The following is a 57,671-nucleotide window of genomic DNA, read 5'->3' as shown; positions in this document are numbered from 1 at the left end:
GGCGCAGGCTTAACTGATTTGAATGCAGCCAATTTCAGTTCAGGCGTTATTAGCCCTGAATTTGGCGGCACAGGTGTAAACGGCGCAGCCGCGGCCAACGGCACTTTGCTGATTGGCAACGGCAGTGGCTTTACCCTGGGCACGCTGACCGCAGGTGCAGGCATTTCCGTGTTGAACGACGCGGGTGCCATTACCATTGGCAACGCCGGAGTGCTTAGCATTACCGGCACAGCCGACCAAATTGTGGCCAGTGCCAACAACGGCGACGTGGTGCTAAGCCTGCCCCAAGCCATTGGCGTTACCAGCACACCCACGTTTGGCGGCATGATGCTGAACGGCGATTTAATGGGCACCGCAGCGACATTCACCGGGGCTGTGAATGTCGGTTCACTCACTACGTTGCGCTTGAATGTTGCTGACCCTACAGGCGTTACCTTACCCAACATGATTATTGGCACAGATGCCATGGTTGGTGTGCAAAGTGGCGCTGGGGCTAATACAGCCGTGGGTATCTTGGCTTTGCAGGACAATACCACAGGTTCGGAAAACACCGCACTGGGGCGCGCAGCGCTGACGCGCAACACCACTGGCTCTTTCAATACCGCGCTTGGCCGCAATGCCTTGAACTTTAACACCACGGGCAGCAACAATTCAGCATTCGGTCAAAACGCTTTGCCTGTCAACACCACTGGCACCAACAACACAGCCGTAGGTCGTTTTGCTGGCACTTCAAACACCACGGGCAGCAACAACAGTTTCATTGGTATCTACGCCGATGCGACAACAGGCGCATTGGGCTATGCCACAGCCATTGGTGCGGATAGCCGTGTTTCCACCAGCAATACCATTGCCCTTGGCCGTGTTGGCGACTTCACCGTAATCGGCGCTACCGGCACAGCCACTAGCGGCATTTTGCAGAACAAGCGGTTGCAGGTTACTGGCGATGTGGGTATTAGCGGCAACCTGGCCATTGTCGGTGATTTTGCAGCCAATACGTTTAGCGGCACGTCGGCTACGTTTACGGGTGCTGTAACTGCGGACCGTATCAATGTTTCAACATCAGCTGGTGGTGTAACTTACCGCAACATGATTGTTGGCACGGGTGCCATGGTGGGCGCGCAAAGTGGTTTTGGTGCCAACACCGCCTTGGGTGTTAACGCAATGGCTGCCAACACCACAGGTGCATACAACGTGGCCGTGGGCAGTGCAGCATTGCAGGTAAACACCAACGGTTTTTACAACTCGGCACTGGGAACTAACTCGCTATACAACAATACTTCAGGCGACCACAACACAGCCATTGGTCACGCCGCGCTGTACAGCAATACAACGGGTTACTTGAACACCGCAACGGGTTTCGCTGCGCTAGGTGACACAACAACAGGTGTTCAAAACACTGCACTGGGTCACAGTGCGGGCCAAACCAATACCACCGGCAGCAACAATCTGTTTCTGGGGTTCGATGCCGATGCAACCAGTGCTGCACTGGGCTACGCCACCGCAATTGGCGCGGGTAGCCGCGTTGCCACCAGCAACACAATCGCGCTTGGCCGCAACAGCAACCTTGATCAAGTCGTAATTGGTACCGACACCCGCAACGACACCACCGCCAACACCAAGCTGTATGTGAATGGCGACACTCGCTTGAACGGTACTTTGTACGGAACAAATGCCACCTTCAGCGGTGCGGTCACCATGAATTCACTGGCTGTTCAGCGGCTGGATGTGTCAACCAGCGCGGGTGGTGTAACCAACCCCAACATGATCGTGGGCACGGGTGCCATGCCGCTTGCGCAAACTGGTTTAGGTGGCAACACCGCTTTGGGTATCAGTGCATTGGCTGCAAACACATCGGGCAGGTATAACACAGCCAGTGGTTACCAGGCTTTGGCTGCCAACACAACAGGTGTTGGCAACGTGGCGCTGGGCGCATTTGCGCTGGATTCCAACACCACCGGTGAACGAAACGTTGCGATAGGGCGTGATACATTAAGTTCAATTACTGATAGCTACTACAACATTGCAGTTGGCTCAAGCGCTCTGCTGAATGCGACCGACAGTTATTACAATATCGCCATTGGTTACCGGGCATTTAGTGGTGCTACCAATCTAGGCGTTTCCAACCTCGCAATTGGTAACCTGGCCATGTTTGGCAGTTCTGCCACGGGCGACGACAACATTGCCCTGGGCGATTACGCCATGTATAACGGTGGTAGTGGCAGCCGCAATATTACTATAGGTGCTAGTTCTTCTAATTTTTTGACTACTGGTTATCAGAATACGACTCTTGGCACTTACAGCCTAAGCGGCACCACCAGCGGTTACAACAACAGCGTGGTAGGTTACAACGCACTTTTGGTTAACACCACTGGTTTTAACAACTCTGCTTTGGGTGCGAATGCCGATGTTGTTTCCGGCAACCTCAGTTACGCCACCATCATTGGTTCCGACGCGCGGGTAGCCACCAGCAACACAATCGCACTTGGCCGAAACAGCGCGCTTGATCAAATTGTAATTGGCACAGATACACGCAACGACACCTTTGCAAACACCAAGCTATACGTGAACGGCGTAACCAATTTGAATGGCGATTTACGCGGCACCAACGCCACCTTCAGTGGTGCGGTCACCATGAATTCACTGGCTGTTCAGCGGCTGGATGTGTCAACCAGCGCAGGTGGTGTAACCAACCCCAACATGATTGTGGGCACGGGTGCCATGCCGCTTGCGCAAACTGGTTTCGGTGGCAACACCGCTTTGGGCATACAAGCCTTGGCTGCCAATACAACGGGTTATCACAATACGGCCAGTGGATATCAATCGTTGTACAGCAACACCACGGGTCGCCAGAACACGGCCACGGGCAATAGTGCGTTGTATTACAACACCACGGGCGTCAACAACGTTGCCATGGGTGACAGTGCGTTGTATTACAACACCACGGGTTCCGGCAACATTGCCACGGGCAATAGTGCTTTGTTTCGCAACTCCACAGGCTACAGCAACATCGCCACGGGTGATGCTGCGTTGTTCAGCAACACCACAGGTTTCCGTAACGTTGCAACTGGCTATGAAGCCTCTCATGATAACACCACGGGCTATAACAACACTGTAGTGGGGTATGAGTCTTATTACAGCAACACCACAGGTTTCAACAACACAGGACTTGGCTACCAAACCGGTAATACAAACACCACCGGCAGTAACAACACATTCATTGGTTACGATGCTGATGCAACAAGCGCGGCACTTACCTACGCCACCGCAATCGGTGCCACCAGCCGAGTGGCCACCAGCAACACCATTGCCCTCGGCCGCAATAGCAACCTGGATCAAATTGTAATTGGCACCGACACCCGCAACGACACCTATGCTGGCACCAAGCTGTATGTCAATGGAATCAGCAACTTCAACGGTGCAATGTACGGCACTACAGCCACCTTCAGTGGTGCGGTTACAGTTGGGTCGCTTGCAGCAGCAAGGCTGGATGTATCAACCAGCGCGGGTGGTGTAACCAACCCCAACATGATTGTGGGCACGGGTGCCATGCCGCTAGCGCAAAGTGGCTCAGGCCGCAACACCGCTTTGGGTATTAATACACTTGCTTCAAATACCTCAGGCAACTCAAACACAGCCAGCGGTTACGGTGCTTTGGCTGCAAACACCACAGGCAGCTCAAACACAGCCAGTGGTTACAATGCTTTGGATGCAAACACCACAGGTCAGCAAAACACGGCTCTAGGTACTTCAGCTTTGGGTGCAAATATCACAGGTTGGGGCAACGTAGCCCTTGGCCGAGCCACATTAACCGGCGCAACGGACAGTTTTTACAACATTGCCATTGGTTCCCTCGTGATGACCTCAAGCACAGTGGGTAATTACAACATTGCAATGGGCTGGGAATCAATGCTGTTTAGTGGCAATGGCGCTACTGACAACGTCTCAATTGGCGCATTGAATATGTATTCAGGTGATGGCAGCTCCAACTCCCTAGTGGGTAACTATGCAATGGTCAACGCTGACCTGGCCTATCAAAACTCGGGCATCGGCACAGATGTGCTAACGGGTACCCGAAATGGATATAACAACAGCGCGGTGGGTTACAGTGCATTGTCCAATAACCTGGATGGTTTCAACAACTCTGCTTTGGGTGCCAATGCCGATGTTGTTTCCGGCAACCTCAGTTACGCCACCATCATTGGTTCCGACGCGCGGGTGGCCACCAGCAACACCATCGCCTTAGGCCGCAACAGCAACGTTGACCAGGTAGTAATTGGCACCGACACCCGCAACAACACCACCGCCAATACCAAGCTGTACGTGAATGGCGACACCCGCCTGAACGGCATGCTGTACGGTACAAATGCCACCTTCAGCGGTGCGGTAACCATGAATTCACTAGCTGTTCAGCGGCTGGATGTGTCAACCAGTGCAGGTGGTGTAAGTGAGCCCAACATGATTGCGGGTGCAGGTGCCATGCCGCTTGCGCAGAGTGGTTTTGGTGCTAACACCGCTTTGGGTATCAACGCTTTGGCTGCAAACATATCGGGCGGCAGTAACACAGCCAATGGTATTTACTCCCTGTATTCCAACACCACGGGTAACACCAACACAGCAAGTGGTTCTAACTCCATGTATTCCAACACCACGGGTGACGGCAATACGGCAACCGGTTATTCCTCCCTTTATTACAACACCACGGGTAGAGGCAACACGGCCAGTGGTTGGGGCTCACTGAGTGGCAACACCACGGGTAATGACAACACGGCGTTGGGCAGACTAACCGGCACTTCGAACACCACCGGCAGCAATAACACTTTTATTGGTTACTATGCCGATGCAACCAGCGGCGCACTCACCTATGCTGCTGCCATTGGCGCACAAAGCACAGTGGCCACCAGCAACACCATCGCCTTAGGCCGCAACAGCAACATTGACCAGGTAGTAATTGGCACCGACACCCGCAACAACACCACCGCCAACACCAAGCTGTACGTGAATGGCGACACTCGCTTGAACGGTACTTTGTACGGAACAAATGCCACCTTCAGCGGTGCGGTCACCATGAATTCACTGGCTGTTCAGCGGCTGGATGTGTCAACCAGCGCTGGTGGCGTAACCATGCCCAATATGATTGTGGGCACGGGTGCCATGCCGCTAGCGCAAAGTGGTTTTGGTGGCAACACCGCAGTGGGTATTGGTGCATTGGCTGCCAACACCGACAGTTTTTACAACACTGCGAGTGGTTATCGTGCCTTGTACTCCAACACCACCGGAGATGAAAACACTGCAAGTGGTTATCGTGCGTTGTACTCGAACACCACAGGTCGCTATAACGTTGCAAATGGCAGTAATGCGTTGTACTACAACACCACCGGCTTCGATAATATGGCATCGGGCAGTTATGCTCTTTTCCGAAACACCACAGGCTATTACAACGTGGCCTCTGGTAACTATTCTCTCAGTGACAATACCACTGGTTATAACAACGTAGCATCTGGTACGGAAGCTTTGGTCGTTAACACCACGGGTTTCGATAACACGGCACTGGGTACTCGTGCAGGTGCTACGAATACCACCGGCAGCAACAACACATTTATTGGTAGAGATGCCAATGCGACCAGCGCTGCACTCACCTACGCAACAGCATTCGGTTCAGGCAGCCGCGTCGCCTCCAGCAACACCATCGCCCTGGGCCGCAACAGCAACTTAGACCAAATTGTAATTGGTACAGCCACCCGCAACGACACCACCGCCAATACCAAACTGTACGTGAATGGAGACACGCGCTTAAACGGCATGCTGTACGGTACCACTGCCGACTTCAGCGGTGCAGTTACGGTGGGTTCACTTGCCGCTGCACGGCTTAACGTTACTACATCAGTCGGTGTAACCACCGCCAACATGATTGTGGGCACGGGTGCCATGGTAGGTGTGCAAAGTGGAGCCGGTGGCAACACGGCATTGGGCTTGTCCGCACTGGCTGTAAACACCACTGGTAGCCTCAATACGGCCACTGGCTACCAGGCTTTGGCTGCAAACACCACTGGTGGAAGCAATATGGCAATTGGTTTCGGGGCTCTGCGTACAAACACCTCAGGCAGCCAAAACACAGCCAGTGGTTACCGCTCGCTGTACAGCAACACCACGGGTTACTACAACATGGCAAGTGGTTGGGACGCCTTGTATTCCAACACCACTGGTTACAGCAATACAGCTAGTGGCAGTGGCGCCCTGTATTTCAACACTACGGGAATTAACAACACGGCTTTGGGTAAAGATGCAGGCGATTCAAACGCCACCGGCAGCAACAACACTTTCCTTGGTTTCGATGCCAATGCAGCAAGCGGCGCACTCACTTACGCCAGTGCAATAGGTGCAGCCAGCCGCGTCGCCACCAGCAACACCATTGCCCTTGGCCGCAACAGCAACGTTGATCAAATTGTTATTGGTACAAATACACGCAACGACACCACCGCCAATACAAAACTGTACGTGAATGGCGACACGCGCTTGAACGGTACTTTGTACGGCACAAATGCTGTATTCACCGGTGCGGTTAGCATGGGGGCATTTGCTGTGGAAAGGCTGGACATTGCAACCAGCGCAGGTGGTGTGCTTAACGACAACGTAATTATCGGCATGGGCGCCATGGTGGGCGCGCAAAGTGGCACGGGTGGAAATACCGCGGTGGGCATGGGTTCATTGGCCAGCAACACAAACGGTTTTTACAACACCGCAACGGGTAATTTCTCCTTGTTCTCTAACACCACGGGTTACAAAAACACTGTGGCTGGCGACGGGGTGATGTACAACAACACCACGGGTTATTCCAACACCGCAATGGGCGACGCCGCATTGCTGTTCAACACCGTTGGTTACCAAAACACGGCCATTGGCGATGCAGCCATGTATGCCAACGTGTCTGGCAACCGCAACGCCGTGAATGGCGCAGGTGCGCTTTCTGCCAACACAACCGGTTCCAACAACATTGCCTTTGGTTATAACTCGGGCAACGCAAACACCACGGGTAGCAACAACACATTTTTGGGTAACGAGGCCAATTCAACCAGCGGCGCGCTTACCTATGCAACGGCGATTGGCTCGAACAGCCTTGTTGCCACTAGCAACACCATCGCTTTGGGCCGCAACAGCAACGTGGATCAGGTAGTGATTGGCACCAATACCCGCAACAACACCACCGCCAACACCAAGCTGTACGTGAATGGCGACACTCGTTTGAACGGCACACTATATGGCACTACGGCTGTTTTCACTGGCGCAGTCAGCATGGGTTCGTTTGCGGTGGAAAGGCTGAATATTTCAACAAGCGCAGGGGGAGTAACAGACCCCAACCTGATTATTGGTACTGGTGCTATGGCGGGTGCACAAAGTGGTTTGGGTGCCAACACGGCGCTGGGTATCAGCGCACTTGCAGCAAACACTACAGGTTATGACAACACCGCGACTGGCAACCGTACCTTGTTTTCAAACACAACAGGTAGCAACAACACCGCCACAGGCGCTGCTGCAATGTATTACAACACCTCTGGAGGCTCAAATTCTGCTTATGGTGCGTCTGCACTGATGCGTAACACCACCGGTCAGCAGAATACGGCGATTGGCAATCAATCTATGGGGAATAACACCATTGGCAACTGGAATACAGCAATCGGAAGCCAGTCATTGTTTTCTAATACAAGTGGTACCGGCAACGCTGCAACCAGCTATGGTGCATTGAACGACAACACCACGGGTAGCGATAACTCGGCAAGTGGATCATGGGCGTTAAGCAGCAACACCACGGGCAATGACAACACTGCTTTTGGTAACAGCAGTGGCGGAACAAACACCACCGGTAGTAACAACACATTTCTTGGCTATTACGCCGATGCAACAACCGGTGCGCTTACCTATGCAACCGCAATTGGTTCGAACAGCCTTGTTGCCACCAGCAACACGATTGCATTGGGCCGCAACAGCAATGCTGATCAGGTAGTTATTGGCACCAATACCCGCAACAACACCTACGCAAACACCAAGCTGTATGTGAACGGTATTAGCAACTTCAACGGCGCATTGTATGGCACTACAGCCAATTTTAGTGGTGCGGTGACCATGGGTTCGCTTTCACTTCAGCGGCTGGATTTGTCTGCAACTGCGGGTGTAACTAACCCCAACATGATCATTGGCTCAGGAGCAATGGCTGGGGTGCAGTCCGGCTATGGTGACAATACGGCCGTGGGTAGTCAAGCACTGGCGGCGAACACAACAGGCGGTGCCAATGTGGCGACCGGTGGGAATGCTTTGCGAAGTAACACTTCTGGTTTTGAAAACACGGCCAATGGTTACTTTGCTGCTGTCTCGAACACCACTGGTAGTTTCAACGTTGCCATCGGCGCGTACGCTTTGTACGACAACACCACAGGCAGCAGAAACGTCGCCACTGGTTTTAATGCATTATCAAATAACGTTTCAGGTGATGGCAACGTTGCTTATGGCAGAGAAGCCTTGTTTGCAAATACAATTGGTTCCGACAATGCGGCATTTGGTCGTCTTAGTGGTAATACAATAACCACTGGTAGCAACAACTCATTTTTTGGTTACGATGCAGACGCGACTAGCGGTGCATTAACATATGCCACAGCCATTGGCGCAAGTAGTACTGTTGCCACCAGTAACACCATAGCCTTGGGTCGCAACAGCACAGTTGATCAAATTGTGATCGGCACCGCCACCCGCAACAACACCTACGCAAACACCAAGCTGTATGTGAACGGTATTAGCAACTTCAACGGCGCATTGTATGCCAACACCTTGTTTGCCAACGGGGTTGAAGTGAAAGCCCTTACTAAACCAAATATAGACGCGGCACTCACCTTTGCAAGCCAAAGTACTGTCACCGCCGCGCCAAACCTGGCTTTGGGCACCAATGCCTTGGGTGGCACATTTAAATCGGGTGGAAACGTGGCGATTGGCGACGGTGTACTTAGCCAACTTGACGGTACCAACCCCAACCAAGGGGAAAGAAACACAGGCGTGGGCCGTCGCGCTTTGTACGCAAATACCACGGGCTACAGCAACACAGCGCTGGGCTTTGACGCACTATATAGTAATACAAATGCTATCCAGAACGTGGCTGTTGGTACTTATGCCATGGATTCGAACACAACAGGAAGTTACAACACTGCCGTTGGCTACAGAGCGTTGGAGGCCAATATCAATGGTTACGATAATACTGCGGTGGGTTGGGGCGCAATGGGTGACAATACAACTGGCTTTGACAACACTGCCGTTGGCGATGGTGTCATGGGCGAGAACACAACAGGTTCAGGCAACGTAGCGATTGGCGAGCAAGCCATGATGAATAACACCACTGGCTCTAATAACACTGCTTTGGGAGCCTACACCCAATACATGTCTGGCAATTTGCAGTTTGCAACAGCAATTGGTTCATTTAGCAGCGTAAACACCAGCAACACCGTTGTACTGGGCCGCACCACCGACACCACAGTAATTGGCGCAACCGGTACGAATGGCCGGGGTAGCAAATTGCAGGTTACCGGAACAATTGAAGCCAATTTGCCCGCAGACGGCACGGCGCTGGCCTTGGTTCGCGACGTGTACGCACCGGGCGGATATGTCGACATTACCGGTGCAGGTTACCCCGGTTACACAAACTCGGCACCAGCCACAATCCGCTTTCTGGATGACAACACCCAGTCTAGCCACATTGCTTTCCGCACAAAAAATACCGGAAATTTGAACAACGCCGATGCCGAGCGCATGCGTTTAACTTCTGGAGGCAATTTGTTGCTTGCTTCAGCAAGCGACGATGGCAGCGGCAACCGCCTGCAGGTTACCGGCAATGCAGGTGTTACCGGCAATGTGGTATTAAACACATCCGGCACGGGTACAACCATCAACTCGCGCATCCAGTTTGGTGCGGCCAATGAAGGCAGCGACCCCATATTCATGGGCCGTATTAACCCATCGGACAACAACTCAATTCTTCAAATGACATTGGGTGATGACCCTGGTTCTGCATATGGTAGCAATGGCGACCGTTTTCAAATCGCCACAACAAACAATTCTGTTCGCCACCACTTCGATTCAGACGGTACGGCTTACCATGCTGGTGCACTGAATGTGCCGCGGATTAACGTAAGCACATCAGCCGGTGGTGTAAGCATCCCCAACATGATTGTGGGCACGGGTGCAATGCCAGGTGCGCAAAGTGGCACAGGCGCCAACACTGTTTTGGGTATAGAGGCTTTGGCTGCCAACACCACTGGTTCGGCTAACACGGCCAGTGGTAGGCGCGCCCTGTTTAGCAACATCTCTGGAAACAATAACAGCGCCAGTGGTAATCAGTCGTTGTTTTTCAACACCACGGGGTCTGGCAATACGGCCAGTGGTGGGCTCTCCATGTATTTCAACACCACTGGTTATTCAAACACGGCCAACGGTAATGTCTCCCTTTATACCAACACCACGGGTTATGAAAACACGGCCATTGGTGGTGGCGCCCTGTTTTTTAATAGCACCGGCTTTAGGAACACAGCCTTGGGTGACGATGCAGGCACAATAAACACCACAGGCAGCAACAACACCTTCATTGGTTACGCCGCTGATGCAATCGGTGCTGCACTTACCTACGCCACCGTAATTGGTGCCGATGCGCGCGTTGCCACCAGCAACACCATGGTACTGGGCCGCAGTGATGGAAACCACCAGGTTGTCATTGGCGGCAACAGCCGCAACGATGATTCACCGGGTAATAAACTGTATGTTCAAGGCAATATTATTTCGCATGCCAACCAAGTTGTAACAGGAAGTACCATTAACTCACAGGGCGCCTACTTGCAGTGGAACCGCGATGGTGGTACCGGCGCCACTTACCTGATCAACCAAAAAGGTTTAGGCCCTGGCGGGTTCTCATTTGGTGAATCAACGGGGGCCAATGCGTACACTCAAAATATGGCATTGACAGCAGGCGGCAACCTCAGCGTTGTGGGGTCGATGACCGCCACTGCATTCAACGTCAGTTCCGACCGCAGGCTTAAAACCAATGTTAGCCAGCTTGACACCGGCAATGTGCTGGACAAACTGGAAATGTTGCGCACCTACAGTTACGACTACATTGCCAACCGCGATTTAGGCCGCCGAATCGGTGTAATTGCGCAAGAACTGCAACCCTTGTTTCCTGAAGCAGTTGCCGTGCGTTCAGATGGATTCATGGCGGTGGATTACAACGCACTGGGTGCCATGGCGGCAGTGGGTGTGGGCCAGTTAAGCAGCAAATTCAAAATACTGGACAATCGCGTAACCGAGCAAGGCACGTTGATTACTGCTTTGGATGAAAAAGTAAGCGGCGTAGACATCCGCGTGGCCAGCCTTGAAACCTGGAAAACCGAAGCGGTTGGCCGCATGGATGGCTTTCAAATGGCCATCGATTCCAACGTGAAGAAAATTGCTGAAAACGCACTGGCCATTCAAAGCAATACCACCGACATCAAGCGGCTTGACGATGTACTGGTTCAGCTAGACGGCACAGTCAAAGGCAACACCGATTCAATCAACAGCATCAACACCCGTTGGGGCAACACCTTCAGTGCGTCTGAAGACGGTTCTTTGCTAACCGTATTGGCCACCGAATTGAAAGTGAGCAACTTCACTGCACAGAAAGTGCGATCGAACTCGGTGTACACCCAGCGCCTGGAAGCCGAAATGGCCGCTATTCGTGAACTGGATGTAGACAGCCTGAAAGCCAACACCGCCGTGGCCAATTCGGTACAGGCCAAGCAGGTGAACACTGGGGCTGCGCAAGTGTATGCCGGTGTGGGTGCGCCTGCCTTCCTGTTTGCTGCGCCTAGCGACGGCCACTACACGGTGAACACCAGCGCGATGGACGGCAGCTACGCCACCGCCACCGTGATTGTGAATGCGGGCCAGGCCAAAGTGGTGACTATTGCCAGCGAAGGCATTGAGCTGATGGCGGTGGGCAACACGGTGAAGGCCAATGCGGCGGGCAAGTCGATTAAGGCCAGCTGGATTAAAACGGGTTGACGGGCAGCCAACCCTGGGTAACGGCAATGCATTTGTTGCTGCGTAGGAAACGGAATAAAATTTTGCCTTGCCAATGCAAGATGGTGAGCTGCGGTGAGCCGTATTTTTATTGAACCAAACTGGCAGCGCAGTCACCTAAGGGCGTCTTAAGCACCCCCAGGCTTTGCCATGCCCAGTTTTTTCAATTGTACAAATGCCACCCGGCATGTAGACCCAGCCAGCACCACTGAATCTCCAGGCCTTGTTCACGTACCACCCCGCAAAATGAATCGGGTTGAAGTAGAGCACATGTTGACCGAATACGTGCGTGATGGTGCGCCTGAAGAAAACCGCCTGAAAGCCAAAGAGAGAATGTTGGAATGCTTTGACAGCATACATTCACCCAGTGTGTCAGCCCGAATAGATTCAATAAGCCAAGCGCTTGATTCGGACCCGCCTACAAACAACTATTTGGGTTTGAATTTTCTCGAATTAAAAAAACTGCCAGAAGACCTGGGTTTTTTAAAGGGCGTTCACGACCTTGACCTAACTGGCAATCTGCTCGAAGAATTGCCGGATTCATTCGGGTCATTGTCAACACTTAAAAAACTGAAAATATGTAACAACAAATTGCACAGTTTGCCGGAATCAATGGCTCAACTTTCAGCGCTTGAAACGCTCAATCTTGGACTCAATTTATTTCAACATGTTCCTGAATCAATCTGTCAGCTTTCAAAACTGGTTACCCTGGATTTAACGCGCAATCAACTTGAGTCATTGCCACCTTCCATCGCTTCACTGAAATCTCTTGAAAACCTTGAGCTTTCTTACAACGAACTTCGTGATCTGCCACTGGCATTTGGCCTGTTAAAAAATTTGCGGTGCTTGACTATTCAACACAATCAACTGCAAACATTGCCCAGTACTTTTGGTTCGCTGACTGAACTAAGGCGAGTGGATTTATACACCAACTTCTTGAAAACCTTGCCTGATTCAATTGGGCAGCTAAACAACCTTTGTTATTTGATTATTCAAAACAATCAACTTGAAAGCCTGCCCGAATCAATCGGTAATCTTTCAGAACTTCAAGAGCTTCGGGTCGACAACATTAGGGGTAGAAATACCGAGTTTTATTTTCATAAAAGGTTTGGTCAGGAACACCCCGACTACCCCATTAACAAACTGCAAACCCTGCCGGCGTCGATAGGTAATTTGCAGAAACTCCGTTTGCTGAATGTTAAAAAAAATCAGCTTTCAGACCTGCCCAGAAGCCTTGTGCAGTTACCTGTGGGCTGCAACGTTCATCTTGAATCAAACCCTTTGCCGCAACCAATTCTAAACAGGCTGGCGCAGGCCTTTGTGGCGCACCAGGCAAGCCACCGCAGTCAAGGGCCTGATATTTTTCCTTGTCTGGAATACAACATGTCGGCATTCAATGTTCGAGTTGCCGCCAGGCCGTTGAATGATGAAATTGCATCTTGGCGCTCAGAAGGTGGGGTTGATAGTTCTGCCGAAGCACAGCAGCCAGCCTTTCTGGCTGCACTTGGTGAACTTTCAAATATCGAAGCAACCGCGCTTTCAGGCCAACTAGCCCGCTTGCGTGTAACTGCGCATTATAAAAAAGCGCCGCAAGACCTTGTGCAGCGCATAAACGCTTTTTTGAACTATGTTGAACAGGCACCTGATTTACTTCAATACTGCGCAGCGGTGGCAGTGGAAGGCACTGCCACCTGCGACGACCGAATTGCACTGGCCTTTATTCAACTGGAAGAATCCGTAGTTAACCATCGAAGCCTGAATGAAACGAATTTGAACACGCTGGTTGATACTGCAGGTGGTTTGCACAAATCACAATTGCTTCAAACCATTGCACAGCAAAAAGTTTCTACCTTGGTAGGATTTGTAGACCCCACTGAGATCATTCTTAAATACGTGGTGAAATTGTCGAAAGAATTCAACTTGCCCAGTCAGCTTGATGACATGATTTTTCATCGTTGTGCGTTGCAGGTAGCTGAAGAAGATATTCAAAGCGCACGCAGGCAAATTCAGGAACAATCGACGGATGCTAATCTGAACATTTTCCTGGCCAACTGGCACCCGTGGCAGCAGGCCTTAAACAAACAGTACCCTTCGGAATATGCGCAAGTGCAGGCGGAAGTAAAAAAGCATCAGGAAAAAATGCACGAGAAAATGGACAATCTGATTGATCGGTTGGCTGCCACCAAATCAATGCGTGGTGAGCGCAGTACGCAGTACCTGGATTTGCTGGCGGAAAGTAATGTGCTGAAAGCCGACTACCGCAGTATTGAAACTGATTCGTTGGTAAAGCTTACTGATCAGGTAAGGCAGCAAATTGGGCCGAGTTAACTCGTTTAACTATGATCAGTTTTGAACCCCTCCGCGTGTAAAAAACACTCATAAGCCTAAAGGCACAAGCCGCGCTTTTCATTGCCTATGGAATGAAAATCGGCTTTGCTGTTCGCACTGGGCCGCAAAAATGAGAATAACAACTTTTCACAAATCTTCGAACAGCGACACTGCAAATGCAGTGCCGCAAAAAACGCGGTTATCCACTGCGGTGGAAAGCTTGGGAAAAAGGCTGGCGAACACCACTCGGTATTTGAAAAAATCAAAGCCGCAAACCAGTTCAGAAGAAAGCAACCGCCTGGCACTGTCCATGTTGAAAAGCAGTTTTAAAATTGGTGCTGTGAAAATCAGTGAATTTGTGCAGCCTGAATCTGAAGCACAGGGTCGTCAGTTTTTGATTCAAAAAACAGGAATCAACGCTTTAAGCACCTACCGCATTGAAAACGCGATTGATAAAAAAGGCAATCGAGTTTTCAAAGCTGTTGACATGAAGTCCAACAAGGTTGTTGCTGAAAACGATTTTGTGGAGGGGCTACGAACCAAGCTTAGCCGTAAATTAACCCAGGAACTACTGCAGGCAGAGGCTTTCGAAGAACTTGGCGATCTAATCAAATATCACACCGATTGGGATGGCTTCAAGGAAACAATTCCGCAAGGAAGAAAAACCGAGTTTTTTTCAAGCGACGACGAATCCACTTCCATTTATGTTCAGCGAATCGATGACACCACTTTTTACCCGGTGCTGATTCAGAACCAGGGTGCATCAAAACAAGAGGAAAAAATTGAATGTTTCGAACTTCAAGGATCACAAAAAATAAAACTGCCTGGCATAGAAACATTCAAACAACTTAGAACATTCATGAATAACAAGTTTGCTGAGTCACTGGTTCAAGAACCCGGTTCGCTCAAGCATCTTCGGGTTGGCGAGTACATGGAATCAGCACCAGCGCCTTCGCGATTAAATTTCATAATTCTGAAAAAAGGCGGGGAAAAATTTGGTGTGCTGCGTCTGCAAACGGGTTTCAATGAAAGTGGCTACCCAAGAAAACAGGCTGTTGACATTCAATCTGACAAAGTGGTGGCGATGGTTCGCGAAAACATTAAGAACAGCGTACTGGCAGAATACGCCAACAAAAATTTTTTCCCCACCTATCACAAGCGCAACCCCGTGTTTGTAGACACCAGCCCATCAAAAAACATTCCGCTCACATTTTCTTACCTTGCCCATGTTGCGGGTTTGAACACGCAGTTCGCCGCCATACCCAAAGAAACTATTACGCTGCTTGAAAGGTATGGCGGAATTATTACACCGGAAAATGAAACCCAAAAAGACGGAAATGCATCTGAACGATATGGTGCTGTGTTCGCCAGAATCGAAAGCGAGCTGATTGAAAAATCCATGGCACGCTGCACACCGGGCTCTGCACTTTTTACCAGCATGGATAAGTTAAAAGCTAACTTGATCGAGTTTTCAAAAAACGCGGTTGAATTTGATTTTTCTTTCAAGCTAAACAGCACCGCAGAAATTGAAAAAACCACAACAGCATTGTTCGATCGAATCAGCAATTCGGCCCACTTTGCCATGCCCCTAATTTTTCAGGTTGCAGAGAGCGAAGAAGGTTTCGCCCATGTCACTACACTTGCATTCACAAAGAACCCCGATGGCACTTTCGATATTGAATTCATGAACCGGGGTTACGGTGTTAATCACTTTCATGATCGTGTGCCTTCATCGAAAAGCAGCGGCGCCAAATACAAGACCGTCAAGGTTTACCGGGGCATTGAACTGACTGCGCAAGCCAACCGCCCTGGCGCACTGGGTTTCGATGTGTTTTCAAAGTTGATCGGCTATGCCAATTCAACCATGGAAACAGCTGCGGAAAACAAAGGGTCTACTGTCAGTTTTGGTGAAGGTCACAGTATTTTGTCGAATCTGGCCTCGTTCCATGCGCTGCTGGATTCGCTAACCCAAAATCCCGAGTCCAGCAGCCTGCCTTTGCAGCCTATTATTCAAGCCCCTCAAAAAGACGCCAATTGCGGATATTCCAGCATGCGCAGTTACATGCGAACCCTTTTGCGTAGCAGTGAAATGTTTGCCCAAATGGAGTACCTCAGCAAAACAGAATTGCTGGCAGCAACCCGGCAATTTGTTCAAGACGCAGCGCCCTTGGCTGCCAAAGATGCCAAGGTCAATGCCAATGTGGCCCTTGTAGAAAGCACCACATTGCCCGCCATACAGAAAAAAATTGAACAGGCTCAAGAACGGGTTTTAAATTTGGCCATGCAGTCACCCAGTGGCAGCGCGATCAATGAAATTGCTCACCAAGTCATCAAGCAAAAGCTGGCCGCCCTCGACCCGGCACACATCGATTTGGGTAGTTCCTACAACGTAGTGGATGCTGCTGCCAAAACACTGCTGTTTCACCGAATCAGTGAAAACAAATTAACCGCTGTTGTGGTGGAGCAGCAAACCACCTTGAATGGGCAGCATTACATTGCCCACGAGTTAAGTGATCATGGGCCCAAAACAATTTTGGCACAGGGCATTTCGCTGGAAGAAATCAAGGCGGAAATGAAAAACTATGCAAGGTACAACTGAAGTTGTCTGATCGGGGTAGCTTGAAAGGGTGTGGTCGACCTGTTTGCAACGGCGTAGCGTATGGAAGATGAAACAAATCTTTCTAGGGTGAGAAGATGCAACAGGCACAACAACAACAGCAAGCACAACAACAGCAAGCACAACAACAGCAAGCACAACAACAGCAACAGCCGCACACACGTATTTTGACCAACCCGGAATGGGCAGCTTTGCAACAAGAGCTGGGCTTTTCAGTCATCATGGGCACGCGCAGCATGGGCGACTTGCTGGTGCTTAGCGTGCCCAATCCCGATTCCGTGAATTTTCACATTGTGCAGTTTCCGCTGTGCATGGGCATGGACGTGCAGGGCGATCACTTGGCGGTGGTTTGCCAAACCGACATTCGCCAGTACCACGACGTATTGGTTCACCCCCGCATTGAAAGTCCCATTTACCACAAGTGCTACACACCTCGGTCAATCAGCTTCACTGGCGACCTGGACATCCACGAAATGAAATACGACCACACCGGTACGCCCTTGTTTGTGGCCAGCAAGTACAGCTGCCTGGGCGTACCCAGCGCCACGCACAGCATGAAGCCCGTGTGGCAACCCAAATTCATCAAAGAACTAAACCCTGCCGACGCCTGCCATTTAAATGGCCTGTGCATGGAAAATGGCGAAGCCAAATACGTAACCTTATTCGCCGCCACAGCAGAACCCAATGGCTGGCGCAATATGCCTTTCAATTCGGGCATGGTGTGGAGTGTCGAAGAACAGGAAGCCGTGTGTACAGGTTTGGTTCAGCCCCACAGCCCACGCCTGCATGAAGGCGAACTGTATGTGCTCAACAGCGGTGCTGGTGAATTTGGTCGAATTGATGTGGAAACCGGTAAGTATGAATGCATTGCCTTTGTGGGTGGCTACGGCCGCGGCTTAAGTTTTGTTGGCGATTACGCCGTGTTTGGTGTCAGCAAACCACGCCACAATATGTATGTTGAAAACTTTCCGCTGCATGACCGCTTGCGCGCCCTTGGCGAAATTGACCGTTGCCAGTTGGTGGCAGTGAATTTGAAAACAGGCAACGTCATTCCTGCGGTTACATTTGAAGGTGCCGCGCGTGAACTGTTCGACACAATTATTCTTCCCGATTGTCGCCATGCAGTTATCATGAATCTGGATGAAGCCCAGCACCCTGACCTTGTGGTTCTTGAAGGGCAGGCCAACAACACCCCGCCTGCACAAAAGCCGGAGACACTGGAACCCGTTGTTCCTGTTGAACCTGTCGAGGAATGTTGAATGAATGCGCTCGCCGAACTGCCCGCTGTAACCCATGAGCAGTTAAAAGGGCACAAGGCTGGAATTGTGTGGCTGACAGGCCTAAGCGGTGCAGGCAAATCGACCATTGCTTGCGAACTTGAACTTCGCCTGCGCCGTGCGGGTGTACACACCTGCGTGCTTGACGGCGACAAGCTGCGCCACGGCCTGAATGCAGACCTGGGTTACAGCCCACAAGACCGTGCCTGCAACGTACAGCGCACCGCACATGTTGCGCAACTTATGGCCGATGCCGGTTTGTTGGTGATTGTGGCCATGATCTCGCCATACAACGAAGGCCGCTTGTATGCCCGCTCGCTGGTGCCTTCCGATCAATTTCTTGAAGTGTTTGTGCATGCACCCCTGGCCGTGTGTGAACAACGCGACCCCAAAGGCATGTACCGCCAGGCCCGGCTTGGTTTGTTGCCGAATTTCACCGGAATCGACTCTGCATACGAAACACCAACCCAGCCCGATTTGGTGTTGAACACCGCTGAAACCACGGTGGCCGCGTGTGTGCAAACACTAAAAATGCGCCTTCAGCAGCAGGGAATTTGGAACTGCGCCTAGCCAAGCCAGCGTTTACTGGTTGACAAGGTTCAGGATTCGGGCAACGCTACATCTTTCGCATTTTCATGAACCCTGCATGCACCACAAGATCAAGATGGAAGCCGTCCCTGGCCCAGATCAATTAAAAACCGCTGCAATTCCGGAACTTGAACCTTCGCCCGCCCTGGCCGACGCTGAGCTGGAAGCCGCTAACCCGCTGTTGATCAAAAAAGCCAGGCAAAAACAAACGGTGTTGGTGACCGGGCATGCAGGCTTCATTGGCTTTCACACTGCCAAGGCTTTGCTTGAACGTGGCAACAAAGTAATTGGCTTCGATTCCATGAACAGCCACTACGACACCCGCTTAAAGCGTGAACGTTTGGGCATGTTGGAAGAAATTGCAAAAGCCACAGGGTCGAAATACCACACCGTTCGCGCAGACTTGTGCAACAGCACCGAGCTGAATGAATGCCTTGAAACTTACAAGGTGCAGCGCGTTATTCACCTTGCGGGCCAAACAGACAAATTTTTGTCGAATGAAAACGCGACCGATTGCGTCCAGAACAACATCAACAGTTTTGTGTCGCTTCTGGAAGCTTGCCGCAATTTTAAAATTCACCATTTAACCTACGCCAGCAGCCATGCCGTTTATGGTGCAGGTTTTCAAAAACCGATGAGCGAACGCGACAGCGCCAACCACCCCCAGCGGCTAGACGCTGCCACGCAGCGTGCCTGTGAGTTAATGGCGCATTCATATAGCCACCAGTTCAATTTGCCCACCACGGGTTTGCGATTTTTCTCGGTGTACGGCCCTTGGGGCAGACCCGATTCAGTTTTGTTTGCATTCACCAAACGCATTCTGGAAGGCAAGCCCATTCAAATTTACAACGACGGCAGCAACACCCGCGACTACACCTACGTGGCCGACCTGGTGGAAGCCATACTGCGTGCCAGCGACACACCCGCCGAGCGTAACCCGTTCTGGCTGGTGGAAGCACCCGACCAAGCCAGTAGCAGTGCCCCTTGGCGAATTCTGAATGTGGGCAACAGCAAACCGGTTTCAATTGAAGAGTTAATTGCGGCGTTGGAAAAGGCGCTGGAATGCACCGCAGTGAAAGAATTCATTACTGGCCCAATTCTTGAAAAAAGTGAAAGCTGCGCTGATGTAACCGCACTTGTGCAAGCCACTCAGTTTCGCCCTGACACACCCATTGAAAAGGGAATTGCCGAATTTGTGGCGTGGTACCGAACTTACTTTCAGATGTAACTTAATTCGAACGGCTTGCCGCATTCAGTTGGTTGATGGTTGCATGGCCATCTGCAAGCGCGGCCAGTTGGCTTGAATGCGTGCTCTCGATAATCGCCAGTTCAATGGCTTGGCTTTCCAGAATTTCAAGTCGGCTTGGCACAGTTTCAGGATTTACTGGCGGTGCTGTGGGCGGTGCAGATGAAGCAACCGCAGCGCTTGCAGCCGGTGCAGCATTCAAAAGTTTCGAATACAAGAAATTCAGTGTGCAGTATTTGTTCACGAATTCGGCAACGGAATTGTCTAGCCTGCCTATTAGCGCAATTGAATTGTTTACGGTGTCTGGCAGGTGGCGCTGTATGAAGTTCAGTTGTTGTTCGGTGTCTGCTGTGTTTTCAAGCATCGCCATGCAGGTTTTTTCAAAATATTGAGGGCTGCGCTGCGCCCCTTTGCTTACCAAGGTGTTTACCGTTTCTGCAAAGGCGCGCCCTGCCACGCTGCCGCCAAAGGCAAACAGCATTCCAACCATGGCGTCTGAATTGCCGCGTATAAGCGACAAGAAAGTTTGGCCCATACCGGCGGCCCCCAATAAATGTGCAAGTGATTTTAGTGTGTTGCTGCCCAAAGTGGCCACCAAAAAACCCGTCGAATAAATATGGGCAAACGATGTAAGCGATTGGTGAAGAATTGCCAATCGCATTACACTGGAAAAAATATTGGCGGTGTTTTTTAACACTTGCTTGTACCCTTGGCCCAGTGGTAGTTGGTCAATACCGTGGTGCAAAATCAATGTGCACGCCGTTGCGCAAAACGCGGCCATAGCCTGGCTTGCTACTTTTTGCCCATAGTTTTCGCGAATGGAATTAACAATGCGTTGAACGGAATCGTTGAAGTCAGCTGTGCGTTGGCCAGGCGTGTTTGCGTAAACTGAGCGCAGGGTTGCAAGTTCAAACTCGCCCCACTTTTCCTGGCCTGGTGCGTTGACTAAAACTTTTAGGATGTTTGGGTCGTACTGGCGAGACATACATTTTTCATCGAAGATCAGCTGCGACCCCTTCGTGTTTGTGGAAATCGGTTCACACATAAACTGCAGCACATCCGGGTTTACTTTTTTTAAATCAAGTGTTTCGTGTGGATGGCTGCCCGTGGTGTGAGCAAACTCATGGGCGATCAAGTTGGTTAAAACCGTTTTGCTGCGCTCAAGCTGAATGCTTGCCTGCCCAACTGCGCGTTGTTCTCCTGCTGTTTTGTCTTCAATCTGGGTAATTCGGTCAACGTAGTCGCCCTCCACATTTGCACCTTGAACCTTGGCGCAGCTGGAAACATCGATGTAATGGTCACTTTGTTTTTGTCCAGGAATTTCTTGTGGCAGTTTGTTGATGAATTGAAAATTGGGCATGCCCCAATCCCGAAGCTGCTTATTCACGCTTTCAAGTACTTGATCAATGCGTGCCGCAGTGGCTTGGTCGGGTGGGGCGCAATCTACAAATTCTGTTGATACCGGGCGGGCATACACGTCAACGTAGGCTCGGCCCACCTGTCCGCCTTCCATACCTTGGTCAATATTGCCGTAATCAATGACTAGCCCGCATCGTTTATCCATGCCGGGACCATAAAAACATTGCTCGTCTTGCTTGAAAGCAAGCGACTGAACCAAGGTAGAAAAGTGGTTGTTTGCAAGGTGCTCATTCAGTGTTTGAGTGACCGCATTTCTGATTTTTTCCTGATTAAAACCCAAACCGTCTACGGCCGAGGTGTTTAAAAACTTGAAGCCGAAAACTTTCATGGATTGGGGACCTGCAGAAGCGAAACAACGGTTTATTCCATTTAAGTGTCTAGTTGCATGTCGTTGGTTCATTTGGCGACCCATGACATTTGCAACCCTGTGTCGCCAAGCCGACACAGACCGAATTGCCCCCGCATCCATTTCCTGTCATCTCCCAGTAACAAAGCAATACACAAAAATTCCCCGACTTTGGTTTTCAAAGCGGAGATGGCAGGAGACACCACCATGAAAGCAGTAATTACTTTGGCCTTTGTTGCCATAGGCTTGGCAGCCTGCGGCAGCGATGACAATTCAATTGGCAGCGCCAACCCGGGTAACCCCACCAATCCGAATGAAGAAGTTGAGCAGGTTCGTCTGTTGGCCAACGCGGCCAACCCCGATTTCGAAGGTATGGTCCGCGACTTCAACGCCCCGGCTTGCAGCGAAAACGCGCAGCAGCCCCGCGCGGGCGGTGGCATTTACAGTGTGAATTTGCAATCAGCCAGTGGTGCAAACATCGCTTTCACTGTAATGGAACCCGCTGAATTCAATTGCGCGCAGGGCAACCCCCTTGTACTGGAAGGCCATGGCTACGGTGGCGCGCGCGCAACTGCACCGCGCGGCATCATGAGCAATTTGATTGAAGCAGGCGCAGGTGTAATCAGCATTGACCAACGCGGTTTCGGCGAAAGTGGTGGCACAGTTCGCGTGCTCGACCCCGACTTCGAAGGCCAGGATTTACTTCAAATTCTGGACTGGGCGGAAGCCAACCTGGACTGGCTGCGCTACGCCAGCGACAAACCCGCAGGCGACCGTGAATTCAATATGGTGGCGGGTGCCACAGGTGGCAGTTACGGTGGTGGCTACCAAATGTTGATTCACAACATTGACCCGCTTAAGCGACTTGATGCGCTAACACCCGACATTGCCTGGAACGACCTGCGCTACAGCCTGAACCCCGGCGGCGCATACGGCATTGAAAACTTTGAGCCCACTGATGGCAATATAGATCCTGTGGGCGTTGTGAAATCGGGCTGGGCTTTGCTGTTGGTGGCGGGTGGGGAAGCTGGTTCGCTGCAACCCAAGCTGCAAGCTGGCGACCCCACGGCTGTGCTGACCAGCGGACAAGACAACTTGATTCGTGAAACGCTTTTGCGCGGTAGCACCGCCAATCGTTTTCCGGCAGGCGCTTTGGAGTTTTTCCGTTACCACAGCCCCAGTTATTGGTGCGATGCCGAAGCCCCCGGTGCACAAACCTTTCTTCAAAGTGAAGTAACACCCGGCTTGGCACCAAGAACGCCCGACCCAGTGGACATTCTGTTCACGCAGGGATTCCGCGACACGCTGTTTAATTTCAACGACGCCCTGCACAACTTCACTTGCTACCGTGAACTGGAAAATGCCGAAGGCAACAAAGCCGATGTGCGCTTGCTGACCCACCAAAGCGGCCACATTCTTCCGCTATCGCCATCAATGATTCCCGGCCTTGGTGATTTGACCGAGCAGGGTGTGCAGAATGGGTTGAACGAAATTGAATTCCAGAAACCCGGCGGCCCATTCGCGTGTGGCGACCTCGCGATTCCTGACGCGCAGTTCGCATTCCTGGTTGAAAAGCTGTTCACTGCGCAAGAAGCAGCAACCATCAAAGAGGGCAGCGAATCGACGGCATTCAACACGCTTGCCGACAACAAAGGCAAAGTGTGCATAAGTTTGAACGACGACGTGGGGCAGGGCACCGCTTCAGAAAATGCAGCCGTGTGGGTCAATGAAAGTACATTTTTCGATCAGCTTGTACCAAAAGGCAAAGGCCAGCCCACTGAATCCGCGATTGCGCCAATTGCCGTTGACTTCACCCCAGGGACTGATCCACTCAGCGTGTTGACGAGTGCAGTGACCGGTATATTGCGTTACCCATTTGCCCCAGCTGTGATGCCCATTGAATTGCCTGTGGGTGTGAACACCATTGCCGGTGTTCCCACTGCCACGTTTGAAATTGCACCGGCTGTGGACATGGTAATGAACCCAGTGTGTAGCGAACTTTATGCCGCCACAGCCATGTCGCCAATTGGTTTGCTGGGGCTGGAGCCCGGTTGCGATCCTATTTTGTTTGTGGGTTTGGGTGTAAATCGAAATGGCGGATGGCGCTTGATCGACGATCAGGTCACGCCCATTCGTGGTTTTGGTCAACGCCATGTTGAACTAACCGGCGTTGCTGAACGCCTGGCCGACGGTGAAAGCCTTGGCCTGATGGTGTACGGCTACCATCCACAATACCTGGCCACGGGTTCGCGTGACCTGCTTACCCCATTGGTGGCCTTGCGGGGCAGCTTGAATTTGCCCGCATTTTGAAATTTAATGCCATAATTCAGGTACCTATAGATTACTTGCAGCGCCCACTCCCAGTGGGCGCAACTATTTCCAGTGAAAACTCAAGCCAAAGCAGCCGCAGTTGAAAACACCCAAGGTGTGCGCCCCGCCATGCAGGCGCGCAGCTTGCAAAAGCGACACGATCTGTTGAAAGCAGGCCGTAAGCTTTTGCACACCCGTGTACTAGAGGAAATTTCCATCAAAGACATTTGCACTGAAGCGGGTTGCACGGTGGGTTCTTTCTACAGCCGCTTCGAAGACAAAGAAAGCTACTTCGACGCATTAATTGCTGAAAGCTGTCAGGAACTGTTAATGAGCGCGGCCAGCCAGTTCGATGATCGCATTTGGGCGGGTGTCAATGGCAAGTTGATTTGCAACGAAGTGGTCAGTTTTCTGGTCGGTATTTTTCAGGGTGAATACAGTTCAATCCTTACCGAAGCATTTATTCGCGAATCCAAAGGCGCGCTGGAATCCACGCCCATGCGAGATGTGGGTTTTGGCTTCATCACCACCGTATCAAAACCATTGTTGCCACATATTGACCACGCGGTTCATCCAGACCCATTGCGGGCTTTGGCATTTGCAATTCAGGTGGTGTATGGCGCGCTTCACAACGCGCGTTTGCGCGATGCAGGCCCGATCAAATTCAGAACGCAAGAATTTGAAATCCGAATTCAGGATGTGGTAAGCCGTTACCTTGGAATCCAGCCCTAGCAAGGCTTGTAGTGAAATTACTACTAATTTGCATTGATTGACAAATCGCGCAACATTTCATGTTACTCCGGTGGTACATTTTTAGTTAAGACACTCTAAATAAGCAAAACTGTAATTACGGTTTTGTTTTTTTAGAAAGCTGTTTTACACTATGCAAAAAAATGAAATCAAAGCATCAATCAAGGTGCAATAACTGGAGGTGACATGTCTAATTTTTCTCAAGGTTCCCGAAGTTCCCCATGATGGTTGGTTCGCGCCTTTCGCAGGCCGGAGCAACTATTCGATTTTTCAGTTGATTTACCGCCACTCTCCGTTCAGGGGCATGGCCGGTTAAACGCAGGCGCTTTCGCTTGCCTATTCAATAATTATTGGGGGCTACATGAACAAACATTCTTTTTCTAAAACAAAAACAAATGTTGCAGTTCGCAACATGTTTGCCGCTGCGGTGCTTGCTGCTGCGGCAATGCCTGCGCAGGCCAAAGACTTTAAAATTGGCGATTTTGATTTGAGCATTAACTCGACGATCAGTGCTGGTACAAGCTTCCGAGTTGAAAACAGGGATCGAGCGCTTTACAGCCAAGGAAACGTCTCATCTGATGGTGCAAACGGCACAGGTTTTTCAAATACGTCCGACGACGGTAATTTGAACTTCGATAAAGGCGACGCCTTTTCGACGATTATCAAGGGTGTGCACGATTTCGAATTGAAGAAGGACAACTATGGCTTCTTTAGCCGTGTGAAGTGGTTCTATGACCACACGCTGAATAACGACGAAGTGTTTCACGGTCATGAACCTACCAGCAACGCGCGCAATCAGAAACTAAACGACAGCGGATTTCATCCCTACGCCCGATTTGACGGCATTGACGTTCTTGATGCCTTCTTTTATATGAACACCACCGTGGCGGACAAACCACTGGATTTCCGCCTAGGGCGTCAAGTCATCAGTTGGGGCGAAAGCCTGTTTATTCCAAGTGCAATTTCTGGTTTGAACACTATTGACGTTTCTGCGTTTCGTAGGCCTGGTGCCGACTTGAAAGAGGGTTTCACCCCCACAGAAATGCTGTATTTCAATTTGGGCGTAACTGATAACACCAGCTTGGAAGCTTTTTACCAGCTGAAGTGGCGCAAGACGGTACCTGAGGGATGTGGTACTTATTTTTCGACCAACGATTTTGCGGCGGATGGTTGCGATCGCTTGGCGTTCGCGGCACCTCTGCCGGATTCTACTAACTTGGCACCGGGCTTTGCCGTTCAGGGCGGTCCAGTGGTTCGCTCTGCAGACAATCAACCCGATGACAACGGTCAGTTCGGTTTCGCGCTGCGCAATTATGTATCCAGCCTTGACACCGAATTTGGTGCTTACTACCTGAATTACCATAGTCGCTTGCCATTAATCAGTGTAAGAGCAAGTAATACACCGACACCCGCTCAATTACCGCTGGGTCCCGGGGGGGCACTGGTCAACTCTGAGTTGGTGGGGCTAACTCCTGGGAATGCTTTACCGCGTGCTTTAGCTGGCGGTGGTGGTAGTTACTTCGTAGATTATGCAGAGGATATCCCTGTATTTGGCCTGAGTGCGTCAACCAATCTCGGAGGTTGGTCGGTAGCGGGCGAGATTTCACTTGCTCAAGATGTGCCCATTCAGCTGAATGCAAATGATTTGCTTGCCTCGACCTTAGGGGCTGGCGTGGGCACTGCCGGCAATCCGCTTGACCAGCGCATTCGCGCATTGGCTCCTGGGCAAGCGTTTCAGGGCTTCGATCGCTTTGACGTGACTCAGATTCAGTCCGCGTTCATCAAGACATTCGATCGTGCTTTGAACTCAAGCCAAGTGGTATTTATTGCCGAAGTTGGTGCTGTGTTCGTGAATGGATTGCCTGACGTAGCGCCCGGTCAGCGTTATGGCAGAAATCCAGTATTCGGCACAGTGCGTGGAAACGAAGGTTACGTAACTGACTTTTCATGGGGATATCGTCTTCGTTCGCAAGCGACTTATAGAGACGCGTTCTTAGGTGTGGACTTGATTCCGTCCATAGCTTGGTCTCACGATGTGGATGGTTGGTCACCAGAGCCTGGACAAGTATTCAACGAAGGTCGTCAATCAGTTGGTTTGGGTCTTGGTTTCGAATTTGATGCCAATACAAAAGGCTCAATCAACTACACAACCTTTACTAACGCAGCTGATTTCGACCCACTGCGCGACCGTGATTTCATTTCGCTAACCGGCTCATACTCATTCTAAGAACAGAGACACTCTGGAGGAGATTTTTATGTTGAAGTTTCAAACAAAGCTCACAGCACTTGCTTTGGCAAGCTTGTTTGCTGTTGGCACCGCGCAAGCGGCTGTCAGCGCGCAAGAGGCTGCCAAGCTGGGCACCAGCCTGACGGAATTTGGTGCGGAAAAGGCGGGTAATGCTGCCGGCACCATTCCAGCCTACACAGGTGGTTTAACCAAGGGCCCAGCTGGCTACAAGGCTGGCCAGCATTTGGTCGACCCGTTTGCCAGTGAAAAGCCATTGTTCACCATCACCGGTGCCAATGCTGAACAGTACAAAGCCAACCTGTCACCAGGTCAGCTGGAAATGCTGAAGAAGTACCCCACGTTCAAAATGAATGTGTACAAAACACACCGCAGCACGGCTTACCCCAAGAAAGTGTTGGACGCAGCCAAGAAAAACGCCATCAATGCAAAAACCGAGAACGGCGGTAACAGTGTGGTAGGTTTCGAACAGGCGATTCCATTCCCGATTCCACAAAATGGCGTTGAGGTAATCTGGAACCACCTGACCCGTTACCGCGGTGGTGCTGCCAAGCGCGACTTTGTGCAGGTTCCCGTAGAACGTGACGGTTCTTTCATTATTAACCGCATTGAAGATACCTTGGTGTTTCCGCGCAACCTGCCCAATTTCTACAAGGCCGGTGAAGACGACAACATCAACTTCTACTTCTATCAAATCCTGAAGAGCCCAGTTTCTGTTTCCGGTAACGTGCTGTTGGTACATGACACACTGGACCAGGTTACAGAAGGTCGCCGTGCCTGGCAGTACAACGCGGGTCAGCGCCGAGTGCGCCGTGCACCGCAGGTGGCATATGACTCACCAGGAACAGCGGCTGACGGCCTGCGCACCACAGACAACTACGATTTGTTCAATGGCGCACCCGACCGTTACGAGTGGAAGCTGAAGGGCAAGAAAGAAATGTACATTCCGTACAACGCGTACAAGTTGGCCGACAACAAGCTGACCTACAAGCAAATTCACCAACCACTGCACATGAATCCTGATGTGCTGCGCTATGAATTGCATCGCGTTTGGGAAGTAGAAGCCACGTTGAAGAGCGACGCGCGTCATATCTACGCCAAGCGCACTTTCTTCGTGAACGAAGACAATTGGCAAGCCTCGATCATCGATCACTACGATGGCAAAGGCGCGCTGTGGCGTGTTGCTGAAGCACACAATATTCAGTACTACGGTGAAATGGTTCCGTTCTACGCAGCTGAAGCGTTGTACGACCTGCAATCTGGCCGTTACCTGACCATCGGTCTGACCAACGAAGCCGCACAGCCGTTTGTGTTCGACTTCACGCCTGATCGCGCAGACTACACACCTGCCGGCCTGCGTCGTCTCGGCGTTCAGTAATCGCTAGGTAAATTCAGGCTACAGGGGGCAAGCGCCCTTTGTAGCCTTTTTCAATTTCAAAGGATCTTCAATGTTTCTCCGGAATCGTTTTTCTAACAAGGCGGCTTCCACGCTGGTGTTTGGCGGAGTTTTGTGCGCAGGTTTGATCGGTTATGGTGGCGTGTCCACGGCCAAGGTCGATCTGCTGCAAATACCCGCAATACCCAGCGTGAATGCTACGCGCTCTTTGTTGCTCGATGTAGAACGTGTCGGTAAAAACCTTTTTGCCACAGGTGAATTTGGGCAAATTCTGAAAAGCGAAGACAACGGTCAAACCTGGACCGCGGGCAAGGTGCCTGTGTCTATTACATTAACTTCGGTGGCGTTTGCCGATGACGCCCTGGGTTACGCGGTGGGTCACGATGGTGTTGTGTTGAAAACCGAAGATGCGGGTGCCAACTGGACCAAGTTGATCGATGGCTCCACCATCAACCAATTTGTTTTGGACAATGCAAGCGCGAGGGCGGACAGCCTTCAGGAACAACTGGATTCGTTGCCTGCCAATGCAGCGCCTGAAGAACGTGAGCGCCTGGAAATTGCGGCCGAAGAAGCCATGTTCACCATGGACCTTGCGCAAGGCGATTTCGAAGTAGGGCCATCCAAACCCCTGCTGGACGTGATGGTCAATGGAACAGGGACCGTATTTGTGGCCGGTGCCTATGGCCAGTTGCTGAAAAGCACCGACAAGGGCGCGAACTGGACGTACCTGGGCGACCGCACCAACAACCCCAGCAACTACCACTTCAACACCATGATGTTGAGCAAAACAGGTGAATTGTGGGTGGGTGGCGAACAAGGCACCGTGCTGATAAGCAGCGACGAAGGCGAAAGCTGGGTCGCGAAAAAAATTGATTACGATGGGTCCATTTTTGCCTTGATCGAAGCGCCTGATACGCGCACCGTTGTGGCTGTGGGCCTGCGGGGCAATGCGTTCCGTTTGCCATTCGGTGGTGAGCAGTGGCAGGAAGTGACCACCAACTTGCGTGAAACTTTCAACGGGGCCACTGTGCTTTCCGACGGCTCTATGGTGGTGGTGGGTTCGCGCGGAATTTTGGCGCGCAGCACAGACGATTTTCAAACCCTGCAAGTGACGCGTCGTTCCGACAAACTGCCTTCCGCAAGCGTTGTGCAATTGAACGATCAGGAAATTCTGTTGGCGGGCATGCGCGGTTTCAAAACCCTGCCCCTGTCTGAATTCAAATAAACGGACCCTAAATCACAATGACTTCTCCAGAAATAAATATCCACGACAAAGCGCCGTTTGCAGAAAGGTTGATTTTCAACAACCGCTTGCTGGTCATCGTTTTTATGCTGTTGGCCACTGCGGTGTTGGCTTGGCAGGCCACGCAATTGAAAGTGGCGGCCAGCTTCGAGAAAATGATTCCGACCAAGCATGAATATGTGATCAATTTTCTTGAAAACCGGGCCGACCTGACCAGCCTTGGCAACGTTGTGCGCGTTACCGTGCAAGCCAAGGAAGGCGATATATTCAGCCCTGACTACCTTGAAACCCTGAAGCAGGTCACCGACAAAGCCTTTTATATTCCCGGTGTGAACCGACCAGAAATGGCTTCGCTGTGGACAGCCAACACGCGCTGGACATCGGTGACTGAAGAGGGTCTTGAGGGAGGTCAGGTTATCCCAGCCACCTACACCGGCGATGCGGAAAGTATTGACCAGGTGCGCCAGAACGTGGAGCTTTCCGGGCAGATTGGCCGCTTGGTGGGCAACGACTTCAAAAGCACTATTGTGTATTTGCCTTTGCTGGAAATTAATCCGGAAACCGGCGACCGCCTGGATTACAAAGAGTTTTCCGAGCGCATTGAAACCGAACTTCGCGATGAATTCAATTCAGACAAAATCGAAATTCGTGTAACTGGTTTTGCAAAAATTGTGGGTGACCTGATCGAAGGCGCTACACAGGTTGTGATGTTCTTTGCGGTGGCCGTGCTGATTACGTTGGTCATGCTGTTCCTGTATTCACGCAGTGTAAAAAGTACGGTTGCTACTTTGGCATGTTCCATCACCGCTGTAATTTGGCAGTTGGGTTTGCTCAATGCCTTGGGCATGGGGCTTGATCCGTATTCCATGTTGGTGCCGTTTTTGGTGTTTGCGATTGGTGTAAGCCATGGCGTGCAAATTGTGAACGCGATTGCACACAAGCAGGGCGATGGTCACAACAAGCTGAACTCAGCCCGTTTGGCTTTCCGTGGCTTGTACATTGCAGGCCTTACTGCCTTGTTGTCAGATGGCTTTGGCTTTGCCACCTTGATGGTGATCGACATTCCAGTGATTCGCGATTTGGCGATTGCTGCCTCAGTGGGTGTGGCGGTTATTATTCTGACCAATTTGGTGTTGCTGCCTTTGATCATGAGCTACACGGGAGTGGACGAAAAAGCAGTCAAGGTGTTGCAAGAATCTGAATCGGGAAGCAACAAGCTGTGGCATTTCCTGGCTGGGTTTGCCCAAGCCAAAATGGCGAAAGGCGCATTGGCGGTTGGCCTGGCCTTGCTGGCAGTGGGCCTGTGGGGTAATGCGAACGTTCAAATCGGCGACCTGGACAAGGGAGCCCCGGAACTGCGCGCAGATTCGCGTTACAACCTGGACAACGCCTATGTAACCGACAACTATTCCACCAGCACCGATGTGTTCGTCGTGATGGTTGAAACCACGCTTGACGGCTGTATCAAGTACAACACCTTGGCTGCAGTGGATTTGTTCCAATGGACCATCGAACAGGTTCCTGGTGTGCAAAGCAGCATTTCGCTGGCAGACCGCTCGAAGTTTGTAATCAGCGCCTACAGTGAAGGCGACATCAAGTGGAACGCGCTGAACCGCAACCAGTTTGTGTTGAACGGCACCATCAGTGGCATGAATTTGTCAGATGGATTGTTCAGCTCTGATTGTTCTTTTATGCCAATCATCGTGTTCCTTGAAGACCACAAGGCCGACACCTTGAAGCGTGTGGTTGCTGCGGCGGAAGACTTCATTGCTAAAAATGACACTGGTGATGCAGTGTTCAAGCTGGCCGCGGGAAATGCGGGTATTGAGGCAGCCACCAATGAAGTGGTTGAGCGAGCGCAGGTTGAAATGTTGATCTGGGTGTACGCAGTGGTCGCCATTTTGGTGTGGCTGGCTTTCCGATCTGTGCGCACGGTCATTTGTATCATCGCACCGCTGGCCTTGACCTCGCTGTTGTGTTCTGCGCTCATGGTGGTGCTGGGCATTGGCGTGAAAGTGGCTACCTTGCCAGTTATTGCGCTGGGGGTGGGTATTGGCGTGGATTACGGCATTTACATTTACGGCAAGCTTGAAGAATATTTAAAGCAGGGCATGCCATTTGCAGATGCCTACTTTGAAACCCTGAAGTCCACAGGCAAAGCTGTGGTGTTTACTGGCCTTACACTGGGCATTGGTGTTGCCACTTGGGCATTCTCGCCCATCAAGTTCCAGGCCGACATGGGCTTGCTGCTGACCTTCATGTTCTTGTGGAATATGGTTGGGGCAGTTGTCTTCTTGCCCGCATTGGCTTACTTCCTCGATCGTCGGGGCGCCAAGGTGTAATCACGCGAAGTGCCATCGCACACTGCCCTGAAAAGTTGTTACAGTAGTGACAAATAACTTTTCAGGGAGTGAGTGCATGCGTCGGGTTGTCTTCAATCAAAAAGGTGGGGTCGGCAAATCCACCATCACCAGTAACCTGGCTGCAATTTCAGCCCACAATGGGTTGAAAACGCTTTTAATCGACCTGGATCCCCAAGGCAACAGCACCCAGTACATCATGGGGCGCGGAACGGAACCTTTGGAATACTCCTTGGCAGATTTTTTTGATCAAGCCTTAAACTTCAAAATTCGTCCAAAGAAAAGCGCCGAATTTGTGGTGGAAACACCCTATGAAAATCTTGATTTGTTGGGTAGCCACCCTGCGCTTGAAGAGCTGCAGGTGAAGCTTGAATCACGCTACAAAATTTTCAAACTGCGTGAAGCACTGGATGAATTAAAAGGTCAATATGACCGTGTGTACATTGACACCCCGCCCGCGCTGAATTTTTTCTCTCGCTCCGCCTTGATTGCCGCCGATTCCGTACTAATACCCTTTGATTGCGACGAGTTTTCCCGACGCGCCCTTTACAACCTGATGGACGCACTCAATGAAATTCGCGCCGACCACAACCCTGCCTTGGAAGTGGAAGGCATTGTGGTCAACCAGTTTCAGCCCCGTGCCAGCCTGCCCCAAAAACTGGTGGCTGAGTTATTGGAGGAAGGGCACCCCGTATTGAACACCTGCCTGTCTTCTTCCGTGAAAATTCGTGAAAGCCACGAAGCAGCCAAACCCATGATTCATTTCATGCCTGCCCACAAGCTAAGCCAGGAATTCGTGGCCATGCACCAGGAAATTGAAACTGCGGCCAGCAAACGAAAAAAGAAAGTGGCCTGATTTGGTTCTTGGGCTCAAGCTGGGGCTGCCTCGCTTGTCACATTCCTGAAACCTACACCGGTCACACTCATTGATCGCAACCAAATTGATGAGTGTGTGCAATGCGCCAAGCCATGGTGTGGGTGAACAAGCTGGGGGGCCAATTCAAGGCAGCCCGCAATCAACGTTTACAGAAAAAACTGAGCAAGCGCTTGGGCAAGCTGGTGTCATACGGCCTGTCTTGATCCGCCTTGCTGAAATCCTTAGGTCCTTCTCAAAACCCCATTCTTCGCAAACTGGCTCGGGGCCTTGCCCGGGTTTCCAGTGCAATGGGTTGGCTTTCAATACGCTACCCGGTTTACTCGCTTGAAGATCGCTTGGCGCAATTCCGCGCCCTTGACCTGCCCTTTGAGAAGGGCACAGGCATTTGTTTCAATGAGTTTTTCGTGCCCTATGTGTTCTCTGATTCCGATCGAGACGGCGCTTTCGCCTTGGGAACCATCACCGAATTCCAGCGCGGTCCGCAGCTTCAGTTTCTGAAACGATTGGCCCAAGGTCGACTTTCAGAAATGGGTGGGGGTGGTTTCGTCGACATGGACCACTTGATTCGACTGCTTGATTTTGGCCGCGCCGCACCTGAAATATGGGACCGCATGCCCCAGTCCAGCCGTGAATGGGTCGAAGGATTTGTGGCGGGTTTGAACTGTGTTCAAGCACAACGCAAGCGGGGTGTGGATGAAAAATTTTTGGGTATTCAACCCGAGCCTTACACCCCACTGGATATTTTGTTGTTTGGCAGGCTGGCCGGTGCAGATGTGAACTGGCCCATTTATTTTTCCCTGATCGAACATCGTCTGTCTGGCGACTTCATCGAGTGGTGGAATCGCCTTCGCCGAGTGGGGGCGGGCGTGTCCACCAGTTTCGATAGCCCAAAAATGGGTAAGCCAGGTACAGCCCAGCAAATCAGTGAATTTTTGAACAGTCTTTCCCGTTCTGGCAGCAATTCAATTGTGCTGCATGGCACGCGCACACAAAGCGGCAAACCCTTGATGGTGAATGATCCACATTTGGGCCAACACCTGCCCAATGTGTGGATGATGGTGGGCCTGCGCACCCCCACCTACCGTTGCGTGGGTTTAATGTTTCCCGGTGTGCCCATTCTTGGGCTGGGTCGAAACCTGTCGCTGGCTTGGGGCGGCACCAATTTGCGGGCGGCTTCGTCTGATCTTGTTCGGCTAGACGACGCAACAGTCAGCAACACAGCCGAGCAAATCGCTCGAATTCGAGTTCGTTTTTCCTGGTCGCGAAAACGAAAGTTGCGGTTTTCGCCACACGGCCCGGTGCTTACAGATTGCCCTGCCTTAGGGCGCCTTTGCGGTAAAGACACCCTGGCACTACGCTGGGCCGGCCATTGGCCCACCGATGAAATTTCCAGCTTTCTGCAAGGCATGCGTGCGCATTCTGTGGCCCAGTTGCAGGAGGCAATGCACGGTGTGGGCGTAACGCCACTGAATGTGCTTGGCGCCGATACCGAAGGAAACATTGGCCATGTGTTGGCTGCAACCTTGCCGAAGCGACCGGGCTTTCCCGAGAACGACTGGGTTTTGGGCGAAACCATGGCAAACGCGCAGTGGTCGGAAAGAGTATGCGCTCGTGATTTTCCCAGCGTAATCAACCCCTCCAGCGGCTTTATTGTGTCGGCCAACAACAGGCCGTCCGAGGTCACAGGGCTTGGTTTCTTGTTCAACGGCGATGATCGCGTCATGCGGGCACGTTCACTGTTCAATACCCAAAAACGATTCAGTCCGCAGGCTTTGCTTACGTTGCAGCTCGATGTGACTTCACCATTGGCAGATCAATTGTCCAGTCAACTGGCCGAGTTTTGTCGACCTCATTTGCGCACCAGTGAACAATTGGTGCTGTGCAATTCAATTGATGGATGGGAAGGGGCCTACACCGCCGACAGTTTCGCAGCCTTGCAGTTTGAATTTTTACTCGCGGCGTTGGTTCGGCAAGTGTCGGTTTTGCGCTACGCCGGCCGAACCCCTGGCTTGATGGATCAATGGGCCTATTTAACAAGTTGTTTGATGGAAGACCTGGACACCTTGACGCCCCACGAGCGAATGAAGGTGGTGCCACCTTGTATTGATGAGGCCAACCGCAAAGCCCAGCATTGGCAATTGTGGGGCAACTTGCACAAAATTCGGCTTCGCCACGTGTTGGGACATGTTCCGGTTTTGGGTAAGCTGTTTTCCTCCAAATCGTTTCCTGCCGCTGGTTCCCGGGAAACGTTGATGAAAAATGCACACAACCTGATTCGTGGTTTTGATGAAACCAGTTATGGGTCGCAAAGCAGGCACCTGTCCGATTTGTCTGATCCTGACGAGAATTTTTTTGTGCTCTTGGGTGGCCAAGACGGGTGGGTGGGCAGCCAGCTGGTCACCGACCAAATACCTTTGTGGCAAACCCGGCAAAGCATTCAAATGCCCTTGCGTGTCAGCCGGATCCAACAACTTTTTCCCCACTGCGTTGGCAGGTTAGAATAAATTCTCGATACTGTATAAATCTCTGACCGCACAGGATTGTCCACCCATGAAAACCATCATCATAAGCAGCCGCAAAGGCGGGGCTGGGAAAACGACTTTGTCCTTGAACCTGGCAACGCATGCCAGCCAGCAGGGCAGAAAAAAAGTGGCCTTGCTCGATCTTGATCCACAAGGGTCAAGTCAGTTTTGGGATTCGTTGCGGGAGGCGGATTACCCCGATGTGCGCAAGGTGGGGTTCAACGACATCGTGATTGAGCTTTCCGAGCTGGACGAAGCGGGCTATGACTACGTGTTCATCGACATGCCGCCGACCGACAAAAAGTGGGTAAAAGACGCGCTACAACACGCGGATTTGGTGCTTATACCCACCAAAGCAAGTCCTTTAGACATTCACAGCGCCAGCAGCACGCTGGAATGGGCCTCCGACGCTGGCAGCAAAGTAACCTGGGTCATCAACGGTGCATCGGTCTTTAGCAGCACACCAGAAATCGTATTTGAGCAATTGAAGGCCACTGCAAAAATTTGCCGCACCATTGTTCATGAGCGAAATGACTTTGTGATCAGTGTAGGCCTGGGTAAATCGGTGACTGAATTCGCCCCAAATTCCAAGGCAGCGTTTGAAATAGACAGTCTTTGGAAGGAAGTGCGCAGCCTGGTCAGCCGCGGATAAGTATTTGATCAAAAGGTTTCTTGCACCAAAACAGACCTTTTTCAACACCTTGGGCTGGCACCCAACTTGCTAAATATCTCCCAAACACAACAAGGGGGATACATGACTACGGTGCTGATTGTTGATCCAAACAAGGACACCCGCCTTGCTTTGGAGGCCCAGTTGTCTGAATCCAATCAGTTTGAAAGGGTGTGTTCCTGCTCAAGCCTGAATGCGGTTCGACCCATGTTGCAGCAGCATGGGGTCAAAGTGATGCTGGTCGACGCCGATCAAGTGGGTGACTCCACGCTGCTTCTTAGCATCAAAGATGAAAACCCCGAGCTAGGCGTTGTTCTGGTGCAAGGGCATGCTGGGGTTATTGATTCTGCCACTTTGCAGGAATTGGGCGCACATGCTCAAACCTCTCGAATGGCAGCCCCCATGGAAATCGTGGCCAGCGTAGCCAAAGCTCTTGTTGCGCGTTTAAAGCCCAGCAAACGGATCTTGAGCAAGTTCCTGAAAGACCACAAATAAGACCAATCAGCTTTGTGCAAAAGCCTGGGCTGAGGCCTGAAATGTGCTCAGCTTTGCATATCAAATGTGCTCGAATTCGTGCAAAATCAAGCATGTCAGTCCATCGAATTTCGACATGCCCAACTTTAATGCACAGCTTGCAATTGCCAAAGCCCGTCAACGTGGGGCCATGACAATACTCACTATTTTCATCATGTTGATGGCGGTGGGAGCGTTCGGCGTGCTCGGCCTTGGCCAAATCGTTTGGGAACGCGAGGAAGTGCAGCGCATTGCCGACCTGGCTGCAAAGGCCGCCGCCAGCGACATCGACAACGCCAGCAATGGCTTTCAAGCTGCGCGAGATTACGCGCAACGAAATGGCCTTGATCTTGACACGGATTCAATCGAAATCAACTGCAATGTTCAGGGCACCGACACCCTGTTGCCGGCTCAGTCTTGCCAACAGTCTGCGCTGGTGCGTGTCACCCGCGAAGTGCCTGCCGCATTCCTGGGAAGCGAACCTGTGGTCGCCGTTGCCGAAGCCACTGTGTTGCCCTTCATTTCCGGCATTGTAGGTACCAATTTGCTGGCGCTGAATTTGAATAATTCCGGTTTGTCTCCTCTTCTAAGTGCGGTTGGAACTGAACTTCGTCTGAACTTATTGGGCTTCGAGGGTTTGCTGGGTTCGAATGCCCAGGTCGATCTGCTTGAGCTGGGTGTTGAGCTTGGCGTGTTTGGTGCCGGAGAGCAATTGGACATGGCGAGATTGTTAAATACCGAGGTGTCTGCCGCGCAATTACTCAACGCTGCGCTTGATATTGTCGGGCCCGACGCCCCAATAGTCACAATTCCTGGAAACGGACCTATCGATACAGTTGATTTCTTACTCAGCGATATCCTCGCCACAGACACCAATGGCAACTCGCAGTTTGCAGGTGCTTCTGTGCGATTGGGGAATTTGGCTTTTGCTTCAAGTTTTGCTGCGGCAACTGGGATCGGTGGGAATGGGATTCGGTTGAATCTGGGTAACACATTGAATGTGTCCGTGTTAAGCCCTCCACAATTGTTTGTCGCTACAAAACGCAATTCCGATGGGGCTGTCATTGCAACAGCCCGAACCGAACAAGTGGCAGTGTCAACACGCATTAGTGGTTTGTTGGAATTGAATGTGGAAGTGGGGGGTGGGTCGGTTGAGATTAAAGACATCGATTGCAGGTTGCCTCAATCTGACTCAGCGGTGCTGGTAGACCTCGAATCAACGCCGCTCTCAGCAGCATTGCGCCTTCCTTCCTTGCCACTGTTGGGCAGGCCCACCGTGAATGCAAACGTTGGCAGCGGTTCGGCCAACGATGTCTCAATGGCTGGATTTCCCGACCCTGTGGTTACTACGTCTTACAGTTTTGAAGCCAGCCAGGGTGTTGGTAATTTATTGACCAATCTGAACTCTGAGATTGGTTTGTTGGGTGGCGTTTTAAATGTACTTGCGACCAACCCAGCACTTCGAAATGCGCTTGGATTGTTGGGCGGCTCTCTGGATGAAATTTTAGGGGCGTTGGGACTGGAAGCAAATGAAGTTGTGGTTCAAGTCGACAACATGGACTGTTTTAACACCGCGGTTTTAACCCGGTAATCAGTTAAACTTTCTTCACTTCAAACAACAACAGAGACAGAACATGGGTGAACAACGTATTTGGTACGGCATGCAGGCAGGTTTGGTTTTTTTCTGGCTGGCAGTGCCTTTGGTGGGTTTGCTGGGCTATCACATTCCTGCACTGACCATTCTCGCAGGCATCATTTTGTTGGCGCACGTGCTGGAAATTCCGTTGGCGATCAATCGCCTCAGGAGCAAGAACGTGCCAACAGGCAAAGTCGTGTTGAAAACACTGGTGTTTGGGTTTACATGGTGGCTGCCTTTAAGCAAAGGCTACACGAAGGAATAAAAAAAGCCCGCAGTCGCGGGCTTTTACTTTTCTTTCAATCGAATAATTTTCAGGCCTTCAGGCAGTTTTATTTCTTTTCCAGCGGGTGTCCAAAGGTAGCCAACACGATCAGGTTGCAGCCTTAAAGTTTCGAACAATTCTTTTTCATCACTGATTTCGGCGGGTGGTGTGCCTTGGCCAGAGTAGCGGCGCACATGCCAATATCCCGTGTAACCCGATTCATCGAGTTTCAAAATTTGAGCCAAGAATTTGGTTCTGTGAATGCTGCCAGGCGGCGCATTCAGGGGTTTTAGGGGAATCCCTTTGATGGTCGTCAAGCGACCTTTGTACAAACTATTCACTTCCCTCGCATCAAGTTCGTCAATCGGGTTTTGGGCTGCTGTGACCAAAATGACATCCGAAGACGCGGCTCGTCCACTGACACCCAGCAACAGCAAAGTGCTGAAAAGCAGGGCGGATTTGAACAAGGTGCGGGCAATCATTCCCACACCCAGTTGTAAGACACACTCAGAAAATTGAATGTGGTGTTGGGAACTGGATTGTCGGAAAGCTGCAGGCGGTTACTTTTCTCGACAACATGGTGCAATTCGACTTTGATTGAGTCAGACCGGCTTAAGTTGTACTTGCCGCCAATCGCGAAAGAATACTGATCATCAAATTGCGAAATAAAACGTCCATAGCTGCCATACACCGCGTGTTGCTCAAACACTTTTCTAATTAGAAGCAGGTTCGCACCGTGTTCCTCAAATTTGGGATCTTCAACAGTTCGCCGCATAGGGCCGACAGGCGGGGGGAATCCCACAACACCGCTGGCCGCTGTCATCAGTTCAGTTTGGGTGATCTCCCCGCGCAGTGTGTACAGTGGCCATCGGTATTCGGCGCCCAAGTTGGTCAGGCGCCCGGTACCACCGGCAACGCCTTCGGTAACCGGAATTCCCCGAAACTGGGTAATTTCCCTGCTGAAACGCACATCATGGTGCGCCAGGTGAAGCCTGTAGTTACTGCCTTCAACGCCCAGCACCAAGCCGGCTATGTCGAATGAATTTTCTGGAAAATCATTTTGAAAACCGCGCAGCCGTTGAACAATGTCTTGCTTGCCCGCAATCGCCTGCACGCCCCAGTACCGCCCCGCTGCATCTTCAAAATTGTAGTTGGCTGAAAAGCCGTCGGCAGCCAGCACCCCGGCGTTGTAGTACACCTCCGGGTTCAGGTTGGCAGGGATGTACGTATGCCCAACATCAAGGTTCTCGGAGTCAAGGTACAGATTCAGGCGCTGGCGCCCCAGCTTGAAGTGCCAGTTGTCATTCGGCTTGTATTTGATGAAGGCCCAGCGGTTGTCCAGATCCACGCCTTCGTCGCGCCGCTGTTTTGGGGCAATCACATATTGAACAGTGGCGCTGAACTCGTCGTTCAGTTGAACATCAAGCTGCCCGCCAATAATTGAGTTGACCTTGAACGTGCCATCCTCGTTGATGAAGCGAAGGTAATTTTGTTCGTTGGCACCTTGGGTGTATTGAATTGTGCCAAAGCCGCTGAGTGAGTAGTCGACAGCGTGAGAATGTCCGCAAACGAGCGCCACGGCCGCCGAAAGCAGCATGCGCATCAAATTTCGGGATTTAAGTTGAAGTGAAGTAGACAGCAAACCAAGGGTGTTTTTGTTCTAATGCACCCATTATTACAGGTGAGTGCAATTTTGCAAAACAAAACAAAATTTTCGTCGGGGGATGCAGATTTGAAGTTACAGCCTGAAGCAGACGGGTAACGCAATTTGGAGGGGTGGTGGCCGAGGACAGAATCGAACTGCCGACACAAGGATTTTCAATCCTCTGCTCTACCGACTGAGCTACTCGGCCACGCGTTTTCAGTGGTCTTCACCACCGAAGCCCGCAAGTTTATCCGAAACTTTCGCGTTGCGCAAACAAGAAATGCAAAATCGCGGTAGCATGATCAATATTCCAGAATGTCCTTGCTGAAAAGCCATCGAGAAGACCAATGAGCAATACATCGATTTCGTCAAACCCAAATGAGTCAGCACACGATGTGGCCGTCATAGGTTGTGGCGTGGTTGGCTTGGTGGCGGCTTTGGTGCTGGCCAGCTCGGGGTTCAAAGTGTTGGTGGTGGGCGCGCGCCCACCGCAGTTTCAGCCCGATGCCAGTCAGCGCTTCGACCCCCGGGTGTTTGCCCTTTCACATCGCAGCCAACGCGTGCTTGACCGTCTTCGTGTGTGGGACAACATTCCCAGCGAAAAGGTGCAAGCAGTTTCCGAAATGCAAGTGTGGGGCGATTCGGTTGGAGATGCGCAAGGGTATTTGCGTTTCAACGCCAGCGACACCGGTGTCGATTATTTAACCTGGATTATTGAGCAAAGTTGTTTGTTCGATGTGTTGTTTGCTGCCATGCGCTACCAGCCCGGAATTGACTGGCTTGATGCCCGTGTGGAAGGCCTTTCGCGCGAGAAAGAAGGTTGGGCCGTGGTCACCAACCTGAAAACGGTTCGTGTGCCTTTGTTGATTGCTGCAGACGGTGCACAAAGCCAAACCCGAAAGCAGGCAGGGCTTGACTTCTCAATCGACGATTACAGTGCGGAAGGCGTGGTGACTACCTTCGCGATTGAAAAGCCGCACCACGGTACTGCGCGGCAGTGGTTCAGTGGCGATTCGATTTTGGCCATGCTGCCCCTGCCGGGACCACATGTGTCCATGGTGTGGTCCATGCCCTTGTCGCAGTCGCAGGCGTTGATGCAAGCCAACCCTGTAGAAATGGTTGAGAAGGTCAAGGCCTTTTCCGGTGCTGCCGTGCACAGTTTTTATGGCGACCTCGTTCCCGTGGGCAAAACCTATGCATTTACCTTGAAGCACGGTGTGGCGCCAGTGTGGTTCGACAATGGTGTCGTGTTGATGGGCGATGCCGCGCATGTTATCCATCCGTTGGCCGGTCAGGGCTTAAACCTTGGTCTGGAAGATGCAGCGGAATTGGCCAATCTGTTAACCTCGCGCAAGCGACTGTTGGCCGTGCAGCGCCTGGGCCTGGCCGACGAGCAGTTGTGGCAAGCCTGGGAGCGACGTCGCAAAGCGGCCTGTACTCCTGTGCATTTTTTGACGGATGGTTTGCACACCTTGTTCCGACTGGATTTGCCCGGCGCAGCTTGGGCGCGAAACAAAGGCATGCGACTTGTCAACCAATTGCCCATGTTAAAGCGTTGGTTGTCCCAACAAGCCATGCGCTAATTAAACCGCGTACGCTGAAGCAATGAACAAATTGCTTTCGCATGTGTCTTAACTAAAATTCAATCCTTTTAATTCAAGCAGGCTTATGAAATTCAATTTATCCACGTTCATGCCCAAGCGCGCAGCCGCTGCATTGTTGTCTCTGGCCGTGTTGTCTTTTGGTGCTTACGCGGCTGCCAGTAAAACCGAGGTGGAGCGAATCACCGCTGCAGTCAACGAGTCGTTGGGGGCGTCTGGTGTAAAAGTAATGTCGGTCACCGACATTCCCTTCGTGTCGGGCCTGTTTGAAGTGGTTGTCAATCACAACGGTACAAAAAAAATTATTTACACCAACGCAAGTGGTAGCCATCTGATTCTTGGCGAGTTGCTGGAAAGCAAATCCATGGTGAATATCACCGAGGCCCGTCTAGACAAACTCAATGCGATCAATTTTGAGAAAGACCTGCCATTGGGATTGGCGTTGAAGTCGGTCTATGGCACTGGCAGCCGGAAAATCGCTGTATTTGAAGATCCAAATTGTGGTTACTGCAAACGTTTCCGCAAAGAAACCCTGGTCAAGTTGCAAGACACCACTGTGTACACCTATGTATACCCTGTGCTCGGCAAAGACTCAGTCGACAAAGCCCAAAAGGTGATGTGCGCCACTGACAAGGCAAAAATGTGGGACGACTGGATGTTGAAAGACCAATCGCCAACAGGCACTGGCAATTGCAACCCACCCATCGACGCCTTGGTTAATCTTGGCCGCAGCATGGGTGTAGCGGGTACGCCCACCGTGTTTTTCCAAGACGGAACACGCGTTAGCGGCGCAGTGGCTGCTTCTGATTTGAACCGCCGAATCGCTGCGGCGGCTCGTTCCAATTAAATTATTGGCTCGTTGGGCTTCAGCTTCCGCTCTCGGGCAGGGGCGCGCCCTTGGGCCAAATCAACCACATCTTTAGCGGTTGGCGGGTCAGGCCGGCCGCTTCGCCTGCGGCTTCGCCCGTACCCCAAAAGTAGTCTGCACGTACCCGGCCGCGAATCGCACCGCCGGTGTCTTGTGCCAATACCCCATGTGCAATTGCAGAATTGTTCACCGGGTTGCTTGATTCAATCCACATCGGGCTACCGTATGGAATCTTTTCCCGGTCAATGGCCAGGCTGATCCCACCTGTCAAGGGCACACCCATGGCACCCACAGGCCCTTCTTGCGGGCGCAATACTTTGTTTTCTTTAAAAAACACCACGCTTGGGTTTGCGTTCAACAAATCATCCAGCTTGCCCGGATTTGCTTTGGCCCAATTGCGTATTCCAGGTATGGTGGTTTGCGCAGCCGTTAATTCGCCACGGTCAACCAACACTTTGCCAATTGATTTGTAAGGGTGGCCATTTTGCTCTGCGTAACTCAAGCGAATTACAGTGCCATCTTGAAGAGTGACTCGCCCCGAGCCTTGAACCTGCAGCAAAAAGGCGTCCAGTTTGTCGTTCACCCAAACAATCGGCTTTTCACGGTCGGGCCCAAGGCGCTCCCACTCAGCCCGGTCAAAAAAAGGCACCAGCGTATCGCCTTGCAGGCGACCACGCAGTCGCTTTCCTTTCAGTTCTGGGTAAATCGTATCGAGCTTCACCGTGATCAAGTCGTCCGGTACACCATACAGCGGATTGCTGTAAGGGCCCTGTGCGGTGCGCGATCCCTTCAACATGGGCTCGAAATAGCCAGTCAACAAGCCTTCCTTTTTGCCGTCTTCCTGCTGAAGCTGCCACACATCAAAGTTGGCTTCCATCCAGATTTGCGCGGGCAACAAGGCATTGCCAGTCATGTTCTGGCGGGCTTTTCGGCATGCATCCAACAAGCCGCTGGGGGTCGCCTTGCGTTTGGCCAGTGCATTTCCGTTGGCCGAACACTGCTCAGCAAATGCCTCCAGAAATACCTTGTGGTCGGTGGTTCCCCAGCCTGGCAATTTCGAAAAGTCTGACTTAACAAACAAAGGAAGTACGGGTTTTTCGTCTTTTTTGTCGACTGTTGCGGGTTTTTCAACAGCAGGGCATGAACAATCGACGGGTTTTGCGGTCGGAGTAGAAGCGCATCCAGATAAAATAAGGCCAGCCAGCACAGTGCTGGGCCAGAAACAGCGGAGTGGATTAAACATGTGGTTACTCATTGCGGAAATGGTTTTGGCTTTAAGCCTGATCATATTTATCATGTGGTGGACTTTGCGGGCGCGGGTCGATCATCCTGTGAAGAAAACAGACGATGAAGCGGCCGTAGAAAAAACGGAAACCAAGGACGATTCAACCAGAAGTTAATGCAACACGCGTGGCATAGACAGTAGAAACTCAGGCACAGGCACATCAAACTGCTCGCCACCATCGCCCACAAAAGTATAAATACCTTTCATGGTGCCCACCGGCGTAGGCAATGGGCAACCGCTGGTGTACTCAAAACGTTCACCGGGCCTAAGGGTGGGCTGTTCACCCACCACGCCATCGCCCTTCACTTCTTGCACGATATTGTGTGCATCGGTGATGAACCAGTGCCGGCTTAGCAGCTGAGCCGCACGCTCCCCCACATTTTCAATTTCAATGGTGTAGGCAAACACGTAAGGGCCTTTTTCCTTGTCGCTTTGTTCGTCCAGAAATTGGGTGCTTACTTTAACTTCAAACTGATACGGCGAAGGGCTGCTCATGCTGCATGACTTGTAAGTGTGGTTCTAGCGATCAAGTATGACTTCAAACCCCTGATTTCACAAATCCGAAGCCGCTTTCAGGAACATCTGCACAAGCCAACTTCGTTTAAACTCTGGGGTTGACTCTGAATTCTTCATTGAAGGCTTGCCATGAACCCGTTCTTAATTGCCCCCAGTATTCTTTCTGCCGATTTTGCCCGCTTGGGCGAGGAAGTGAAGAACGTCATTGCGGCGGGCGCAGATTGGGTGCATTTCGATGTGATGGACAACCATTACGTGCCCAATCTGACCATTGGTCCGCTGGTGTGCGAGGCTTTGCGGCCACACACCGACGCGGTGATTGACGTGCATTTGATGGTGCGCCCAGTCGATCGGATTATTCCCGATTTCGCCAAAGCAGGAGCCAATGTGATTAGCGTGCACCCCGAGGGCACCGATCACTTGGACCGTACTTTGGGCCTGATCCGCGATTCAGGTTGCCAGGCTGGCATTGTGCTGAACCCGGCCACGCCAATTTCATGGATCGACAATGTGATGGACAAGCTCGACCTAATTCTCGTGATGTCTGTCAACCCAGGTTTTGGTGGGCAAAGTTTCATTCCCCAAGCTTTGGTGAAGCTTGCCGATCTGCGCAAGCGAATTGATGCCCACGTGGCCAATGGTGGCCAGAATATTCGCCTGGAAGTGGATGGTGGTGTGAAGCCCGACAACATTGCGCAAATTGCACGGGCCGGTGCCGATACATTTGTTGCGGGTTCTGCAATTTTCGGCAAACCCGATTACAAAGCCGTGATCGACCAAATGCGTGCTGAGCTGGCAACCACCCGATAAGCGAGACCAAGCATCATGACCAAGCAAGCAGTATTGTTCGACCTTGATGGCACTTTGTTGCACACAGTGCCCGATTTGGCCGCTGCGGTGAATGCCATGCTGGTTGATTTGGGCAAACCGGTGTTGCCTGAGGAAACCGTGGCCGTGTATGTGGGCAAGGGCGCTGAAAATTTGGTGAATCGCAGCCTGACAGGCAGCATGACGGAAAAAGCATCGCCTGAACTGTATGCGCAGGCCATGGCCAACTGGCAAAACCATTACACCCACATCAACGGCAATCACTCGGTTTTTTATCCGGGTGTGAAAGAGGGGCTGGAACTGCTTAAAAATGCAGGTTACAAACTGGCCGTGGTCACCAACAAGCCTGAACGTTTCACCAGGCCCCTGCTTGAACGCACAGGCATTGCCCATTATTTTGAAGTCATGGTGGGTGGCGACACCTGCCCTGTGAAAAAACCCGATCCCATGCCTGTGACCCACGCCTGTAAGCTTCTGGGGGTTGATCCTTCACAGGCCTTGATGATCGGCGATTCGGTGAACGATGCCTTGGCGGCCAACGCCGCAGGCGTGGAATGTTGGCTTTTGCCCTATGGTTACAACGAAGGGCGATCCGTTCACGACACGCCATGTGATGGCATTGTGAACACGATCGAAGAAGCGGCACAACGCCTTTTGGGCACACGGGTTACACCATGATTTCACAACTTGAATTTGACCAATTCGCGGCGCAGGGCTTTAACCGTATTCCCTTGATTGCACGTTGCTATGCCGATCTTGATACGCCCTTGTCGGTGTACTTCAAGCTGGCCAACAAACCGAACACATTTCTGTTGGAATCGGTGGTAGGCGGAGAACGCTCGGGCCGCTACTCCTTCGTAGGCTTGCCCTCCAGCATCACCATCAAAGTGGTAGAGCATTCCGTGGTGGTCCAACAGCAGCAGGCTGATGGCACGCTTGAAACACTGGAAACCTTCAACGGCGACCCGCTGCAGTTCATCGAGCAATACCATGCGCGTTTCAAGGTGCCGCCGGTGCAAGGCGCTCCCCGTTTTTTCGGTGGATTGGCTGGTTATTTTGGTTATGACACTGTGCGGTACATGGAACCCCGCTTGGAAGCCAGCCGCAAGGCCGACGACCTTGGAATTCCCGATATTCTGCTGATGTTCACCGACCGCATGGCGGTGGTTGACAACATTCAAGGCACCATTCAGCTAATCGTGTTTGTCGACCCCGCACAAGCCGATGCCTACGAAAACGGCGTGGCTGAAGTCAAGCGGCTTATGGCTCAACTTCGCCAGCCCATCGCAATTCCCGTTTCAGGCAGCAGTGAAAGCACAACGGTCGAACGCAGCATGAGCAAAGAGTATTTCTTCGACATGGTGGCCAAATCGAAAGAATACATTGCTGCTGGCGATGTGATGCAGGTGGTGCTGGGCCAGCGGCTCAGCAAACGCTTTACGCAAGACGCACTCATGCTTTATCGTGCACTGCGTTCCTTGAATCCTTCCCCTTATTTGTTCTATTACAACTTCGGCAGCTTTCAAGTGGTGGGTTCTTCACCGGAAATTCTGGTGCGGCAAGACCAAATCGAGGGCAAAGACCCTTTGGTCACCTTGCGCCCAATCGCAGGCACGCGCCCACGCGGCAAAACCCAGCAAGAAGACGTCGCTTTGGCCGAAGAATTGTTGGCGGACCCCAAGGAAATTGCCGAACATGTCATGTTGATTGACTTGGCCCGCAACGACGTGGGTCGCATTGCGCAGGTGGGTTCGGTGCAGGTCACCGAGAAAATGATCATCGAACGGTATTCCCATGTCATGCATATTGTCAGCAATGTGCAGGGCGATTTGAAACCGGGCATGGGCGCTATGGATGTGCTTCGCGCCACTTTCCCTGCGGGAACGCTTTCCGGTGCACCCAAAGTTCGCGCCATGGAAATTATTGACGAGCTTGAGCCCACCAAGCGCGGCGTATACGGCGGTGCCTGTGGCTACCTTAGTTTTACCGGCACCATGGACGTGGCCATCGCAATTCGCACAGGCGTGGTCAAAGATCAAACCCTGTATGTACAGGCCGGTGCTGGCGTTGTGGCCGATTCTGTGGCTGAAAGCGAATGGCTTGAAACTGAAAACAAGGCTCGCGCTGTGATGCGCGCTGCAGAACTGGTTCAGGCTGGGCTGGACGGCGAGCTTTCTTAACGCTGCTTTTCCTGACCGGACCTTTCCCCCAGCCGGGTAGCTATCATCTGGCTCACTTCTTTTTACGCTCTACCTTGGACGAAAAGCATGGGGTGGGGTGAAAATGAGAATGCTCGTGGTGGGAAACGATGCTGAAATTCAAGACAAATGGTGTGCGGCAGTTCAGCCCCACTGGCCCGGTGGCATCATTGAGCGGGTAGAAAACAATGAACAGGCTCTGGAACGTTTGACCAGCCCTTATTTTTTCCCTTTGATGGTGTGTCGTGCAGACCGACAGACAATTCTGGCTGCGCGTGAAAATGGGGTTCAACGGTTTGTGATTTTGCCTTGCGATGCCACACAGGTCATTGACGAAATCAATAACCATTTTTCAGGTGTCTCCAACGTTAAAGGGCGGGAAGCCCAAGTGCAGCTCCAAGTCATGCACCACACATTGAACAGTTTGTGTCATGGCCCTGTTACCCACCGGCAGTTGCAATGGTTAAAGCAGCGTTGTACTGGCGAGCACATGGCACTGGCGTGCGCTGCGATTGATCAGATTGTGCGTTACATGGATCAACCCAGCCATAAAATGACCGAAATCAAGAATGCCTTGCTCGACTTGTCCAAGCAGGTTCAATGCGGCGTAGACGGTGCACTGGCTCCGCAATACGCCTAATTCTCGCCCTTGCATGGATTGGCTGTGGTTCGACAAGATCGGCAAGTGGGCATGTGCTAAAATTTCAACCACTTAAGCGCATTCACCCACTTTCCGTTCGCAGGCCCGCCAATGCTGTTGATGATCGACAATTACGACAGTTTTACCTTCAATCTCGTACAGTATTTCGGCGAGCTGGGGCAGCAGGTTCACGTGGTCCGTAATGACGCAATCTCGGTCAGCGAAGCCATGGCCTTAAACCCCAGTGCGGTGTGCGTGTCGCCAGGCCCTTGTTCGCCGGCGCAAGCTGGCATATCCATTGAAATCATTCAGCGCATGGCCGGTGTTGTGCCGGTGCTGGGCGTATGCCTTGGGCACCAGGCCATTGGCGAAGCATTTGGTGGCAAAGTAGTGCGTGCCAAAACAATCATGCATGGCAAAACCTCGCCGGTGCACCATCAAAACCTGGGTGTGTTCGCTGGGCTTCCTAATCCGTTGACCTGCATTCGCTACCATTCCCTGGCCATTGAACGGCAAAGCCTGCCAAGCTGCCTTGAAATTACTGCTGAAACTGCCGATGGCGAAATCATGGGCGTTCGCCACAAAACACTGGATGTGGAAGGCGTTCAGTTTCACCCTGAATCCATATTGAGCGATCGTGGGCACGACCTGCTGAAGAACTTCCTGAAGCGGGTCAAGTCACCTGCAGTTGCCTGAAAAAACTCACATCAAAATCAAAAAACATCATGTCTCTGCCTTTTAATTACCCAGCCACATTGAACCAGCTGCTTGCCGGGCAAAATCTGTCGCATGAACTGACCCGCGAGGCGTTTCAACAGTTGCTAAGTGGTGGTTTAAGCACGGCGCAAATTGCGGCTTTGCTGGTGGGGCTGCGCTTAAAAGGCGAAACCGCTGAAGAAGTGGCCGCCGCCGCTCAGGTGATGCGAGACCTCGTCACCCCCGTGGATTTACCAGCAGGCACCGAGGTAGTCGACCTGTGTGGTACCGGTGGCGACGGCGCACAAACATTCAACATTTCCACCGCATGCATGTTCGTATTGGCCGCAGCGGGTGCCAAGGTGGGCAAGCATGGTGGCCGCAGTGTGTCGTCCAATTCGGGCAGTGCCGATGTACTCGAATTGATGGGTGTGAACATCAACTTGAAGCCCGATCAAGTGGCCGAATCAATCAAGCAGGTGGGCATTGGCTTCATGTTCGCGCCAAACCATCACAGCGCCATGCGTTTTGCAGGGCCAGTCCGCAAAGAACTGGGTGTGCGCACAGTGTTCAACATTTTGGGTCCACTTACCAACCCAGCCAATGCCAAACGGCAGGTGATGGGTGTTTACAGCCCAAATTTACTCGAGCTTCAGGCCGAAGTGCTGAAGCGTTTGGGGTCGGTGCAGGCACTGATTGTTCATGGTGAAAACGGCATGGACGAACTGTGTATTGAATGCGATTCCAAGATTGCCGAGTTGCGTGACGGAGAAATCAAGCACTACAGCATCAAGCCAGAAGATTTCGGTTTCACGCGCGCCTCACACAGCAGCCTGCATGCAGGTTCAGTGGAAGAATCTCGCGACAAAATTTTCCATGCTTTAAACGGCAAAGGTGGCGCAGTGGGCGACATCGTGTTGCTGAATAGCGCAGCGGGTTTGTACACCGCAGGTTTGGTCAGCAGCTTGAAAGAGGGCATTGATCTGGCCAAATCAACAGTGGCCAGTGGCGCTGCCATTCGCAAACTCAATGAATTCGTCGACTTCACCAAGTCGATTGATCAATAAGGCAGGCGCACCATGAGCGACATTCTCGACAAAATACTCGCCACCAAGCGTGAAGAAATTGCACAGGGCAAGCAGGTGTTGACTGAAGTTCAGTGGTTGGCCAAAGCGGCCCAGCTGGAATCTCCCCGCGGTTTTGCCTTGGCCATGAAAACCGCTGTGGCCAAAGGCCTGCCCGCAATCATTGCGGAAGTTAAGCGCGCCAGCCCCAGCAAAGGTATTTTGCGCGAGCCTTTCGACCCAGTCGAAATTGCAAAAAGCTACGCCGAGCATGGTGCTACGTGTTTGTCGGTACTCACTGACATTCAATATTTCAAAGGCGCGCCGCAGTATCTCGACATGGCACGCGAAGCCAGTGGTTTGCCCTGTATTCGCAAAGATTTCATCATCGATACCTATCAAGTCGTTCAAGCTCGTGGTTTGGGTGCCGACGCCATTTTGCTGATCGTCTCGGCCTTGCAACTTCCACAATTGCTCGAACTCGAGCAGTGCGCCAATGAGTTGGGCATGGACGTGTTGGTGGAGGTGCATGACGCTGCTGAAATGGACGTGGCCCTGCAATTGAAAACCCCGCTCATCGGTGTGAACAACCGCAATCTGCGCACATTTGAAACATCACTGCAAACCACGCTCGATTTGAAAAACCGCATAGGAACAGATCGCCTGTTGATCACTGAAAGCGGAATCGCAACGCGTGAAGATGTTGCCCTAATGCGTTCGAATGATGTACACGCCTTTTTGGTGGGCGAAGCCTTTATGCGTGCCCCGTCACCAGGGCAGGCATTGGCTGATTTGTTTTACTGAGGTTGTGTTGTACTCAGGTGATTACTGACATACCCATGGTGCATGCAGAGTTGCACCTTCAGTGTGTTCCAGTTTTTTGATCTGCCACTCATTGGAATTCGGCTCACCAGCAGTCAAATTCAAATTCATTAATCGTTCCGCGCGAAAGCCAATCGCAGTCAAGGTGGTGCCTGGCTGTGTCGAGGCAAGCAAGCGTTTGTAGTTTGCCTCGGTCAACTTTTTTTCACCCAAGGCCACGAGTATGTCACCTGCAGAAATACCAGCGTGGTGGGCAGGGCTGCCATTGATTACCTGTTTCACCAGCATGCCTTCTGGCTTGAACTGCCCGTGCAAACCAAAATTAACTGCCTCGCTGTTCGGGGCCATGCTAATACCAAAACCGTAGGTCTTCAATGCGTCAGCAAGTGGCAACTCATCTGTACCCTGAGTCCATTGCTCAATTTCATTTTTCAGGTCCACGCCCGTTGCATCCAATACAATTTGCGCAAACTCGTCTTCCTGCAATCCTAGTCCAGTTTCGCCCTGAAGTTGCCACATCCGCTGCCACATCCGGCGCATCACGTCATCCAGACTTTTTTCGCCACGCGTGTGTTGTCGAATTGAGGAATCTATGCACAAGGCGACCAAAGCGCCTTTGGTGTAATAACTCACAATTGCGTTCGGTGCGTTTTCATCTTGCCGGTAATATTTCGTCCATGCATCGAAGGAACTGTCCGCAACGCTTTGGTTCAAGCGCCCAGGCCCTTTCATCACTTGTGACACCGTTTTTCCCAAGCTTTTCAGGTAAGCGGTCTCATCCAGTTTGCCTACACGAGCCAAAATCACATCGTCGTAATACGAGGTAAAACCTTCAAAAACCCACAGCAATCGCGTGTAATTTTCCTGCGTCAAATCGTAGGGTACAAACGCCGCAGGCTTCATCCTTTTCACATTCCATGAATGAAAGTATTCATGGCTACACAAACCCAAAAAGCCGTCATATCCCTTGGGAGCTTCGCTTACATTGCGTTGTGGAAGTTCCCCTGATTTAAACAGCAAGGCTGTGCTGTTTCGGTGTTCCAGTCCGCCATAGCCTTCATCAGTGGCATGCAGCATGAACACATAGCGTTCGAAGGGCGCTTGTTTACTTGTCGGTTCAAACAAGGTGATTTGAGCTTCGCACACGGGTTTCAGGTCATCGCAAATTCTTTGCAGGTCCAGGTCTGCATCTGCCCCGTATACAGCAAACACATGCTTCACACCCAGGGCTTCAAAGCTGCTTGTCATCAGCTCGCCCATTTCAGCGGGGTGGTCAATCAGGCTGTCGTAGTTGGGCGCTGTCAGTTTTACAACGCCACCGGCCTTCAGCAGTGGGCAGCCGTGTATGTCTTTCAAAGAACCAGCTTGGCTCGGTAATCCACAAGCCACTGTCCAGTCTTTCAAATCTGTACCGGGTCTGGAAATTATTAACTCAACCGATGTGTTCTCGAACCCTTTCGGGCATAAAAACAGGCTGGTGCCGTTGAAAAAGGCATGGTTCTCGTCGAAGTGGGCGCCGCGAACCGACAAATCCCAGGCGTACACGCGCCACTCGCAGTTCAATAAAACGCTCGAGGTCGCTGATTGAATCAAAGCCTTCTCCACTTGAATTCGCCAAGTGTCTTTCAGTACTTTCAAACAGGCTGCGCTCGATCCATTAATTTGGCCGCGCACATGCAGCACATTTCGCGCGAACTCCCGGATCAAATAACTTCCTGGTATCCATGTTGGCAGGGAAAGGTCAATGTAGTAATCGCCCTGCTCATTCTGCAGCGATGCAAGTGGAACCTCCACCTGCAGACGAACATCAAAATAATGGGCTTTGGGGTCTGCCAATTCAACCAGGTAATGCAGCATGGTGTTTTTCAATGTGTGGTGTTGAGCGTTCAAGTTTTCAAATCAAATTTGAATCATCAGATTTTAATAATTACGCGGCCAATGTTGGTGCCCGCCATAATCTTTCCTGCGGCTTCAATCGCATCATCAAGTGTCAGCAGGCGCGAAAGGCTGTGTAATTTTTCCACATCCAGGTCACTGGCCAGCCTGCGCCACGCTTCTTCCCGAACGCTTAGGGGCGCCATCACAGAATCAATGCCTTTTAGGGTAACGCCGCGCAAAATGAAAGGTGCTACTGAAGAGGGCAAGTCCATTCCTTGTGCCAAACCACATGCAGTCACAGTTCCACCGTATTTGGTTTGCGCGCATGCATTGGCCAAAGTGTGAGATCCCACACAATCCACCACACCCGCCCAGCGTTCGCGTTGCAATGGTTTTCCCGGTTCGCTCAGTGCTTTTCGATCCACCACTTCAGCTGCGCCCAAGTTTTTCAGGAAATCGGTTTGATCTGCCTTACCGCTGGTGGCCACCACGGTGTAACCCAGTTTGCTTAGCAAAGCGATTGCCACAGAACCCACACCACCCGTTGCGCCGGTTACCAAAATTTCACCGTGCTCAGGTTTTACGCCATGTGCTTCCAGGCCAAGCACGCAAAGCATGGCCGTGTAGCCAGCCGTGCCAATTCCCATGGCTTGTTCCGCATTCAAGCCAGCGGGCATTTTTATCAGCCAGTCACCTTTCAGTTTGGCTTTTTCTGCCAGGCAACCCCAATGGGTTTCCCCAACGCCAAAGCCATTCAAAATGATTTCATCACCAGGTTTGAAGTTTGGGTGCGCGCTTTCAAGCACAGTGCCTGCGCCATCAATGCCCGCAACCATGGGCCATTGGCGTACTACTGGCGACTTGTTGCAAATCGCTAGGCCATCTTTGTAATTCAGGGTTGAATGGGAAATTTGAACCAGCACGTCACCGGTTTCAGGCAACTGGTTTTCATCGATCTGTTCAATGCTCGCCTTGAACTCGCCCTGCTCATTTTTCTGAAGAAATAATGCCTTGAACATACCGTCTCCGTCTTTGCTTTTTGTTAGTCTTCAAATCAAGACTACACCATTTAAACAAAGCAGGCCGTGATCAACAGGCCAAGGATCGCGCCCGCAGTCAGGTGGTTTCTTAATTTCAAGTAAGAATCAAATGCCTTCATTGGCTTTAACAAGTGTTGGTCCACCAGCCAAACAAAGGCCAACACCCCGCCAAGAATCCACAATGTGTGTTGCGCTGGTGAAAATGCACCAGCCAGCCAAGCCAACAGAGAAGGCGTCACACCCCAGATGAAACTTCGGGTTTCGAACTCAGCCTGGTCCACACCACCCAGAAACCCTGGTTTCGGCGGGCTGCTGCTTAGTGATATAGCTAGTCCCCAATGCACAGCGCCCAGAAACGACACGATGCACAGCGCATACACCATGTTGTATCGGGCAAGTTCAGCAGCCGTGTCTGTACCGCTGTACACGCCTGTAAGCACAGCCAAGCCGAGAAAGGGAATTAGTCCACCATAGCCCAAGGTACTCATCCAATGCGTTTTAAGTGCCTGCGTCATGTTTACTCCAGTAGCTCAGAGCGGTAATTGGTGAACCAAGGCTTCATCGTGTACCGCCTCTTCAAGGCTGCCCGCAATTTGAGTCGCTTCTTTGTAAAAGCGTGAAAAGCTTTGTTGAAAACGAGCAGGGTTGGGAAGTAGTTTTTCCTCAGGTGTCCATTGCAGTGGAAAACAGCGCCACATGGCTGAATAGCCAGGGTTTAACGTGGTTCGCATACTTAGCTGAACATTGCATTGTTTGAATTTGGCCAAGATAGCGGCGTTGTGCGCAAGATGGTCCGTGTTCACAATCCAGATTTGCTCACAGCCCTTTTCTAAAGCGGCCATTACAAAATTCCAACGTAGCTCACTCCACTTGTGCGCCTTGTGAAATGCGCAGTCGATCACTCCCAACCGAAGCAAGCCTTGGGTGGTCGGCTGAAAGCATGTTTTCAAATCCCATGGGTGAACCAATTCGATTTCCCTGAATTGTTTAACCAGTAGGCAGCTCGAATCAACACCAGCAGTGTCACGCAAATCAACGATTTTCCGTCTGGACGATTCTCCAAGGCTTTCTAAGTCAAATCCGTAGGTGCTCGGTTCCGCCACGCCTACTGACGGCGCATTTCGTTCTCGTCCTGTGTCCCGCTTGGCGCGTGCAATGGATTCCAGGTCTTCATAATCAGAGTCGATAACAGTGCCACGGCAGTCCCATTTCGGGGCAAACTTCTTCACATTGTCCGCATTAAAAACGTAGGGCTTGTGACTGAAGGTCCCTGCCACCCATTGCCAGCTCAAGTGGTTCGAGGCCAAGTCGCCATCCAGCAAATGCGCGTACATCCAGTCAGCACCTACTTTCCAGTGCACCTTGCGCATGTGAACCACATACGACGCAATCCACATTCGTACATGGTTGTGCAGGTAACCCGTTTTGTAGAGCAAGGCCACACCGGCATCAATGGCCTCAACACCGGTTCGGCCCTCTTGAATATCGTCTGGCAATTGATGGTTGTAGCGGCCCGACCACACTGGTCTGCGAACGTCAGACAAAATGCCGATGCCCAACTCCCCGTGTGCGTGTTTAAAAAACTCTCGCCAGGCAAACTCGAAAATAAGTTTGTCTTCAAAACTCAGGCGGTGTTTTTTCATCAACACTTGCGTGGCTTCCCGAACGTTGATGTATCCGTGGGTAATCCAGGGCGACAAGCCCGTTACGGCGCCATCGAGGAAATTTCGGCTGCGGCTGTATTGCAGTGGGTCAATTGCAGCCAATACATCCAAGGCGGCTTGCCGGTTGGGTTCGTATTTGATCGTTGTCTCGTACTGCATCATTTGCCTTTTGTCTGGCTTGGGCATGGTGCAAGCCATTGTCTTGTATTTACTTATTTCACCAAAGGGCGAATGTTCCGGAAGCCCCCATCTATGTTCAATACGGCACCTGTCATCCGGTTTGAAGATTCGCTCAATAGCCAGTGCATGCTTTGAGCAACCTCCAAGGGCGTGTTAACGCCATGCAAGGGGTATTGTTTTGCGCTGGCGGCCCGCATCACATCGCTTTTCAGGAAAGCCGATGCAATCGGCGAGTCAGTTAGACCTGGCGCAACCACATTAATGCGAATGTTGTCGCTTGCGTGTGTGGCTGCGGCGGATTTCGCCAATCCTTCGATGCCACCCTTTGCCGCCGCAATCGCCTCATGATTAGGCACACCAATTCCAGTGGCGCAAGTCGATACCAGAACAGCTGAACCGCCTTGCGCGTTGGTTTTAGCCTGTTTCAAGAAAGCCCGCAAACCATACATGGCGGAAATCAGGTTGACCTGCAACACACTGTCTATTTGCGCATCGCTGGTCTTGGTGAGCGGAGCCACTAATATAGATCCTACACAATGGGCATAACCGTCAATTTGTTTGCCTTGCGCGGCTAGCTCATCAAAAGCAGCGTTCACAGATTCCGATTCACAGGCCTGCACTTCTACAATATTTACACCCGCAATGTGGCCGTAAAGCGCCTCCAGCACCGCAGTGTCTCGCCCGGCCGCAATCACTTCTTGCCCGGCACTTACACACAACTGAACCAATTCTTGGGCAATCGCGCTGTTGGCGCCCATTACAAATACACATTTGCTCATCTTGACTACCAGTTTTGTCTAACGTAGCGCTATTTTGTCCTAGACAGAAAATAAAGTCACGTCTTCATTCAAATCACTACCAATTCCCCAATTCATCAAAATTCAGGGGTTAGACTTTCCATACTCATATATGTATTCCTATTAATAAGCCGGAGACCTTCGATGACCTACGAAACCATTCTTGTAGAAACCCACGGCAAAGTTGGCTTGGTTCGACTTAACCGCCCCCAAGTATTGAATGCGCTGAACGATCAGCTCATGACCGAACTTGGCGAAGCGCTTATGGCATTTGATGCCGATGAAAACATTGGCGCCATGGTAATCACTGGAAGCGACAAAGCATTTGCTGCCGGGGCCGACATTGGTGCCATGGCGTCCTTTAGCTATATGGACGTGTACAAAAGCGAATACATCACCCGCAACTGGGAAACCATCCGCAACGTGCGCAAGCCGGTTATTGCCGCCGTGCGTGGTTTTGCATTGGGCGGTGGTTGCGAGCTCGCCATGATGACCGACTTCATTATTTGTGCCGACACAGCCAAATTTGGTCAGCCAGAAATCAAACTCGGCATTATTCCGGGTGCTGGCGGAACGCAACGCATGCCGCGTGCTGTCAGCAAAGCGAAAGCCATGGACCTTTGTTTGACTGGCCGAATGATGGATGCAGCCGAAGCAGAGCGAGCCGGTTTGGTGTCCCGTGTAGTGCCGGCCGAACGTTGTCTTGATGAAGCCATTGAGGCTGCCACCGTAATCGCCGCTTATTCACTTCCATCTGTGATGATGGCCAAGGAAAGCATTAATCGCGCATTTGAAGGGTCTTTGTCGGAAGGCATGCTGTTCGAGCGCCGCATGTTCCACAGCTTGTTTGCTACAGACGATCAAAAAGAAGGCATGGCTGCGTTTGTTGAGAAGCGCAAACCCAGTTTTTCAAACAAGTAAGTGTTGTGATGCCAATAATTCGCGATTCTTTGCTGCTTAATTGGCAATTAATTTTTGCCTGAACCAAACTGGGCACCCGTAAACTGGGTTTCTGGACAAACAAATTCAAATATTTTCAGGGCTCCTTTTGGAGCCTATTTTTTGAGCACAGAGCCAAAAAATCCTTGTGCGTCAGGGGCTTGTTTTCGTCGGCCTGTGGGGTCGTTGGAACAGACTTTTGCGGCGTTGCGGAAAAATACAAATTTCTTCGCAAAAGTGTTTGACAGGTTTTGAATTGATGTGCATAATCTCGTTTCTCTGCTGCACGACAAGCAGGACGAAACGAAGCAAGCA

The 57,671-nt window shown here is 51.6% G+C and carries 41 protein-coding genes and 1 tRNA gene (1 of these 42 running past the window's edge); 30 read left to right on the top strand and 12 right to left on the bottom strand.

What is annotated here, in order from left to right; genetic code table 11:
* The 6 genes from NSP04_RS00210 to NSP04_RS00185 all read left to right on the top strand — a co-directional run.
* A protein-coding gene (locus NSP04_RS00210; RefSeq protein WP_257510321.1) for a beta strand repeat-containing protein crosses the window boundary here: on the top strand, nt 1-12,069 show its 3' portion. 876 nt of this gene lie to the left of the window's left edge; the window shows 12,069 of its 12,945 coding nt (coding positions 877-12,945); the start codon falls outside the window, past its left edge; its stop codon occupies nt 12,067-12,069.
* A 168-nt stretch (nt 12,070-12,237) separates the two neighbouring features.
* The gene (locus NSP04_RS00205) at nt 12,238-14,415 is read left to right on the top strand and encodes a leucine-rich repeat domain-containing protein (protein ID WP_257510320.1); all 2,178 of its coding nucleotides are present in this window, start codon (nt 12,238-12,240) and stop codon (nt 14,413-14,415) included.
* Nucleotides 14,416-14,545: 130 nt separating this feature from the next.
* Complete coding sequence (locus NSP04_RS00200; protein WP_257510319.1) at nt 14,546-17,014, top strand: hypothetical protein; 2,469 nt, start codon at nt 14,546-14,548, stop codon at nt 17,012-17,014.
* Nucleotides 17,015-17,109: 95 nt separating this feature from the next.
* On the top strand, nt 17,110-18,291 hold the full coding sequence (locus NSP04_RS00195) for a TIGR03032 family protein (RefSeq protein WP_257510318.1): 1,182 nt from the start codon (nt 17,110-17,112) through the stop codon (nt 18,289-18,291).
* Nucleotides 18,292-18,879 (top strand): adenylyl-sulfate kinase, encoded by a 588-nt coding sequence (gene cysC / locus NSP04_RS00190; protein WP_257510317.1) that lies wholly within the window; start codon nt 18,292-18,294, stop codon nt 18,877-18,879.
* Nucleotides 18,880-18,955: 76 nt separating this feature from the next.
* A complete protein-coding gene (locus NSP04_RS00185; RefSeq protein WP_257510316.1) occupies nt 18,956-20,125 on the top strand; it encodes an NAD-dependent epimerase/dehydratase family protein in 1,170 nt (389 codons plus the stop codon).
* Between the two features lies 1 nt (nt 20,126).
* On the opposite strand, the gene NSP04_RS00180 is transcribed toward NSP04_RS00185, so the two are convergent.
* Nucleotides 20,127-21,890: a hypothetical protein gene (locus NSP04_RS00180; RefSeq protein WP_257510315.1), complete on the bottom strand. Its 1,764-nt coding sequence runs from the start codon at nt 21,888-21,890 to the stop codon at nt 20,127-20,129.
* A 225-nt stretch (nt 21,891-22,115) separates the two neighbouring features.
* Between NSP04_RS00180 and NSP04_RS00175 the strand changes: the two genes are divergently transcribed.
* From NSP04_RS00175 to NSP04_RS00115, 13 genes are all read left to right on the top strand, one after another.
* Complete coding sequence (locus tag NSP04_RS00175) at nt 22,116-24,218, top strand: alpha/beta hydrolase family protein (RefSeq protein ID WP_257510314.1); 2,103 nt, start codon at nt 22,116-22,118, stop codon at nt 24,216-24,218.
* Nucleotides 24,219-24,290: 72 nt separating this feature from the next.
* Nucleotides 24,291-24,950: a TetR/AcrR family transcriptional regulator gene (locus tag NSP04_RS00170; protein WP_257510313.1), complete on the top strand. Its 660-nt coding sequence runs from the start codon at nt 24,291-24,293 to the stop codon at nt 24,948-24,950.
* A 379-nt stretch (nt 24,951-25,329) separates the two neighbouring features.
* Nucleotides 25,330-27,195, top strand: coding sequence for a DUF1302 domain-containing protein (locus NSP04_RS00165; RefSeq protein WP_257510312.1), 1,866 nt, complete (start codon nt 25,330-25,332; stop codon nt 27,193-27,195).
* Between the two features lie 28 nt (nt 27,196-27,223).
* Nucleotides 27,224-28,591, top strand: coding sequence for a DUF1329 domain-containing protein (locus NSP04_RS00160; protein WP_257510311.1), 1,368 nt, complete (start codon nt 27,224-27,226; stop codon nt 28,589-28,591).
* Between the two features lie 70 nt (nt 28,592-28,661).
* Nucleotides 28,662-29,834 carry a WD40/YVTN/BNR-like repeat-containing protein gene (locus NSP04_RS00155; RefSeq protein ID WP_257510310.1) on the top strand — a complete coding sequence of 391 codons (1,173 nt, stop codon included), beginning with the start codon at nt 28,662-28,664 and terminating at the stop codon, nt 29,832-29,834.
* A 17-nt stretch (nt 29,835-29,851) separates the two neighbouring features.
* Nucleotides 29,852-32,194, top strand: coding sequence for an efflux RND transporter permease subunit (locus tag NSP04_RS00150; protein WP_257510309.1), 2,343 nt, complete (start codon nt 29,852-29,854; stop codon nt 32,192-32,194).
* Between the two features lie 76 nt (nt 32,195-32,270).
* Nucleotides 32,271-33,068, top strand: coding sequence for a ParA family protein (locus NSP04_RS00145; protein ID WP_257510308.1), 798 nt, complete (start codon nt 32,271-32,273; stop codon nt 33,066-33,068).
* A 101-nt stretch (nt 33,069-33,169) separates the two neighbouring features.
* Complete coding sequence (locus NSP04_RS00140; protein WP_257510307.1) at nt 33,170-33,292, top strand: hypothetical protein; 123 nt, start codon at nt 33,170-33,172, stop codon at nt 33,290-33,292.
* A gap of 6 nt (nt 33,293-33,298) precedes the next feature.
* The gene (locus NSP04_RS00135) at nt 33,299-35,593 is read left to right on the top strand and encodes a penicillin acylase family protein (RefSeq protein ID WP_257510306.1); all 2,295 of its coding nucleotides are present in this window, start codon (nt 33,299-33,301) and stop codon (nt 35,591-35,593) included.
* A gap of 46 nt (nt 35,594-35,639) precedes the next feature.
* On the top strand, nt 35,640-36,263 hold the full coding sequence (locus tag NSP04_RS00130; protein WP_257510305.1) for an AAA family ATPase: 624 nt from the start codon (nt 35,640-35,642) through the stop codon (nt 36,261-36,263).
* A 102-nt stretch (nt 36,264-36,365) separates the two neighbouring features.
* Entirely contained in the window at nt 36,366-36,776 is a 411-nt protein-coding gene (locus NSP04_RS00125) for a DNA-binding transcriptional response regulator (RefSeq protein ID WP_257510304.1), read from the top strand.
* Between the two features lie 115 nt (nt 36,777-36,891).
* The gene (locus NSP04_RS00120) at nt 36,892-38,385 is read left to right on the top strand and encodes a pilus assembly protein TadG-related protein (RefSeq protein WP_257510303.1); all 1,494 of its coding nucleotides are present in this window, start codon (nt 36,892-36,894) and stop codon (nt 38,383-38,385) included.
* Between the two features lie 43 nt (nt 38,386-38,428).
* On the top strand, nt 38,429-38,695 hold the full coding sequence (locus tag NSP04_RS00115) for a hypothetical protein (RefSeq protein WP_257510302.1): 267 nt from the start codon (nt 38,429-38,431) through the stop codon (nt 38,693-38,695).
* Nucleotides 38,696-38,718: 23 nt separating this feature from the next.
* Here the strand turns inward: NSP04_RS00115 and NSP04_RS00110 are convergent, their stop codons facing one another.
* The 3 genes from NSP04_RS00110 to NSP04_RS00100 all read right to left on the bottom strand — a co-directional run bounded on the left by NSP04_RS00110 (nt 38,719) and on the right by NSP04_RS00100 (nt 40,548).
* The gene (locus tag NSP04_RS00110; RefSeq protein ID WP_257510301.1) at nt 38,719-39,177 is read right to left on the bottom strand and encodes a hypothetical protein; all 459 of its coding nucleotides are present in this window, start codon (nt 39,175-39,177) and stop codon (nt 38,719-38,721) included.
* Complete coding sequence (locus NSP04_RS00105) at nt 39,174-40,298, bottom strand: hypothetical protein (RefSeq protein WP_257510300.1); 1,125 nt, start codon at nt 40,296-40,298, stop codon at nt 39,174-39,176. The genes NSP04_RS00110 and NSP04_RS00105 overlap by 4 nt, the downstream gene beginning before the upstream one ends.
* A 174-nt stretch (nt 40,299-40,472) precedes the next feature.
* Nucleotides 40,473-40,548, bottom strand: a tRNA-Phe gene (locus NSP04_RS00100).
* 139 nt (nt 40,549-40,687) lie between these two features.
* On the opposite strand from NSP04_RS00100, the gene NSP04_RS00095 reads away from it, so the two are divergent.
* Nucleotides 40,688-41,923: an FAD-dependent monooxygenase gene (locus NSP04_RS00095; protein ID WP_257510299.1), complete on the top strand. Its 1,236-nt coding sequence runs from the start codon at nt 40,688-40,690 to the stop codon at nt 41,921-41,923.
* Between the two features lie 85 nt (nt 41,924-42,008).
* Nucleotides 42,009-42,788, top strand: a complete 780-nt coding sequence (locus NSP04_RS00090) for a DsbC family protein (protein ID WP_257510298.1) — start codon at nt 42,009-42,011, stop codon at nt 42,786-42,788.
* Nucleotides 42,789-42,807: 19 nt separating this feature from the next.
* On the opposite strand, the gene mltA is transcribed toward NSP04_RS00090, so the two are convergent.
* On the bottom strand, nt 42,808-44,052 hold the full coding sequence (mltA, locus tag NSP04_RS00085) for a murein transglycosylase A (RefSeq protein WP_257510297.1): 1,245 nt from the start codon (nt 44,050-44,052) through the stop codon (nt 42,808-42,810).
* On the opposite strand from mltA, the gene NSP04_RS00080 reads away from it, so the two are divergent.
* Entirely contained in the window at nt 44,051-44,209 is a 159-nt protein-coding gene (locus tag NSP04_RS00080) for a hypothetical protein (RefSeq protein WP_257510296.1), read from the top strand. The genes mltA and NSP04_RS00080 overlap by 2 nt on opposite strands.
* Here the strand turns inward: NSP04_RS00080 and apaG are convergent.
* Nucleotides 44,206-44,589 (bottom strand): Co2+/Mg2+ efflux facilitator ApaG/CorD, encoded by a 384-nt coding sequence (apaG, locus tag NSP04_RS00075; protein WP_257510295.1) that lies wholly within the window; start codon nt 44,587-44,589, stop codon nt 44,206-44,208. The two genes, NSP04_RS00080 and apaG, sit on opposite strands and share 4 nt — an antisense overlap.
* 150 nt (nt 44,590-44,739) lie before the next feature.
* On the opposite strand from apaG, the gene rpe reads away from it, so the two are divergent.
* The 7 genes from rpe (at nt 44,740) to trpC (ending at nt 50,840) form a co-directional block, all read left to right on the top strand.
* On the top strand, nt 44,740-45,420 hold the full coding sequence (gene rpe, locus NSP04_RS00070) for a ribulose-phosphate 3-epimerase (RefSeq protein ID WP_257510294.1): 681 nt from the start codon (nt 44,740-44,742) through the stop codon (nt 45,418-45,420).
* A 15-nt stretch (nt 45,421-45,435) separates the two neighbouring features.
* Entirely contained in the window at nt 45,436-46,116 is a 681-nt protein-coding gene (locus NSP04_RS00065; RefSeq protein ID WP_257510293.1) for a phosphoglycolate phosphatase, read from the top strand.
* Nucleotides 46,116-47,618, top strand: coding sequence for an anthranilate synthase component I (trpE, locus tag NSP04_RS00060; protein WP_257510643.1), 1,503 nt, complete (start codon nt 46,116-46,118; stop codon nt 47,616-47,618). Before NSP04_RS00065 ends, trpE begins: the two co-directional genes overlap by 1 nt.
* A 103-nt stretch (nt 47,619-47,721) precedes the next feature.
* The gene (locus NSP04_RS00055) at nt 47,722-48,276 is read left to right on the top strand and encodes a hypothetical protein (RefSeq protein ID WP_257510292.1); all 555 of its coding nucleotides are present in this window, start codon (nt 47,722-47,724) and stop codon (nt 48,274-48,276) included.
* Nucleotides 48,277-48,387: 111 nt separating this feature from the next.
* On the top strand, nt 48,388-48,972 hold the full coding sequence (locus NSP04_RS00050; protein WP_257510291.1) for an aminodeoxychorismate/anthranilate synthase component II: 585 nt from the start codon (nt 48,388-48,390) through the stop codon (nt 48,970-48,972).
* A 29-nt stretch (nt 48,973-49,001) separates the two neighbouring features.
* On the top strand, nt 49,002-50,039 hold the full coding sequence (trpD, locus tag NSP04_RS00045; protein WP_257510290.1) for an anthranilate phosphoribosyltransferase: 1,038 nt from the start codon (nt 49,002-49,004) through the stop codon (nt 50,037-50,039).
* A 12-nt stretch (nt 50,040-50,051) separates the two neighbouring features.
* Nucleotides 50,052-50,840, top strand: a complete 789-nt coding sequence (trpC, locus tag NSP04_RS00040; protein ID WP_257510289.1) for an indole-3-glycerol phosphate synthase TrpC — start codon at nt 50,052-50,054, stop codon at nt 50,838-50,840.
* A 21-nt stretch (nt 50,841-50,861) separates the two neighbouring features.
* On the opposite strand, the gene NSP04_RS00035 is transcribed toward trpC, so the two are convergent.
* Genes NSP04_RS00035 through NSP04_RS00015 form a run of 5 tightly spaced genes read right to left on the bottom strand, consistent with a single transcriptional unit; the run spans nt 50,862 to nt 56,399 of the window.
* Nucleotides 50,862-52,748, bottom strand: coding sequence for a M61 family metallopeptidase (locus NSP04_RS00035; RefSeq protein WP_257510288.1), 1,887 nt, complete (start codon nt 52,746-52,748; stop codon nt 50,862-50,864).
* A gap of 23 nt (nt 52,749-52,771) precedes the next feature.
* Nucleotides 52,772-53,755, bottom strand: coding sequence for an acrylyl-CoA reductase (NADPH) (acuI, locus tag NSP04_RS00030; protein ID WP_257510287.1), 984 nt, complete (start codon nt 53,753-53,755; stop codon nt 52,772-52,774).
* Nucleotides 53,756-53,805: 50 nt separating this feature from the next.
* Nucleotides 53,806-54,291: a DUF3429 domain-containing protein gene (locus NSP04_RS00025; RefSeq protein ID WP_257510286.1), complete on the bottom strand. Its 486-nt coding sequence runs from the start codon at nt 54,289-54,291 to the stop codon at nt 53,806-53,808.
* 15 nt (nt 54,292-54,306) lie between these two features.
* Nucleotides 54,307-55,626, bottom strand: a complete 1,320-nt coding sequence (locus tag NSP04_RS00020) for an FAD-binding domain-containing protein (protein ID WP_257510285.1) — start codon at nt 55,624-55,626, stop codon at nt 54,307-54,309.
* A gap of 26 nt (nt 55,627-55,652) precedes the next feature.
* Entirely contained in the window at nt 55,653-56,399 is a 747-nt protein-coding gene (locus tag NSP04_RS00015; RefSeq protein ID WP_257510284.1) for an SDR family NAD(P)-dependent oxidoreductase, read from the bottom strand.
* 162 nt (nt 56,400-56,561) lie between these two features.
* On the opposite strand from NSP04_RS00015, the gene NSP04_RS00010 reads away from it, so the two are divergent.
* Complete coding sequence (locus NSP04_RS00010) at nt 56,562-57,338, top strand: enoyl-CoA hydratase (RefSeq protein ID WP_257510283.1); 777 nt, start codon at nt 56,562-56,564, stop codon at nt 57,336-57,338.
* A gap of 115 nt (nt 57,339-57,453) precedes the next feature.
* Here NSP04_RS00010 and NSP04_RS00005 read toward each other — a convergent pair.
* Nucleotides 57,454-57,671 (bottom strand): hypothetical protein (locus tag NSP04_RS00005; RefSeq protein WP_257510282.1); only part of this gene is annotated, 218 nt, incomplete at its 5' end.

The organism is Limnobacter parvus (assembly GCF_024623725.1).
Taxonomy (GTDB): domain Bacteria; phylum Pseudomonadota; class Gammaproteobacteria; order Burkholderiales; family Burkholderiaceae_B; genus Limnobacter; species Limnobacter parvus.
Note: the sequence above shows the minus strand (reverse complement) of the source record. Positions and strands in the feature narration are given on the sequence as shown.

Excerpts from the sequence above, each read along its gene's own strand:
- NSP04_RS00165 (WP_257510312.1), top strand. The coding sequence starts at position 25,330 with ATGAACAAACATTCTTTTTCTAAAACAAAAACAAATGTTGCAGTTCGC.
- NSP04_RS00115 (WP_257510302.1), top strand. The coding sequence starts at position 38,429 with ATGGGTGAACAACGTATTTGGTACGGCATGCAGGCAGGTTTGGTTTTT.
- mltA (WP_257510297.1), bottom strand. The coding sequence starts at position 44,052 with ATGTTTAATCCACTCCGCTGTTTCTGGCCCAGCACTGTGCTGGCTGGC.
- NSP04_RS00125 (WP_257510304.1), top strand. The coding sequence starts at position 36,366 with ATGACTACGGTGCTGATTGTTGATCCAAACAAGGACACCCGCCTTGCT.
- trpD (WP_257510290.1), top strand. The coding sequence starts at position 49,002 with ATGTCTCTGCCTTTTAATTACCCAGCCACATTGAACCAGCTGCTTGCC.
- NSP04_RS00080 (WP_257510296.1), top strand. The coding sequence starts at position 44,051 with ATGTGGTTACTCATTGCGGAAATGGTTTTGGCTTTAAGCCTGATCATA.
- NSP04_RS00145 (WP_257510308.1), top strand. The coding sequence starts at position 32,271 with ATGCGTCGGGTTGTCTTCAATCAAAAAGGTGGGGTCGGCAAATCCACC.
- cysC (WP_257510317.1), top strand. The coding sequence starts at position 18,292 with ATGAATGCGCTCGCCGAACTGCCCGCTGTAACCCATGAGCAGTTAAAA.
- NSP04_RS00105 (WP_257510300.1), bottom strand. The coding sequence starts at position 40,298 with ATGCGCATGCTGCTTTCGGCGGCCGTGGCGCTCGTTTGCGGACATTCT.
- NSP04_RS00025 (WP_257510286.1), bottom strand. The coding sequence starts at position 54,291 with ATGACGCAGGCACTTAAAACGCATTGGATGAGTACCTTGGGCTATGGT.
- NSP04_RS00020 (WP_257510285.1), bottom strand. The coding sequence starts at position 55,626 with ATGCCCAAGCCAGACAAAAGGCAAATGATGCAGTACGAGACAACGATC.
- NSP04_RS00140 (WP_257510307.1), top strand. The coding sequence starts at position 33,170 with ATGCGCCAAGCCATGGTGTGGGTGAACAAGCTGGGGGGCCAATTCAAG.
- NSP04_RS00015 (WP_257510284.1), bottom strand. The coding sequence starts at position 56,399 with ATGAGCAAATGTGTATTTGTAATGGGCGCCAACAGCGCGATTGCCCAA.
- NSP04_RS00150 (WP_257510309.1), top strand. The coding sequence starts at position 29,852 with ATGACTTCTCCAGAAATAAATATCCACGACAAAGCGCCGTTTGCAGAA.
- NSP04_RS00155 (WP_257510310.1), top strand. The coding sequence starts at position 28,662 with ATGTTTCTCCGGAATCGTTTTTCTAACAAGGCGGCTTCCACGCTGGTG.
- NSP04_RS00050 (WP_257510291.1), top strand. The coding sequence starts at position 48,388 with ATGCTGTTGATGATCGACAATTACGACAGTTTTACCTTCAATCTCGTA.
- NSP04_RS00095 (WP_257510299.1), top strand. The coding sequence starts at position 40,688 with ATGAGCAATACATCGATTTCGTCAAACCCAAATGAGTCAGCACACGAT.
- NSP04_RS00160 (WP_257510311.1), top strand. The coding sequence starts at position 27,224 with ATGTTGAAGTTTCAAACAAAGCTCACAGCACTTGCTTTGGCAAGCTTG.
- NSP04_RS00180 (WP_257510315.1), bottom strand. The coding sequence starts at position 21,890 with ATGAAAGTTTTCGGCTTCAAGTTTTTAAACACCTCGGCCGTAGACGGT.
- NSP04_RS00185 (WP_257510316.1), top strand. The coding sequence starts at position 18,956 with ATGCACCACAAGATCAAGATGGAAGCCGTCCCTGGCCCAGATCAATTA.
- NSP04_RS00090 (WP_257510298.1), top strand. The coding sequence starts at position 42,009 with ATGAAATTCAATTTATCCACGTTCATGCCCAAGCGCGCAGCCGCTGCA.
- NSP04_RS00200 (WP_257510319.1), top strand. The coding sequence starts at position 14,546 with ATGAGAATAACAACTTTTCACAAATCTTCGAACAGCGACACTGCAAAT.
- NSP04_RS00205 (WP_257510320.1), top strand. The coding sequence starts at position 12,238 with ATGCCCAGTTTTTTCAATTGTACAAATGCCACCCGGCATGTAGACCCA.
- NSP04_RS00175 (WP_257510314.1), top strand. The coding sequence starts at position 22,116 with ATGAAAGCAGTAATTACTTTGGCCTTTGTTGCCATAGGCTTGGCAGCC.
- rpe (WP_257510294.1), top strand. The coding sequence starts at position 44,740 with ATGAACCCGTTCTTAATTGCCCCCAGTATTCTTTCTGCCGATTTTGCC.
- acuI (WP_257510287.1), bottom strand. The coding sequence starts at position 53,755 with ATGTTCAAGGCATTATTTCTTCAGAAAAATGAGCAGGGCGAGTTCAAG.
- NSP04_RS00130 (WP_257510305.1), top strand. The coding sequence starts at position 35,640 with ATGAAAACCATCATCATAAGCAGCCGCAAAGGCGGGGCTGGGAAAACG.
- apaG (WP_257510295.1), bottom strand. The coding sequence starts at position 44,589 with ATGAGCAGCCCTTCGCCGTATCAGTTTGAAGTTAAAGTAAGCACCCAA.
- NSP04_RS00120 (WP_257510303.1), top strand. The coding sequence starts at position 36,892 with ATGCCCAACTTTAATGCACAGCTTGCAATTGCCAAAGCCCGTCAACGT.
- trpC (WP_257510289.1), top strand. The coding sequence starts at position 50,052 with ATGAGCGACATTCTCGACAAAATACTCGCCACCAAGCGTGAAGAAATT.
- NSP04_RS00065 (WP_257510293.1), top strand. The coding sequence starts at position 45,436 with ATGACCAAGCAAGCAGTATTGTTCGACCTTGATGGCACTTTGTTGCAC.
- NSP04_RS00195 (WP_257510318.1), top strand. The coding sequence starts at position 17,110 with ATGCAACAGGCACAACAACAACAGCAAGCACAACAACAGCAAGCACAA.
- NSP04_RS00010 (WP_257510283.1), top strand. The coding sequence starts at position 56,562 with ATGACCTACGAAACCATTCTTGTAGAAACCCACGGCAAAGTTGGCTTG.
- NSP04_RS00110 (WP_257510301.1), bottom strand. The coding sequence starts at position 39,177 with ATGATTGCCCGCACCTTGTTCAAATCCGCCCTGCTTTTCAGCACTTTG.
- NSP04_RS00055 (WP_257510292.1), top strand. The coding sequence starts at position 47,722 with ATGAGAATGCTCGTGGTGGGAAACGATGCTGAAATTCAAGACAAATGG.